The 47,631-nt window shown below is 37.0% G+C and carries 53 protein-coding genes; 43 read left to right on the top strand and 10 right to left on the bottom strand.

Annotated features, from left to right (window positions below; translation table 11 throughout):
• Nucleotides 1-76: 76 nt before the first annotated feature.
• From trxA to CYP51_RS04600, 7 genes are all read left to right on the top strand, one after another.
• Nucleotides 77-391 (top strand): thioredoxin, encoded by a 315-nt coding sequence (gene trxA / locus CYP51_RS04635; RefSeq protein WP_103624557.1) that lies wholly within the window; start codon nt 77-79, stop codon nt 389-391.
• Nucleotides 391-837 carry a hypothetical protein gene (locus CYP51_RS04630; RefSeq protein ID WP_103624556.1) on the top strand — a complete coding sequence of 149 codons (447 nt, stop codon included), beginning with the start codon at nt 391-393 and terminating at the stop codon, nt 835-837. The genes trxA and CYP51_RS04630 overlap by 1 nt, the downstream gene beginning before the upstream one ends.
• Before the next feature lie 9 nt (nt 838-846).
• Complete coding sequence (locus CYP51_RS04625; protein WP_103624555.1) at nt 847-1,785, top strand: NAD(P)/FAD-dependent oxidoreductase; 939 nt, start codon at nt 847-849, stop codon at nt 1,783-1,785.
• Between the two features lie 144 nt (nt 1,786-1,929).
• Nucleotides 1,930-2,700 (top strand): 4-hydroxy-tetrahydrodipicolinate reductase, encoded by a 771-nt coding sequence (gene dapB, locus CYP51_RS04615; protein ID WP_103624553.1) that lies wholly within the window; start codon nt 1,930-1,932, stop codon nt 2,698-2,700.
• Nucleotides 2,693-2,932 carry a DUF2314 domain-containing protein gene (locus CYP51_RS04610; protein ID WP_103624552.1) on the top strand — a complete coding sequence of 80 codons (240 nt, stop codon included), beginning with the start codon at nt 2,693-2,695 and terminating at the stop codon, nt 2,930-2,932. The genes dapB and CYP51_RS04610 overlap by 8 nt, the downstream gene beginning before the upstream one ends.
• A gap of 77 nt (nt 2,933-3,009) precedes the next feature.
• Entirely contained in the window at nt 3,010-4,347 is a 1,338-nt protein-coding gene (purF, locus tag CYP51_RS04605; RefSeq protein ID WP_103624551.1) for an amidophosphoribosyltransferase, read from the top strand.
• A complete protein-coding gene (locus CYP51_RS04600) occupies nt 4,344-5,006 on the top strand; it encodes a hypothetical protein (protein ID WP_103624550.1) in 663 nt (220 codons plus the stop codon). The genes purF and CYP51_RS04600 overlap by 4 nt, the downstream gene beginning before the upstream one ends.
• A 119-nt stretch (nt 5,007-5,125) precedes the next feature.
• On the opposite strand, the gene CYP51_RS04595 is transcribed toward CYP51_RS04600, so the two are convergent.
• The 8 genes from CYP51_RS04595 to CYP51_RS04560 all read right to left on the bottom strand — a co-directional run bounded on the left by CYP51_RS04595 (nt 5,126) and on the right by CYP51_RS04560 (nt 10,438).
• Complete coding sequence (locus CYP51_RS04595; RefSeq protein WP_103624549.1) at nt 5,126-5,677, bottom strand: DUF2393 family protein; 552 nt, start codon at nt 5,675-5,677, stop codon at nt 5,126-5,128.
• Entirely contained in the window at nt 5,677-6,207 is a 531-nt protein-coding gene (locus CYP51_RS04590; RefSeq protein WP_103624548.1) for a DUF2393 family protein, read from the bottom strand. The genes CYP51_RS04595 and CYP51_RS04590 overlap by 1 nt, the downstream gene beginning before the upstream one ends.
• Entirely contained in the window at nt 6,197-6,931 is a 735-nt protein-coding gene (gene hisIE, locus CYP51_RS04585) for a bifunctional phosphoribosyl-AMP cyclohydrolase/phosphoribosyl-ATP diphosphatase HisIE (protein ID WP_103624547.1), read from the bottom strand. Before hisIE ends, CYP51_RS04590 begins: the two co-directional genes overlap by 11 nt.
• Nucleotides 6,932-6,933: 2 nt before the next feature.
• Complete coding sequence (locus tag CYP51_RS04580; RefSeq protein ID WP_021090685.1) at nt 6,934-8,052, bottom strand: prohibitin family protein; 1,119 nt, start codon at nt 8,050-8,052, stop codon at nt 6,934-6,936.
• A 17-nt stretch (nt 8,053-8,069) separates the two neighbouring features.
• Nucleotides 8,070-8,984, bottom strand: coding sequence for a branched-chain amino acid transaminase (locus tag CYP51_RS04575; RefSeq protein ID WP_054196075.1), 915 nt, complete (start codon nt 8,982-8,984; stop codon nt 8,070-8,072).
• A 105-nt stretch (nt 8,985-9,089) separates the two neighbouring features.
• Nucleotides 9,090-9,731 carry a thiol:disulfide interchange protein DsbA/DsbL gene (locus tag CYP51_RS04570; RefSeq protein ID WP_103624546.1) on the bottom strand — a complete coding sequence of 214 codons (642 nt, stop codon included), beginning with the start codon at nt 9,729-9,731 and terminating at the stop codon, nt 9,090-9,092.
• 9 nt (nt 9,732-9,740) lie between these two features.
• A complete protein-coding gene (gene bcp / locus CYP51_RS04565) occupies nt 9,741-10,238 on the bottom strand; it encodes a thioredoxin-dependent thiol peroxidase (protein ID WP_021088154.1) in 498 nt (165 codons plus the stop codon).
• Entirely contained in the window at nt 10,235-10,438 is a 204-nt protein-coding gene (locus CYP51_RS04560; protein WP_085657868.1) for a tautomerase family protein, read from the bottom strand. Before CYP51_RS04560 ends, bcp begins: the two co-directional genes overlap by 4 nt.
• Nucleotides 10,439-10,554: 116 nt before the next feature.
• Between CYP51_RS04560 and CYP51_RS04555 the strand changes: the two genes are divergently transcribed.
• Nucleotides 10,555-10,959 (top strand): hypothetical protein, encoded by a 405-nt coding sequence (locus tag CYP51_RS04555; protein ID WP_103624545.1) that lies wholly within the window; start codon nt 10,555-10,557, stop codon nt 10,957-10,959.
• Here CYP51_RS04555 and CYP51_RS04550 read toward each other — a convergent pair.
• A complete protein-coding gene (locus tag CYP51_RS04550; RefSeq protein WP_103624544.1) occupies nt 10,956-14,264 on the bottom strand; it encodes a DUF748 domain-containing protein in 3,309 nt (1,102 codons plus the stop codon). The two genes, CYP51_RS04555 and CYP51_RS04550, sit on opposite strands and share 4 nt — an antisense overlap.
• Before the next feature lie 172 nt (nt 14,265-14,436).
• On the opposite strand from CYP51_RS04550, the gene CYP51_RS04545 reads away from it, so the two are divergent.
• The 29 genes from CYP51_RS04545 (at nt 14,437) to CYP51_RS04410 (ending at nt 38,953) form a co-directional block, all read left to right on the top strand.
• A complete protein-coding gene (locus tag CYP51_RS04545) occupies nt 14,437-15,969 on the top strand; it encodes an ABC transporter substrate-binding protein (RefSeq protein WP_103624543.1) in 1,533 nt (510 codons plus the stop codon).
• A 12-nt stretch (nt 15,970-15,981) separates the two neighbouring features.
• Nucleotides 15,982-16,920 carry an ABC transporter permease gene (locus CYP51_RS04540; RefSeq protein ID WP_103624542.1) on the top strand — a complete coding sequence of 313 codons (939 nt, stop codon included), beginning with the start codon at nt 15,982-15,984 and terminating at the stop codon, nt 16,918-16,920.
• The gene (locus CYP51_RS04535; protein WP_103624541.1) at nt 16,917-17,717 is read left to right on the top strand and encodes an ABC transporter permease; all 801 of its coding nucleotides are present in this window, start codon (nt 16,917-16,919) and stop codon (nt 17,715-17,717) included. Before CYP51_RS04540 ends, CYP51_RS04535 begins: the two co-directional genes overlap by 4 nt.
• Nucleotides 17,714-18,394, top strand: coding sequence for an ATP-binding cassette domain-containing protein (locus CYP51_RS04530; protein WP_103624540.1), 681 nt, complete (start codon nt 17,714-17,716; stop codon nt 18,392-18,394). Before CYP51_RS04535 ends, CYP51_RS04530 begins: the two co-directional genes overlap by 4 nt.
• Nucleotides 18,391-19,140: an ATP-binding cassette domain-containing protein gene (locus CYP51_RS04525; RefSeq protein ID WP_103624539.1), complete on the top strand. Its 750-nt coding sequence runs from the start codon at nt 18,391-18,393 to the stop codon at nt 19,138-19,140. Before CYP51_RS04530 ends, CYP51_RS04525 begins: the two co-directional genes overlap by 4 nt.
• 26 nt (nt 19,141-19,166) lie before the next feature.
• Nucleotides 19,167-20,243: an epoxyqueuosine reductase QueH gene (locus CYP51_RS04520; RefSeq protein WP_103624538.1), complete on the top strand. Its 1,077-nt coding sequence runs from the start codon at nt 19,167-19,169 to the stop codon at nt 20,241-20,243.
• 111 nt (nt 20,244-20,354) lie between these two features.
• On the top strand, nt 20,355-20,801 hold the full coding sequence (gene fabZ / locus CYP51_RS04515; RefSeq protein ID WP_021091063.1) for a 3-hydroxyacyl-ACP dehydratase FabZ: 447 nt from the start codon (nt 20,355-20,357) through the stop codon (nt 20,799-20,801).
• A 21-nt stretch (nt 20,802-20,822) separates the two neighbouring features.
• Nucleotides 20,823-21,611: an acyl-ACP--UDP-N-acetylglucosamine O-acyltransferase gene (gene lpxA / locus CYP51_RS04510; RefSeq protein ID WP_103624537.1), complete on the top strand. Its 789-nt coding sequence runs from the start codon at nt 20,823-20,825 to the stop codon at nt 21,609-21,611.
• A complete protein-coding gene (clpX, locus tag CYP51_RS04505) occupies nt 21,611-22,843 on the top strand; it encodes an ATP-dependent Clp protease ATP-binding subunit ClpX (protein WP_021090629.1) in 1,233 nt (410 codons plus the stop codon). Before lpxA ends, clpX begins: the two co-directional genes overlap by 1 nt.
• A 9-nt stretch (nt 22,844-22,852) precedes the next feature.
• Complete coding sequence (locus CYP51_RS04500) at nt 22,853-23,890, top strand: rod shape-determining protein (protein ID WP_021090637.1); 1,038 nt, start codon at nt 22,853-22,855, stop codon at nt 23,888-23,890.
• The gene (gene mreC, locus CYP51_RS04495; RefSeq protein ID WP_084109149.1) at nt 23,880-24,635 is read left to right on the top strand and encodes a rod shape-determining protein MreC; all 756 of its coding nucleotides are present in this window, start codon (nt 23,880-23,882) and stop codon (nt 24,633-24,635) included. Before CYP51_RS04500 ends, mreC begins: the two co-directional genes overlap by 11 nt.
• Nucleotides 24,635-27,895, top strand: coding sequence for a carbamoyl-phosphate synthase large subunit (gene carB / locus CYP51_RS04490; RefSeq protein WP_103624536.1), 3,261 nt, complete (start codon nt 24,635-24,637; stop codon nt 27,893-27,895). The genes mreC and carB overlap by 1 nt, the downstream gene beginning before the upstream one ends.
• Nucleotides 27,892-28,605, top strand: coding sequence for a hypothetical protein (locus CYP51_RS04485; RefSeq protein ID WP_103624535.1), 714 nt, complete (start codon nt 27,892-27,894; stop codon nt 28,603-28,605). Before carB ends, CYP51_RS04485 begins: the two co-directional genes overlap by 4 nt.
• On the top strand, nt 28,605-28,805 hold the full coding sequence (locus CYP51_RS04480) for a DpnD/PcfM family protein (RefSeq protein ID WP_103624534.1): 201 nt from the start codon (nt 28,605-28,607) through the stop codon (nt 28,803-28,805). The genes CYP51_RS04485 and CYP51_RS04480 overlap by 1 nt, the downstream gene beginning before the upstream one ends.
• Nucleotides 28,798-29,616, top strand: coding sequence for a type II restriction endonuclease (locus tag CYP51_RS04475; protein ID WP_103624533.1), 819 nt, complete (start codon nt 28,798-28,800; stop codon nt 29,614-29,616). The genes CYP51_RS04480 and CYP51_RS04475 overlap by 8 nt, the downstream gene beginning before the upstream one ends.
• Entirely contained in the window at nt 29,609-30,412 is an 804-nt protein-coding gene (locus CYP51_RS04470) for a DNA-methyltransferase (protein WP_258032789.1), read from the top strand. The genes CYP51_RS04475 and CYP51_RS04470 overlap by 8 nt, the downstream gene beginning before the upstream one ends.
• Complete coding sequence (locus tag CYP51_RS10000) at nt 30,405-30,536, top strand: hypothetical protein (protein ID WP_258032788.1); 132 nt, start codon at nt 30,405-30,407, stop codon at nt 30,534-30,536. The genes CYP51_RS04470 and CYP51_RS10000 overlap by 8 nt, the downstream gene beginning before the upstream one ends.
• A gap of 163 nt (nt 30,537-30,699) precedes the next feature.
• Nucleotides 30,700-31,140 carry an isoleucyl-tRNA synthetase gene (locus CYP51_RS04465; RefSeq protein WP_072593936.1) on the top strand — a complete coding sequence of 147 codons (441 nt, stop codon included), beginning with the start codon at nt 30,700-30,702 and terminating at the stop codon, nt 31,138-31,140.
• Nucleotides 31,141-31,189: 49 nt separating this feature from the next.
• Nucleotides 31,190-31,741 (top strand): DUF507 family protein, encoded by a 552-nt coding sequence (locus CYP51_RS04460; protein WP_103624531.1) that lies wholly within the window; start codon nt 31,190-31,192, stop codon nt 31,739-31,741.
• Nucleotides 31,741-32,859, top strand: a complete 1,119-nt coding sequence (gene carA, locus CYP51_RS04455; RefSeq protein ID WP_021090763.1) for a glutamine-hydrolyzing carbamoyl-phosphate synthase small subunit — start codon at nt 31,741-31,743, stop codon at nt 32,857-32,859. Before CYP51_RS04460 ends, carA begins: the two co-directional genes overlap by 1 nt.
• 1 nt (nt 32,860) lies before the next feature.
• The gene (locus CYP51_RS04450; RefSeq protein WP_258032787.1) at nt 32,861-33,526 is read left to right on the top strand and encodes a sulfite exporter TauE/SafE family protein; all 666 of its coding nucleotides are present in this window, start codon (nt 32,861-32,863) and stop codon (nt 33,524-33,526) included.
• Between the two features lie 77 nt (nt 33,527-33,603).
• Complete coding sequence (locus tag CYP51_RS04445; RefSeq protein ID WP_084041627.1) at nt 33,604-34,287, top strand: response regulator transcription factor; 684 nt, start codon at nt 33,604-33,606, stop codon at nt 34,285-34,287.
• A 92-nt stretch (nt 34,288-34,379) separates the two neighbouring features.
• A complete protein-coding gene (ccoN, locus tag CYP51_RS04440) occupies nt 34,380-35,867 on the top strand; it encodes a cytochrome-c oxidase, cbb3-type subunit I (RefSeq protein ID WP_103624530.1) in 1,488 nt (495 codons plus the stop codon).
• Nucleotides 35,867-36,532, top strand: coding sequence for a cytochrome-c oxidase, cbb3-type subunit II (gene ccoO / locus CYP51_RS04435; protein ID WP_084041629.1), 666 nt, complete (start codon nt 35,867-35,869; stop codon nt 36,530-36,532). Before ccoN ends, ccoO begins: the two co-directional genes overlap by 1 nt.
• A gap of 9 nt (nt 36,533-36,541) precedes the next feature.
• Nucleotides 36,542-36,751: a cytochrome c oxidase, cbb3-type, CcoQ subunit gene (locus CYP51_RS04430; RefSeq protein WP_054196093.1), complete on the top strand. Its 210-nt coding sequence runs from the start codon at nt 36,542-36,544 to the stop codon at nt 36,749-36,751.
• Entirely contained in the window at nt 36,739-37,602 is an 864-nt protein-coding gene (locus CYP51_RS04425; protein WP_087578301.1) for a cbb3-type cytochrome c oxidase N-terminal domain-containing protein, read from the top strand. Before CYP51_RS04430 ends, CYP51_RS04425 begins: the two co-directional genes overlap by 13 nt.
• Nucleotides 37,602-37,814, top strand: coding sequence for a DUF4006 family protein (locus CYP51_RS04420; protein WP_021090794.1), 213 nt, complete (start codon nt 37,602-37,604; stop codon nt 37,812-37,814). Before CYP51_RS04425 ends, CYP51_RS04420 begins: the two co-directional genes overlap by 1 nt.
• Before the next feature lie 106 nt (nt 37,815-37,920).
• On the top strand, nt 37,921-38,490 hold the full coding sequence (locus CYP51_RS04415; protein WP_103624529.1) for a hypothetical protein: 570 nt from the start codon (nt 37,921-37,923) through the stop codon (nt 38,488-38,490).
• A complete protein-coding gene (locus CYP51_RS04410) occupies nt 38,483-38,953 on the top strand; it encodes a FixH family protein (RefSeq protein ID WP_103624528.1) in 471 nt (156 codons plus the stop codon). Before CYP51_RS04415 ends, CYP51_RS04410 begins: the two co-directional genes overlap by 8 nt.
• A 123-nt stretch (nt 38,954-39,076) precedes the next feature.
• Here CYP51_RS04410 and CYP51_RS04405 read toward each other — a convergent pair whose 3' ends face one another.
• On the bottom strand, nt 39,077-39,664 hold the full coding sequence (locus CYP51_RS04405) for a flavin reductase (RefSeq protein WP_103624527.1): 588 nt from the start codon (nt 39,662-39,664) through the stop codon (nt 39,077-39,079).
• 150 nt (nt 39,665-39,814) lie between these two features.
• Between CYP51_RS04405 and CYP51_RS04400 the strand changes: the two genes are divergently transcribed.
• From CYP51_RS04400 to CYP51_RS04375, 6 genes are all read left to right on the top strand, one after another.
• Complete coding sequence (locus CYP51_RS04400) at nt 39,815-42,160, top strand: PD-(D/E)XK nuclease family protein (protein WP_103624526.1); 2,346 nt, start codon at nt 39,815-39,817, stop codon at nt 42,158-42,160.
• The gene (locus CYP51_RS04395; RefSeq protein ID WP_103624525.1) at nt 42,157-44,976 is read left to right on the top strand and encodes a RecB-like helicase; all 2,820 of its coding nucleotides are present in this window, start codon (nt 42,157-42,159) and stop codon (nt 44,974-44,976) included. The genes CYP51_RS04400 and CYP51_RS04395 overlap by 4 nt, the downstream gene beginning before the upstream one ends.
• An 80-nt stretch (nt 44,977-45,056) precedes the next feature.
• Entirely contained in the window at nt 45,057-45,485 is a 429-nt protein-coding gene (rplM, locus tag CYP51_RS04390) for a 50S ribosomal protein L13 (protein ID WP_002939292.1), read from the top strand.
• Between the two features lie 2 nt (nt 45,486-45,487).
• Nucleotides 45,488-45,877 carry a 30S ribosomal protein S9 gene (rpsI, locus tag CYP51_RS04385; RefSeq protein WP_021084780.1) on the top strand — a complete coding sequence of 130 codons (390 nt, stop codon included), beginning with the start codon at nt 45,488-45,490 and terminating at the stop codon, nt 45,875-45,877.
• A gap of 153 nt (nt 45,878-46,030) precedes the next feature.
• Nucleotides 46,031-47,047, top strand: coding sequence for an OmpA family protein (locus tag CYP51_RS04380; RefSeq protein WP_084041636.1), 1,017 nt, complete (start codon nt 46,031-46,033; stop codon nt 47,045-47,047).
• Between the two features lie 75 nt (nt 47,048-47,122).
• Nucleotides 47,123-47,631 (top strand): HAD family hydrolase (locus CYP51_RS04375; RefSeq protein ID WP_103624524.1); only part of this gene is annotated, 509 nt, incomplete at its 3' end.

The following is a 47,631-nucleotide window of genomic DNA, read 5'->3' as shown; positions in this document are numbered from 1 at the left end:
TAATAAAATTTATTATTTAGATAAAATTTAAATTTAATTTTGTATAATTGCCACATCTTAAAAATAAGGAGAAAAAATGGGAAAATACATCGAACTTACAAAAGAAAATTTTGATGTTACAAAAGAAGGCGTTGCTTTAGTAGATTTCTGGGCTCCATGGTGCGGACCTTGCCGTATGTTAGCTCCAGTGATTGAAGAGCTTGCTGAAGAATTTGACGGCAGAGCAAAAATTTGCAAGGTGAACACTGATGAAGTGCAAGATCTTGCAGTTGAGTTTGGCATCAGATCGATCCCAACATTGCTATTTTTCAAAAATGGCGAGTTAGTTGAGCAAATGGTCGGTGCACAGTCAAAACAAGCGCTAGCTGACAAGATAAATTCGCTTCTTTAATGGGCGAAAAAAGAAGAGGAAGTCTACTTCCTCTTACATATATATTTGGTTCATTTTTTGGTGCAGCTATGATAGCAGCTGCGTTTGCGTATAGTAACTATCGTTTTTCACAATATAAATTTGTTGATTTTGCGAAGCTGGTTTTCTACGAAAAAAGCGAAATTTTCACTCCAAAAGAGCCAAAATACACGCTTTTAATCTTCAGTTCAAATCAATCAAAATTAGACGAAATTTTACCACCCAAAAATGAAATAGTTGTGGCAATAGATATCTTTCAAAAAAGATATGAGTCAAACTCGACACTAAAATATATAAGCTCAGATATAAATACAGTCTTGGAGCTGATGCGAAATTTGAGCATCACAAAGCTGCCAAGCAGTGTTGAGATAGTTCATCAAAGGGGCGAAATTTACAAACAAAATTCGTCCATAAATGTTTTAGAATAAAGGAAATTTATGCTTGATTTAGCGATCATCGGAGGCGGTCCAGCAGGACTAAGCGCCGGACTTTACGCCACTAGAGGCGGATTAAAAAATGTTGTAATGTTTGAAAAAGGCGAGCCTGGCGGTCAGATCACCTCGAGCTCAGAGATAGAAAACTACCCAGGCCAAAAAGCCCCTGGTGAGAGTGGCTTTGACTTTATGAGCACTTGGTGGAAGCAGTGCAGCGCATTTGGGCTAGTTCATAAATGGGCAAACGTTGTTGGGGTTAGAAAAAATAGCGACGGCAGCTTTGAAATTTTACTTGAAGGCGGCAAGAGTGAGCAGGCAAAGGCTGTCATCGTAGCAACTGGCTCAACCCCAAGACGTGCTGGCTTTAAAGGTGAGGATGAATTCTTTGGCAAAGGTGTTAGTACATGCGCAACATGCGATGGCTTTTTTTACAAAAATAAAGAAGTAGCTGTTCTTGGCGGTGGTGACACAGCTGTTGAAGAGGCACTTTATCTAGCAAATATCTGCTCAAAAGTTTACCTTGTGCATAGACGTGACGAATTTAGAGCGGTGCCAACTACGGTTGAAAAAGCTAGAAAAAATGAAAAGATTGAATTTATAACAAGTGCAACGATAAAAGAAGCACTTGGCGATAAAATGGGTCTCACAAAGATCGTGCTTGATACCAAAAATGGCGAGCGTGTGCTTGATGTGCCGGGAATTTTTACTTTCGTTGGACTAAACGTAAATAATGAAATTTTAAAAGACGAAAACGGCAAATTTATCTGCGATATGGTCGATGGTGGACAGGTCAAGACCGATCTAAAGATGCAAACTAGCCTAAAAGGACTTTTTGTGGCAGGTGATATCAGAGAAGACGCTCCAAAACAAGTAGTTGTAGCCGCAGCTGATGGTGCAGTAGCAGCACTTAGCGCTATGAGCTACATAGAAAGCTTGCATTAATATTCAAATTTAGCCAAATTTTTGGCTAAATTTTTCTTCTTTTTCTATCAAATTTTTGATTTTATACGCATTTTTAAAGCCTATTTGTAATCTATCTATAATAAAATTTATGTTAAATTTCAACCAAAAATCAAAGGATAAATTTTGGTAAAAATAGGACTTTACGGTGCTAGCGGAAAGATGGCTCAAAGTATCATTTCTTGTTTAAAAGATGAAAAAGATGCCACTTTAAGTATCGCTTTTAGCCAAAAAAATCAGGTTGAAAATTTAAGTAGCGATCTTTTGACAAATGACTTTGCTAAATTTTTTGAAGCATGCGATGTGATAATCGACTTTAGTCAAAAAGAGGCAACCATGGCACTGCTAAACTACGCTAGAACTAATCCAAAACCGCTAGTCATCGGTACGACCGGGCTAGATAACGAAGATAAAAACTTACTCCACCTAGCATCGGGAGCTATGCCTATTCTTTACGCAACAAATATGAGTTTGGGCGTAGCTGTACTAAACCGCCTTGCAAGGATCGCTTCAAAAACATTAAGAGAATTTGACATAGAGATAGTAGAGCAGCACCATAGGCATAAAAAAGACGCTCCAAGCGGCACAGCAATGACCTTAGCTGGTTGCGTGGCTGAGGCTAGGGATCTAAATTTAAAAGATGTTTTAGTCACTGGTAGAGCTGGCATGGTGGGCGAAAGAAGCAAGGACGAGATCGCAGTCATGGCGCTTCGTGGTGGCGATGTAGTCGGTCGCCATACGGTTGGCTTTTATAATGACGGCGAATTTATTGAGCTAAATCACACCGCAACGAGTAGGGCAACCTTTTCAAAAGGTGCGATCAGGGCTGCCATTTGGCTAAAAGATCAAAATAGTGGCCTTTACTCGATAGACGATAGTTTAGGGCTTGATGATTAAATTTGAGCTTGATGATATAGAAAGCTATAAGCTAGAATTTGGTGATAAATTCTACCTGCCAGAGCGTGAAAAGCGTCAAAATTTAAGAACCGGCGATATAGTAAAGCTTATATTTAGATTTGAAGATGGTGAATTTGCTCAGGTTGAGCACATGTGGGTGGTCGTTAGCAAGACAAATAACGGCGAATTTACCGGCATTTTAGACAATGAACTATTTCAAAAGGCTGTTTAAATGCTGGCGATGAGATCAAGTTTAACTACAAAAATGTTCTTGAAATTTACAAAGATGATGAAAACTAAAGGAAAAAAATGTGTGCAATAGTTGGTATTATAAATTCTAAAGATGCAGCAAAGACTGCCTATTATGCGTTATTTTCTATGCAGCATCGCGGCCAAGAGGCGAGTGGCATTAGTGTTTGTGATGATGGAGAAATTTCTACTCACAAGGGTAATGGCCTAGTTACAGAGGTCTTTAATGAAGAAATTTTAAGATCACTAAAAGGTGATATGGCGATCGGTCACAACCGCTATGCAACGGCTGGTAAAAACTCAGGTCGTGACGCCCAGCCAATAGCCGCTAACTACTCTTTGGGACAAATTTCAATCGTCCATAATGGAAATTTGGTAAATAAAGATGAGGTTAGAGATGAGCTTATTAAAGATGGTGCGATATTTCAGACAAATATGGATACTGAAAATATCATCCATCTAATCGCAAGAAACCATAGCGAACACTTGCAGGATCGTATTATCGCGGCACTTGACAAGATAAAAGGTGCTTATTGTCTGCTTATCCAGTCACGCCATAAAACTTTTGCCATAAGAGATCGCTGGGGTGTTAGGCCACTAAGCCTTGGCAAGCTAAAAGATGGTGGATATATCGTAGCTAGCGAGACTTGTGCTTTTGATCTTGTGGAGGCTAGCTTTATAAGAGATATTAGGCCTGGTGAGATGATAGTCTTTGAACATGGAAAAAGTGAGTTTCAAAGTATCCAAATTTATGATCCAGATCCTAGAATTTGTGCATTTGAATATATCTATTTCGCACGTCCAGATAGCGTGATAGAAGGTAAAAGTGTCTATGAAGTTAGAAAAAAAATGGGTGAAGTACTAGCTAAGAAGAGCAAAATTAAAGCAGATTTCGTCGTACCTGTACCAGATAGCGGTGTGCCAGCAGCGCTTGGATACGCAAACGAGAGCAAGATCCCTTTTGAGCTAGCTATCACTAGAAACCACTATGTGGGTAGAACCTTCATCGAGCCAAGCCAAGAGATGAGAAATTTAAAAGTTAAGCTAAAACTTAACCCTATGTCATCGGTTCTAAAGGGTAAAAGTATCGTTGTTATAGATGATAGTATCGTTCGCGGTACTACTTCAAAAAAGGTGGTTGATCTTTTAAGACATGCGGGCGCTAAAGAGATTCATTTTAGAGTTGCATGTCCTGAGCTTAAATATCCTGAGCGATACGGTATCGATACACCAAGCTTTGAAGAGTTAATAAGCTCTAAAAAAAACGTAGAGGAAGTAAGAGAATATATCGGTGCAGATAGCTTAGAATTTTTAAGTATAGACGAACTTAAAGAAAGTATCGGCAATGAGCGAAAATATTCGCTTGTGAGCTTTGATGGTGACTATTTCATAAAGTGAAAAATTTAGCTATTTTTTTGCTTGTTGTACTATTTTTTAGTGGTTGCTCACAAAAGAATCCAAGCAAAAAAGACGAAATTTCTATTTACGTAAGCTACTATGAGATAAATGGCACAAAACAGCAGCTACAAATAAAAACTGCCCAAAATTTTGCAGAACAAAATGTTAGTGTGCCATTTTTTGGTGTAGTCAATTTTTTAGCAGAAGATAAAATTTTAAATGCTTATTCGCTTGCAAAGGGCACTATAAACGTACTTGAGGTAAATAATAGCTCTATAAATTTAAATAAATCAAGCGATACTCTGGCTTTAAAAAAAGCTAATGAGATAAAATTTTATGAGATAAGGCCTGATGTGCTTGAGAGTGTTAAATTTAGCTCAAAAAATAGTGTTTGCGGTGATTTTTTGTTACAAAAGCCAGTGCATGTAAATGTAGCAACAAACTACTATTTAAGAGATGATAGTTTTTTTGCAAGCATTATAGAAGCAAATTTCTTTTATAAAAAAGGTGCAAAGATCCTAAAAAAAGAGTTTGCTTACAATATAGCTGATGCCAAAATCCTAGAAGAAGCAAAAGAATTTACACAAAAGACAAAGCAGCTTTTTTTAAATGACTTACAAAAATTGGGCAGGCTACTTGATATACTTTGTACTTTTTAAATCTTTATCTTAAAAATTAGTGTTCATTGCAGATACTAAAAAGAAAAAATTAATATAAAATCAAACTAAGACTTAGAATTTATCCTATGAAATTTGTAAAAATTTGCTTTAAATTTGACTTAGTAGCAATTTAGTTTTGTGATATTCATGCCATTTTTAAAGTAAGGCGGATATGGCATATATACGGTAAATGGTGTGCTTTTTTGCTTTGGTAAATTTTTGGCTACATCAAATTTATATTCAACTGTATTTGGCCTTTCGTCCTTATCTGTACCAAGAACCCATGAGAAAAATGAAAGCCCACTTGGCTTAAAAAATGCTTCACCGCCAAGGTCATTTTTATTTAGTGGTTGATTGATTAGTTTGACTGTCAGTGTGCAGTTGCTAATTGTAAATTTACCAATATTTCTCACTTGCCCCTTAAAAACAATACTCTCGTTTCGCAAAATTCGCTCACTTTTTACATTTTCGAGTATACCTTTTTTTGTGTATTTATCAAGCACTAGCATCAAAAAAACAGCAAGTGTGGTTGAGACTAGAATGTTTGTAAAAAATAGTGATAAAAATAACTTTCGCTCAGCTCTAAGCGAGAGAACAAGAAATAAAATAGAAAGCAGAGCAATCGTAAAAAGAACGATAATATGAACGATCGTAAAATATGCTGAACTCATCAAAAACACTCCACTTTTTTAGAAATATTGTAGTCTATAAATGCAAAATCATTGACAAATTCTTTAATCTCAATGCTTTGCTTTGGTAAAAATTCCTCGTTTAAGATGATTCTTTTTCTAGCAAATGGATTAAGTGAGTTAAAAAAATCTTTCGTATTTTGCCTTGAGCTTAGATAGAAGTCAAGCTCGATTTTACAGATATTAAGTGCATTATTTGAATTATTTGTAATATTAAAATCAACCATTAGCGCATCGACATATTGAAGCTGCTTGGTTATTATTTTGCTTATGCTAACTGGCCTTAAATTTTCATTTATATATTTGTTCGCGTAGTAATTACCTACAAAAAGTCCGAAAAAATCAGCCAAAATAAATAAAAATCCTATCTGCCACCACGACTTTATCGCGATAAAAATTCCTAAAAGCACAATTAGTATAAATGCTAAAAATATCCAGCCATAGGTTAGAAAATCAATGAGCTTTGCATTTTGCAGTACAAAAAGTAAGTTGTGCTTAATGCTATTTAACATCTCGCGATCTTTTCTCTTCAATGCCGCTTATGCCAAAACGCCTTGCAAGTTCGTTTTTTACAGCATCTGGATGGATATTGTGGGCTGAAAGTGCTACAAGTGCATGAAAGCAAAGATCGGCTGCTTCGTAGATCAGATCATCTTTTGCTTTTTGCTCATTTTGCTTTAAGTTTTCTGCGAAACTAAGATCCTTTGCGGCCATTATAAATTCGCCAGCCTCTTCGCCAACTTTCTTTAAAATTTGATTTTCACCTTTTTTAAAAAGACTTGCTACATATGAAGTCTCAGGGTTGGCATTTAGCTTTCTATCTTCTATTACATGGTAAAGCTCATTAAGCACACCATAATTTATTTTTTTGACTTCAACTTTTGTATCTAAAATTTTGCCGTCATGTAAATTTATCTCATTAAAAAAGCACGACCTTGCTCCGGTGTGACAAGCAGCGCCTCCGTTTTGAATCACTTTTAAAAGCAAAGTATCGTTATCGCAGTCTAAAAAAGCAGCCTTTATCTCCTGAGTATTGCCACTTTCTTCGCCTTTTTTCCAAATTCTATTTTTAGTGCGTGAAAAATAGTGAGCGTAACGGCTAGATAGACTTAAATTTAATGCTTCTTCGTTCATGTAAGCAAGCATTAAAACTTCATTTGTGGCATGATCGCAAACCACTACTGGAAGCAATCCTCCAACCTTTTGCCAGTCTATACTTTTTGTTACGCTATTCATTTTTATCTCTCGCTTACTGAGCTAGCTCTTGCTTTATCTTTTGCATCTAGCCAGATGTTTGGCACAGCTCCACCAGGTGTTAAGAAAATTTTAGCATCTTTGTTTTCTTTTAGAGCCTCGTTAAATTTGTTTTGCGTCTCGATCTGCTTTAAATTTAGTAGATTTTGATCGACACTTTTTGCAACCTCTTTATTTGCATACGCAGTTGCATCAGCCTCGATTTTAATGGCATCAGCCTTACCTTTTGCTTCAATGATCGCAGCTTTAGCGGTACCTTCTGCAAGTGCGGCTTGTTTTAAGGCTTCTTGATTTGCTCTTTCTACTTCGTATTTTGTTCTCTCGGCCTCTTGTTTAGCGATTTGGACGCGCTCGATCTGCTCTTTTACCTTTGAAGGCAAGATGATCTCACGAAGCTGCACTGTTAAAAGCTCAACTGGCTTATTTGGCTGAGAGTCGATGTCTTTTCTTATGCCATCATCGATTTGTCTTGCTAGATCGTTTCTCTTTGTTGGAAGCTCTTCTGCTGTGTATTTACCAGCGATACTACGAACCACGTCACGAACGACAGGATCAACTATCTTGCTCTCCCAGCTAAGACCCCAAGAAGCAATAGTTTGAGGGGCATTTTCTGGATTTAAACGGTATTGCACAGTAATATCAATGCTAACTGGTAAATTTCTAGCATCAAGCACTGAAATAGAATTTTTACGTAAAATTCCAGCGCCAACGCCTTGATATGATTTTTGCATTGATTCGCCCATATCCTCGCCAGAAGTATAGTTTATGATCCTAACTCTGGTGTCCACGATGATGATATCTTGGATAAAAGGCAAAAAGAAGTGAAAGCCTGGTTGCAAAGGATTTGGCTCGTATTTACCTGCTGTAGACTTTATGCCAACTTCACCTGAGTGAATCACTTTAAATGGCTGAGTGATAGCAAAAATAGCAATAATTGCAATTACAATGTAGGCAAGTGCTCCAAATTTACCAAAACCACTTGGTAAATTTGGCATTTTAAAGTCCTTTTTGAAAGGTGGCTCTTTGTCGCTATTTTGACTTGAGCCTCTGTTGTCATTACCTGGCTTTTTTTTATTGAAATAATCGTTTAAATCAGCGGGCATTTCGTTCCTTTAAATTTTTAAATATATGTTAAAAATGATTCATATTTTTTATTTAGACCGTAAACTACGTCAAAATAAGCTTTTTGTAGTCTCTTTGTCACTTCGCCTCTAGCGCCGTTACCAATGATGCGGTTATCTATGCTATTTATCGGTGTTACTTCAGCTGCTGTGCCTGTGAAAAACGCCTCGTCAGCTGTGTAGGCCTGATCTCTTGTGATGCGCTCTCTTCTTACTTCGATGTCAAGATCGTGAGCAAGTCTTATGACTGTATCTTGAGTGATGCTAAGTAGGCTGTTATCGTTTGGTGGAGTGATTAAAACGCCATTTTCAACGATAAAGAAGCACTCGCCTGGACCTTCAGCCACAAAGCCCTCACTATCAAGAAGTAGTGCCTCGTCGTATCCAGCCTCTTTTGCCTCGTAGTTTGCCATTTGTGAGCTTAGGTAGTTTGAACTAGCTTTTGCTCTATTCATTTGAGCAGCAGGTGCAAGTTTGGCAAAGCTTGAAATTTTAACTCTGATACCTTTTTCTAGGCCTTCATCGCCAAGATAAGCACCCCATTCCCATGAAGCGATAGCGGTTTGCACTGGCGCTTTTGTGTGAGCTACGCCCATTACGCCGTATCCTAAAAATATAAGTGGGCGGATATAAACATTGCCATTATATTTATTTGCACGAAGAAGCTCTATTTGCGCTTTTTCAAGCTCTTCCTCAGTGTAAGGTACATTTAAAACAGTCATTTTTGCTGATCTTAAAAGCCTTTTTGTATGATCTTGGAGTCTAAAAATAGCTAGACCTTTTTTTGTTTTATAAGCTCTTGTACCCTCAAATACGGCATTAGCGTAGTGCAAAGAGTGAGTTAGAACGTGTACTTTTGCATCGTCCCATTTAACTAATTTTCCATCCATCCAGATAAATTCTGAAGCATTCATTGTTAAACCTTTCTTTTTTCTTAGAAATTTTGGTCTGAGTTTATCTAAAATTGCTTTAAATTTACATTTCTAAGACCAAAATTTGCAGATATTGCCTGCTAAAAACTACTTATCTAAAAGCTCTTGTATGATCTTTGCCATCTCATCGATTGATGAAGCTGCGCTTAAATTTATTAAGTATTTGCCGCTTACTACAAAAGCTGGCACACCGCTGATACTTGCAACATCATAAGAGGCAAACCACGCATCTAAAAGCTCTTTTGCTCGGTTGCTATTTAGTGCTTTTTTGTAGTTGTCCTTGCTCAAGTGAGCTGCTTTAAGGGCTAAATTTATAAATCTCTCTTTGTCTTTGCCATCATTAAAATCATCTTTTTCATCGTGTCTTGCTTTATAGATCGCAAATTTTGCTTGCTTAAATTTTGACTCATCGCTTAGTAGATCAGTACCATTTGTTTCATCTATAAAGATAAGAGCAGCAAAAATTTTACTTGCAGTCTCGCCAAGCTTGCCTTTTGTGCTTAGGTGATATGGGATAAATTTCACATCTTCAAGCTTTGACATGAGCTTTTTTGTAATCGTTCGGTCAAATTTATAGCAGTGTGGGCAGTCATAGCTAAAGACCTTGACGACCGAGTTTTTAGGCACGTTAAGCGGTTTTACTAGAGTTTGATACTCCACACCTTCAGTCAGTGCTGATAAATTTAGCGCAAAAAACGCACTTAAAATTAGCATTTTTATAAGCTTCATCTTTGCTCCTTATTTTACAAGATCAGCTAGCACTTTTGCGGCGTGGTCTTTGGCTTTTACACTTTTGTAAATTTTAACTATCTTGCCGTCTTTGCCGATCACAAAGGTGCTTCTGACGATACCAAGATACTCTTTGCCGTAGTTTTTCTTGACCTGCCAAACGCCATAAAGCTTTGAAATTTCTTTATCCTCGTCGCTTAAGAGGATGTGCTTTAAATTTTGCTTTGCAATAAAGCCCACATGCGACTTCACGCTATCTGGGCTAACGCCGATGATAACGGTATCATTTTTGATAAACTGATCGTAGTTTGCGCTAAATTCGCAAGCCTCGGTCGTGCAGCCTGGAGTGTTGTCCTTTGGGTAGAAGTAAAGCACTACATTTTTGCCTATAAAGTCCTTTAGTGCGACCTTTACGCCGTCTTGATTTAGCGCTTCAAACTCTGGCGCCTTGTCACCAACTTCAAGTGTTATTTTTCGTTCAATATCTGCTTTACTAAATTCGCTCATTTTATCACCTTTCTCTTATCTTCTACGCTCTCACCACCTACGCCGATGTTGCTAGCATCGTGAGTTTCTATGAAAATCATCACCGCCTCTTTTTTCTTGCCAAGCACTCTTACAAGCGTCTCGGTCACCTCTTTAAAAACTTGATCTTTTTGCTCTTTTGTCGGCTCTGGACCTGCTATTTTGATATTGACATAAGGCATTTTTACTCCTTTTTTAAGATATAAAATATTAGCCAAAATGAGTGAAATTTCAGATTAAAGCCTTTATTTAAGAATTTGGCATTAAAATACAAAAACTTGTTACATAGGAGCGAAAAATGGACTACAACAAACATAACAAAGGCTTTGTTTGCTTTATGTACGGCTTTGGACGAAGCAGGATAGTTTATGCTGTTTTGATGGTTTTAGTCATATTTTTGCTTGGTTTTTTGACATTTGGCTCAAGTGCTCAAGCTGACATTTTGAATTTACAAATAGCCCTTGGTGTCATGCTTTGCGGGCTTTTACTCATCCTTGTAAATCCAAAAATTTTCATCATCAAGCTAATTGGCTATTTAATTTCACTTGCTGGCGTTATGATCGCTCTTCACAATGCAAATTTACTAGGTGAAGGCTTTAGCTTATATTTTTACGCAAGCCTAGTCTTTGGCGCATTTATGATGCTCATGCTTCTTAGCTGGTTTGTTTACAACGCAAGAAGCAGCGAAATAAATGAAATTTAGTTTGTCACTCCCATAAGCACGCTTGTGTAGGTGTTTTGCTTAGGCTCTGAGCTTGTTGCATCATTTACATTTATGCGACCAGCCTCAAGCCCAGCTTTTATGAGCGCTTCTTTTACTGCATTCGCACGCTCATTTGCTAGCTCAACCAGCTTTTCCTTATCCACTTCGATAGCTTTTATTGCCTCTTCTCTTAAGGCCTTATCACTTTTATCTTTAGCGTTTGGAACGAGAGAATTTAGCACGGTAATATAATCTTTGCCGCTTGAGGCGATTATTTGATTTATCTTTTGATCAAGCTTTTTTTCTTTAAAGTAGAGCACATCTATTTCAGAGTAAGTAGGCGTGATGCCAAGTTTCATCATAGGCTTTGCAGTAGTTAGTTTTATAAAATCAGCTATTTTTGGTGCTTCTGAGCTTATTAACTCGCTACTTCCAGCAAGAAAATCAATAGAGCTAAGATCCTTGCCGCCAAGCCCTAGAGCATTACCCAAAAATCTAAACGGAGCTAACGTAATGTCTGCAAAGAGTTTCTTAATAGCAGCCCAAATGACACCGCCATATTTAAAGTCTGGATCGTCTAAATTTCCTTCAACTGGCAGATCGATATTTATTTGATTATTTTGATCGCTTAATATCGATATAGCAAGCGAAAGTGGTAAATTTACAGCATCTTTTGAATCAACCTTTTCTCCAAGTGTGAGTGTGTCAAAATTTATAAGATTTGAGCCGTTTAGTTTTGAATCAACAACGCTATAATTTAGATTTAAATTTAACTTACCTTTTTTTATTTTATAGCCCAAAAATTGCCCACTATATGGTGTTATGTCGATTAGATCGATGTCTTTAAAATCAAGCTTAATATCGGTATTTTGCTTTAATTCAAAAGGAAATAATTTTGCTGTAATCTGAGAAAAGCCATTTTTTCCAACTGTGCCTTTAAACTCGCCCGAACTTGGACGTTTTTTATCGATGTCAGTTAGCTTGCCATTTAGATTTGAAATTTTTGTAGCAAATGGCATAAATAGTGACGCATCTGAAAAATCAACCTCGCCGTTGTTAAGTGAGAAATTTTTGATACTAAAATTTAGCTCGTCATCTTTTTTACTAGCTATCTTTTTGCTCTCAGCTTTTTGCTCACTTTGGGCTTTGTTTTTATCTTCTTTTACGATTTTGCTTAGATTAAATTCGCGCTCTTTGCTTAGATGAGCCTTGATAAATGGCGAATTTAAAGCAACTCCAGTAATTTCAAGATTATTTTTAAAAAGTGAAATTTTATCTACATCTAAACTTTTAAATGCGATTAGCTTTTCTTTATTTTTATCATCTAATCTAATATCTTTTACGCTAAGCTTTGTATCTGCTTTTATATCTTTTGCATAGTGAAGTTCGGCATTTGCGCTCATCTCTCCACTTGAAAGGTCTGCCTCTAAGAATGGCTTTGCGTAGGCAAAATATTTTGGCAAATTTTTATCTTCAAGTTTTATTTTAGCAGTTATATCAAGGGGTCCAAGTTTGATCTTTGAAGTTAGGTCTAAATTTAGCTTTTGCGAGCTTTTCATATCCACTTTTGCGTCAAATGGCTTACTAAAATCGCTACTTAAATTTGCTATTTTTACAAATAAATTATCAAATTTATGAGCAATCTTCTCGCCCTCAAAAAGGTGCGTCAAAGCGATATTGGCGTTATTTATATTGATATTTCTTATATCAAATTTAAACTCATTTTCTTTACTTTTTGAAACTGATGTATTCTCTTTTTTAGTTTTAGTGCGATGATTGGCTGTTTTTACCGGCTCTTTATCACCAAGCCCAAGCTGGTTTATCGCGCCTAATCCACTATCATTTAACTCTGAGTTAAATTTTGGTCTATTTACATCGATATTCTCAGCACTCAAAGCCATATTTAAAATATCAAATTTGATCGTTTTTGTAAGCACATCAGCGATATCTAAAATTTCTTTATTTTTTGCCTTTAAATTTATGCCATTTATACTAAGCTCATCAAGAGTTGCAAGGCTTTTATTAGTATCTTGAGTGAAGCTAATATTTGAGATTTTAGTCTCTGCCACATTTGCATTCGCATTTTTACTAAGTGGGGCATTGATACCTTCAAACGCTATTTTTTCAAGCGCTAGAGTGGTTTTGTTATTTGCTAAATTTGCATTTAAATTTGAGGCATTTATATCTTTTAGATTTACTAAATTTTTACTGATTTCGTCTATTTTTAGGGCATTTGCATTTATGCTATTTAGTGTAGCTGTCGCATTTAGCTCATTTTTTTCATTTAAATTTGCTAAAAGCGAAATATTGCTTAAATTTAGTGATTTTAAGCTTGCTGTTATTGCATTTTTAAATGATACATCGCTTAAATTTATGGCATTTAAATCTAATTTAGCATCTATCTTGTCTGTTATTTTACTTGATAGATCAAATTTTGGAAGCTCTAGTTCACCAAGGCTTAGTTCGTTTTTGCCCTCATCTATGTTTAGTGATTTTATATTTAAAAAGCTGTCCTTTAAATTTATACTTGTAGCGTTCTCGTCGGCAATTAAAGCGTAATTTATTCCTAAATTTATGACCGCATTTTTAAGATTTAGTGTGTCGTTATCGATAAAGCTAATCGCGACTGGATCTATGCTAAAGTCTTTTATGCTGATATTGCCCTCGATTTTTAGGGGGTTTAGCTTGATATCGCCATTTAGATCGATCTTGTGAGCTAGAGTCGAGTTTGAGTCAAAAATATGGCTGCCTGCGCTATTTTTCTTCGTATTTAGCGAGCTTAGCTCGTAGTTTATATCATCAAAATTTACGTTAAATGGCTTTGTTAAATTTTGATCGCTATATGAAAATGAGCCTTTGATGATTTTTGCGTTATTTAGGGCAAAATTTATAGAGCTAGTGCTGTTGTCTTCGGTAGTTGCGTTATCATCGCTTATAAAATTACTAAAGTTAAATTTTGAATTTTTATCTCGTAAAATTTTGACATTTGGCTCTTGAATCCTAAAAATATCAACTTCAACTAATTTTTTAAAGATAGAAAATGGCTTTAGCTTGACATCGATTTGCTTTGTGCTAAAAAGTGGCGAAGTAGTGTTTAGTTCAGCATTTGTAGCATTTAGCTCAAAGGTAAATGGATTAAATTTAGCACTTTCCACAAAAAGCGTTGCGTTGTAGTCTTTTAGATATTTTGGAGCGATATTTTTAATGCCATAAGGTACTCCAAAAAATCCAAGAATAGTATAAATAACTAAAAGTGAAACTACGCAGATGGCTGAAATAAGTGCTGTTTTTTTATTTTTCTTCATTGTAAAATTTGCCTTGTTGTTGTCTAAAATAGGGAGAGATTTTACTTCAAAAAAGGTTAAAAGATAGTTAGAAATTTAAAACTTCTATACTATAAATTTACATTTAGCTTAATAACACTTTTATAAGATTCGTATTACTATGCAGAAATATTTTTAAACAAAGGGGGTTGTGATGAAGAAAATTTTGCTTGTCTTTTTTTTGTTATTTGGCACTCTTTCTTATGCAAATGAAAATGCCGTTGTGGTCGCTATCGAGGAGCAAACACCTCGTATAAATCCACTCTATGACGAGGATCACGATCCTACGCTTTCGTTGGTTTTCTCTGGCCTTACAAGCCACGATGAAAATAGCCACGTCGTGCCAGAGCTTGCCAAGTCTTGGCAGGTGAGTGATGACGGGCTGGAGTATATTTTTGAGCTAAGAGATGATGCTTTTTGGCATGACGGGGTGAAATTTAGCGCAAAGGATGTTAAATTTACCATCGAAGCGGCTCAAGATAAGAAGCTAAACGCGCCTGCTATCTCAAACTACGAGGTGGTAAAAAGCGTTGAAATTTTAGGCGATTATAAGGTAAAGATCACGCTAAAAGAGCCTTTTCCGCCGTTTCTTGACGCGCTTAGTTTTGGCGTGCTGCCTGAGCACATTTTAAAGGGCAAAGATATCGCAACTGATAAATTTAACGACGCTCCCATTGGCACTGGCGCATACAAGCTCGTAAAATGGAAAAAAGATGAGAGCTTGGAATTTGCGGCAAATGAGAAATTCTATAAAGGCGAGCCAAAGATAAAAAAGGTATTTTTTAAGATCGTTGGCGATGAAAATTTAAGACTAGTTGGGCTAAAAAGCGGTGAGATCGACGTTGCGCTCATCTCTCCAACAGGCGTAAATTTCATAAAAGATGATAAAAAACTTGGCCTACTTAAATTTAAAAGTGCGGACTATAGAGCTTTGATGTTTAACCTTGAAGATCCTCTTTTTCAAGATAAAAATGTAAGGATAGCTCTAAACTACGCAGTAAATAAAGATGAGATAGTTAAAAACTTATTTCACGGATATGCAAGCGTAGCGAATAACCCGATAGAAAAAAGCTTTGCAAATGACGAGGAGTTTAAATTTAGCTACGACCCTGCAAAGGCCAAAGAACTGCTTGAAAAGAGCGGCTTTAAGAAAAACAAGGCTGGCTTTTTTGAAAAGGACGGCAAGGAGCTTGGCTTTGACATCTACGCCTTTAATAACGACATCTTAAGGGTCAATCTAGCTAAAATTTTAAGCAGCGAGCTAAATAAATTTGGCGTAAAAGCCAAAGCCTACGCAAAGCCAAGAACAGCCTTTAGCATAAGCAAGGTAGATAGCTTCGTGATCGGCTGGGGAAGCCCGTTTGATCCAGACTTTCATACATATAGAATTTTTGGCGGATTTGCCGATGTGAGCGTAAATGAAAACGGCTGGAACTTTAGCCACTACAAGGACACAAACGTCGATAACGCTCTAAAAAACGCAAGATATACAAAAGATGTGGAGCTTAGAAAAAAATACTATAAAGAATTTCTAAAAGCGCTTCATGAAAACCCACCTTACATTTTTATAGCCTATCTTGACTATCCGCTCGCCTTTAATAACAAAATTTCAGGCATCAAGACGCAAATTTTGGGACATCACGGGGCTGGATTTTTATGGAACATAAGAGAGTGGCAAGTAAAATAGTGGATAAAAACTTTGTTTAGAGCCATTTTAAAAACAGCGATCTCAAGCCTTGGGTTGCTGTTTTTTATCTCGTTTTTTCTATTTTTGCTCATATACTTTTTGCCAGGAAACGTCACTGACGCGATGTTTTCAAGAAGTGAGGCGATAAATTTAGCCATAAAAGAGCAAATTTTAGAGAATTTAGGGCTAAAAGATAACTTTTTCGTGCAGTATTTTAGGTGGCTGGCTCACTTTGTGACAGGCGACTTTGGCACTAGTTTTGTAAGCGGAGCAAGCGTGTCGCTACTCATTAAAGAGAGGCTCTTAAACTCGCTTATTTTATTTTTTGCTTCGTTTTTTCTGATAGCTCTTTTATCCTTTTTCTTGGGGCTTTTAAGTGCCATTTATAAGAATAAATTTGCCGATATCTTTATAAATTTTAGCTCCTTTTTGATGGCTTCATTGCCGCATTTTTACGTAGCACTCGTGCTAATAGCGATCTTTAGTGTCTATCTAAACGTGCTACCAAGCTCTGGCGCAAACGAGCTAGGCTCTAGCGGCGTTGGGGTGAAATTTATCATCTTGCCAACGCTCGCCATTATCTTGCCTCACCTTGGCGCAAACGTGAAATTTGTAAGAGACAGGCTAAATCAAAGCCTAAACGCGGGCTTCATCCAGACGGCTCACGCTAGAGGTTTGGGGCGCGGCAAAATTTATCTCTTTGCCATAAAGCACGCAAGCACCGATATAGTCTATTATTTTGCAACCCTCGTAGCTGGCGTTTTTGCTGGCTCATACGTCATAGAGAGCATTTTTTCATTTCCAGGCATAGGCAAGCTTAGCCTTGATGCGGTGATCGCCAAAGACTATCCAGTCGCACTTGCGACCATTTTGCTAACGGCTGTTTTTGTCGTTTTTGCAAATTTGCTAGCTAAAATTTTCGCTATCTTGGCAGATAAGAGAAATTTATGAGAAAAGTCATATTTTTCCTAGCCTGTTTTGTATTTTTAGCTCTTGTCACATTTGCCTTTGTGACGCCGTTTTTTTCTAAATTTGAGCCAAATTTCACTGACTTTATGGCGGTAAATTTAGCTCCAAACGGCGAACACATCTTTGGCACTGACATCCTAGGCAGGGACAATCTCATAAGAGTGGCCTACGCGCTTAAAAACTCGCTTCTTATCTTGCTTTTAGCTGGCTTTTTAACGACGCTTTTCTCGCTCATATATGCCTATTTTGGTACGAGTAAGAGCAGAGTTTGCGAGAGCCTTTTTGACAAGGGGCTTGATGCCTTTTTAAGCATCCCAAATATCGTTTTTATCATGCTTTTTAGCTCGTTTAGTAGCGGAGATCTGCTTATCACCTCTTTTATCATCGCCATTTGCTCGTTTATGCAGGGCGCAAAAGTTTTTATGCAAAATTTTAGACTTAATAAAAAGTGCGACTACGCCGAGCAAGCCGTGATAAATGGAGCTGGTAAATTTAGCCTGATTTGCTTTGAAATTTTGCCAAATTTAAAGCACCTTATAATTAGCATCTTTGGCATAAACGCGATAAACGCAGTCGTCATGGAGGCTACGCTTGGCTTTTTTGGCGTGGGTAGCGACGCAAATAAAATAAGCCTTGGCATCATGTTAAATGAGAGCAAAGAGGCGCTTTTTCTTGGCTCTTGGTGGATGGTACTTTTCCCTGGTGTGACGCTCTTTTTGCTCATCCTTGCAACCTCGATTATCACGTCAAATTCAAAAAATGGCAATATAAAAATATGATAGAGATTAAAAATTTAAACGTTTTTTATAAGGATAAAAAGCTTTTGCGTGAGCTTGATTTTGGTATGAGTGAGGGTAAATTTATAGGTATCACAGGTGCAAGTGGCAGCGGCAAATCGCTCTTTGCAAAGAGCCTAATAAGGCTTTTTGATAATGAATTTAGAGTGAGGGCGGATAAATTTAGCATTTATAAAAAAGATATCTTAAAACTTAGTCAAAATGAGCTAAAAGAGCACCGAAAAAAGGTCGCTGCGCTCGTTTTTCAAAACTCAGTTGCAAGCCTTCATCCGCTCTTAAACGTGGGCGATCACTTTAACGCCTATCTTGGTGGCGATAATAAAACAAATAAAGAGCTTGCATTTGCTTATTTTAGGGAGTTTGGGCTGGGTAATGCAAATCTCATCTGGCACAAATACTCATACGAGCTAAGTGGTGGTGAGGCGAGTCGCGTGCAGATAGCTCTTGCACTTTGCCTGAGGCCAAAAATTTTAATCTGCGACGAGATAACAAGCGGACTTGATAGCATTAGCGGTAGCCACGTGGCGGGCATCTTAGAGAGCCTAAAAGGTAAGATGAGCGTCATCTTTATCTCACACGATGAGGCGCTAACTAACTATCTTAGTGATGAAATTTGGCAAATGAGAGATGGGCAGCTAAATTTAAAGGAAAATGCGTGAAAATCAGGCTTGAAAACGTATCAAAAAGTTTAAGCTTTAAGGAGCATTTTAACGCTAGAGCTGAAGTTTTGCACCTTTTAGAGGGGATAAATTACGAGCTTAATCATGGCGAAAATTTAGCCATTTTGGGTCAAAGTGGTAGCGGCAAAAGCACGCTTGCAAAGCTTATATCCTTTAGCGAGCAAAAAAGTGGGGGCAAAATTTATATAAACGATGAGGAGATTACGGACAAAAATGAGCTCAAAAAAGATATCAGATATATCTTGCAAAACCAAAAACAAGCCCTAAATCCAGCGCTAAAAGTAAAAACCGCGATCGCTCACGTGAGGTCATATCTTAAGCTTAGCTTTAGCGAAAATGAGCTCAAAGAACTTCTGGCAAATTTAAATTTAAAAGATGAAATTTTAGAAAAATATCCATCTCAGCTAAGTGGCGGCGAGGCGACAAGGATCGGGATACTGCTGGCACTTCTTTCAAAGCCAAAAATTTTAATCTGCGACGAGATAACAAGTGGACTTGACAACGAGACAAAGCAAAAGATCATAAATTTGCTTTTAAGTTTGGATGAAAAGATCAGTATCATCTTTATTACGCACGATATTTTAAGTGCGATGAAGATAGCGCAAAAGGTGCTAATAATCGAATCTGGCAAGCAAGTGGCTTTTGGTAAATTTGATGATCTTACAAGCCAAAATGTCCTTAAAAAATACCTTGGCGCAGTTAAATTTTATGACGCCAAACTTTGATATAATGTAAGCAAAAAAGGTCAAATTTGCTAGTTCACATCTGCTGCTCGGTCGATAGCCATTACTTTTTACAGCGCCTACGAAAAGATCATCCAAATGAACGAATAATAGGCTATTTTTACGATCCAAACATACATCCATATAGCGAATTTTTACTGCGTTTTGAGGATGTCAAGCGAAGCTGCGAGAAGCTTGGTATCGAGCTAATATGCGGCGAATACGACTATGAAGCGTGGCTTGGTGGCACAAAGGGGCTTGAAGATGAGCCAGAAAAGGGCAAAAGGTGCGAGTACTGCTTTGACTTTCGTATGAAAGACTCTGCTAAAAAGGCGCTTGAGCTAGGACTTAGTAAGATCACGACGACACTTCTGATGAGCCCAAAAAAGGACTTTTCTCAGCTTAAAAAGGCGCTTGATGAGGCGGTAGCTGGCTCAAATTTAGAGGCTGTTACGGTTGATTATAGAAAAAATGGCGGCACGAGCGAGCAGTTTATCCTCGCTAAAAAAGATAAGCTCTATCACCAAAATTATTGCGGCTGCGTCTTTGCGCTAAAAAAACAGCGTGACTCGCAAAATTTGCCCCAAAGTGAGCTAATGAGCGAGCTACACGCAAGGGCACTTTATGGCAGCATAGAAGCTAGGCTTGAGCTTTATAAAAAGGTGTGCGAGTGCGAGGCGAGAGGTGAGAAATTTCACCTTTTTAGAAGGCGATTTTTAAACTACAGACTTTTGCGCGCTAGTGTTAAATTTGAAGCGGCTGTGATACCAAGCTACTTTGTGTTCTACTCTGGCTTTAAAAGAGAAAATTTGAAGCTAAATGTAGAAAATTCCTGCGAAATGGATGATGAGCTAAAAGAGGGCACAATCTTTATGAGTATAGATTGCTTTAATAAATTTACAAACAGCAAATTTAAAAGCGTTGATGAGCTTTGCAAAAGGCCGCTCGAGCTTGGCGCTGAGATGAAATTTCGCCGTGATATAAGCGGGGAGTTTTCGCAAAATCCTATCATCGTCTTAGACGAGGTCAAAAAGGGCAGCTACGAAATTTACGCAAAGGCTGTTTTTTATAACGACAGCGAAGAAATTTTGGTTTTAGAGCACTAAATTTAAATTAATCAAAGCTAAATTTCAGAGATTTTTAAGAGAGGCTAATAATTTTTTTCTTAGTATAAATTTGTTACAATCGCCAAAAATTTACATTACTAAGGCTAAAACGTGATAGACGTCGTAGAAATTCAAAAAATTCTCCCACATAGATTTCCATTTTTACTTATAGATAGAGTTGTCGAGCTAGAGCCAGCTAAGAATATCGTAGCTTACAAAAATGTAACCATTGGCGAGCCGATATTTCAGGGGCATTTCCCAGGTCACCCGATATATCCAGGCGTTATGATAATCGAAGGCATGGCTCAAGCTGGTGGCGTGCTAGCTTTTAAGAGCATGAGCGACGAGCACCAAGCTGGTATCGAGAATAAAGTGGTCTATTTTATGAGTATAGACGGAGCAAAATTTCGCCATCCTGTTCGCCCTGGAGATAGACTAGAGTATAGACTAAACGTGCTAAAGCACAAAGGAAATATCTGGGTGCTTGAAGGCAAGGCATACGTAGATGACGCACTTTGCGCTGAGGCTGAACTAAAAGCGATGATAGTCGATAAATAGGCTTTAAGAAAAAGAGATACAATGAAAAATATCCACCAAACAGCCGTTATAGAAGATGGAGCGATCATTGGAGATGACGCAAATATCGAGGCTTATGCGTTTGTAAGTAAAGATGCGGTCCTTGGCAACAACGTCACGATAAAGCAAGGCGCAAGGGTGCTTGGCAAGACTAAAATCGGCGATAACTCTCGTGTATTTAGCTATGCGATCGTAGGTGATATCCCGCAAGATATCAGCTATAAAGATGAGGTCGACACTGGCGTCATCATCGGCGAGCACGCAACTATACGTGAGTTTTGCACTATAAACTCAGGTACACACAAGGGTGATGGTATCACAAGGATCGGCGATAATGCCTTTATCATGGCATATTCTCACATCGCACATGATTGCATCATCGGTAGCAACGTCATTTTGGCAAATAACGCAACTCTAGCAGGCCATGTCGAGCTTGGCGACTATGCTGTTGTGGGCGGTCTTACGCCTATTCATCAGTTTGTTAGAGTTGGGGAAAGCTGCATGATAGCAGGTGCAAGCGCACTTAGCCAAGATGTAGTGCCATTTTGCCTAGCTGAGGGCAACAGAGCTTATATAAGAAGTTTAAATTTGGTTGGCATTAGACGCAGGTTTGACAAAGAGCAGGTTGAAGAGCTAGTTCGCGCTTATAAATTTTTGTTTAATCAAGGCATTAGCCTAAAAGATCAAGCAAACGAGCTAATAGCAAAAACCAGCGATGAAAACGTTAAAAAAATGTGTAAATTTATATTAGAAACGACAAGAGGAATTCCGCTTGCAAAAGGAAGAGATTAATGGCTAGAAAGTGTAATTTTTGTGGCGAGGCTGAGTCTGCTGAGAGAAGATTACTCGCTGATATCGAAGGAAATGCCTATATATGTGAGTATTGTATCGCTGCTGCATACGATATGATACATGGAGATACTAGTGTAGAAGAGAGTAAAAATGACGAAACGATAGAGTATCAAAAGCTCACTCCAAAGGAGCTAAAAGCTGTACTTGATAACTACGTGATCGGTCAAGATAGGGCTAAAAAGGTCTTTAGCGTCGGCGTATATAACCACTATAAGAGAATTTTTAAACAAAGTGATATCAAAGATGACACTGAAATTTCAAAATCAAACATCTTACTTGTTGGCCCAACTGGAAGTGGTAAGACGTTGATGGCTCAGACTTTAGCGAGATTTCTTGATGTGCCTATCGCGATTTGCGATGCAACAAGCCTAACTGAGGCTGGATATGTCGGTGAGGATGTTGAAAATATCCTAACAAGGCTCTTGCAAGCCGCAAATGGTGACGTGAAAAAGGCGGAGCAGGGCATTGTCTTTGTCGATGAGATCGATAAGATCGCTAGAATGAGTGAAAATAGAAGCATCACAAGGGACGTTTCAGGCGAAGGCGTACAGCAAGCGCTTTTAAAGATCATTGAAGGAAGTGTTGTAAATATCCCACCAAAAGGTGGCAGAAAGCATCCAAACCAAGACTTCATCCAGATAGATACGACAAATATCTTATTTGTTTGTGGCGGTGCATTTGACGGACTTCTTGATATTATTGAGAGAAGGGTTGGTAAAAACGTACTTGGATTTAACCAAGAAAAACGTGGTAAAAACGAAAAAGAAAATTTACTAAGCCTACTTGAGCCAGACGATCTTGTAAGATATGGCCTCATCCCAGAGCTTATTGGTAGACTTCACGTAGTAGCTACTTTGAATGAGATAACAAAAGAAGATATGGTTAAAATTTTAACCGAGCCAAAAAATGCGATACTAAAACAATATCAAAAGCTTTGTGCGATTGATGGTGCTACGCTTAAATTTGATGATGAAGCACTTGAAGAGATAGCGAGCCTTGCTATCGAGCGAAAGACCGGAGCTAGAGGGCTTAGAAGTATAATGGAAGAGCTTATGACGGACATAATGTATGAGCTGCCAGAGTTAAAAGAGTATGATATTGTTATCTCAAAAGAGACTGTAAAAGATAAGGCAAAGCCAATTTTAATAAAGCATGATAAGAAAATAGCGTAAAGGAAATAGATGTTTTTAGATCAGGTTATAGGTTTTTTCTCAAGTGATATGGGCATAGATCTCGGTACGGCGAATACACTTGTTTTGGTAAAGGATAAAGGCATAATAATAAATGAGCCTTCTGTTGTTGCGGTAAGGCGTGAGAAATATGGCAAACAAAAAATTTTAGCGGTCGGACATGCTGCAAAAGAGATGGTAGGAAAAACTCCAGGCGATATCGAGGCGATAAGGCCGATGAGAGATGGCGTTATTGCGGATTTTGATATGACTGAGCGCATGATACGCTATTTTATAGAAAAGACTCACAAAAGAAAAAGCTTTCTACGCCCAAGGATCATCATCTCAGTTCCTTATGGATTAACTCAGGTCGAAAGAAAAGCTGTTAGAGAAAGTGCCTTAAGTGCTGGAGCAAGAGAGGTATTTTTGATCGAAGAGCCTATGGCAGCAGCAATCGGCGCAAATTTACCAGTCCGTGAGCCACAAGGTAACCTAGTAGTCGATATCGGTGGTGGTACGACTGAGATAGGTGTTGTCTCGCTTGGTGGTCTAGTTATTTCAAAATCAATCCGCACAGCTGGAGATAAGATTGATATTAGTATTGTTAATTACATAAAAGAGAAATATAACCTACTAATAGGTGAGCGAACTGGCGAGGAGATAAAGATTGCTGTAGGTTCTGCTGTGCAGCTTGAAAAAGAGCTAAGCGTAGTGGTAAAAGGACGCGACCAAGTAAGTGGTCTTTTAAGTAGAGTCGAGCTAACAAGCGAAGATGTAAGAGAGGCGATGAGAGAGCCACTAAAAGAGATCGCAGATGCGCTTAAAACCGTGCTTGAGATGATGCCACCTGATCTTGCGGGCGATATCGTGGAGACTGGTATCGTACTAACTGGCGGCGGTGCTCTTATTAGGGGGCTTGATAAATTTTTATCTGATATCGTTAAACTTCCAGTTTTTGTAGCAGATGAGCCACTCCTTGCGGTTGCTAGAGGAACTGGCAAGGCACTTGAAGAGATTGGGCTTTTACAACAGCTGACAAATGAAGAGTAAGATTGTTCTTTTTGTTTTTATAGCATTGCTTGCTACGGCCTCAGTTTTCAAGGGAGAAATTTTAAGTAATCTTTCTATTGGGTTTAGTAACTATGCTACAAATTCATACGACAATTTTGCTAAAAGTGTGAAAGACTATATAAACGAATATTTTAGGCAGGCTAGCGAGATAGAAAAACTAAGAGCGCAAAATGAAGAGCTAGAGCGCTCAGCCACGCTTCTTTCTACTTTTGCGAACGAGCTAAATCAAATTTTAAAAGATAAAAACTCAACTGCCTACGCCCCAGCTGTAAAGCTAGTAAAAGGGCTTAGCTACGTGCATATTGGGGATTATAATAAAATTTGGATAAGCGAGTTTGAAGGATATGACCCAAATAAAATTTACGGGCTCATCTATCAAGGAAATAGCGCTGGCATCGTCATCGCAAAAGATGGCAAGCCACTAGCTTACTTGCAAAATGATCCAAAAAGTATATTTGCAGTTTATATAGGAAATGACAAAATTCCAGGCGTCGCGCATGGAAATCAAGGCCAAATAATGGTGAAATTTATCCCACAATGGCTCAGCCCAAAAGAGGGCGATGAGGTCTTTACGAGCGGGCTTGATGGGATATTTTTTAGTGGAGTGCCAGTAGGGCGCGTGAGTAAAATTTTAAAAGAGAGCTCCTATCAAAGCGTGATAGTTGAGCCCTATGCAAAGCTAAACATACCAAACTATCTATACGTTGTAACAAAGGAAAAATGATGCCAAAAAGAACAGATATAAATACCATTTTGCTAATCGGCTCAGGCCCTATCGTCATCGGTCAAGCCTGCGAATTTGACTACTCAGGCACGCAAGCGGCCAAGACGCTAAAAGAGCTTGGATACCGCGTAGTGCTTATCAACTCAAATCCAGCCACCATCATGACTGACCCAAATTTCGCCGACGCAACGTATATAGAACCGATCACAAAAGATAGCATTTTAAAGATCATCGAAAAAGAAAATATTGATGCTATCTTGCCAACGATGGGCGGTCAAGTGGCGCTAAATGCCGCTATGGAGGTCTTTGAGAGCGGTCTTTTAAAGGATGTCAAATTTCTTGGTGCAAACCCAGAAGCGATAAAAAAGGGCGAAGATAGACAAATTTTTAAAGCAACTATGCAAAAGATTGGCATGGATCTACCTGAGAGTAGATATGCCTACAACATGGACGACGCGCTAAATGCGGCAAATGAGATAGGTTTTCCGCTCATAATAAGAGCTAGTTATACGCTTGGTGGCGCAGGAAGCGGCGTGGCTTATAATATGGACGAATTTAAAGAGTTAGCCAACACTGGCCTTGACGCAAGCCCGATACATGAAATTTTAATAGAAGAGAGCTTGCTTGGTTGGAAAGAGTACGAGATGGAGGTCATCAGAGATAGAAACGATAACTGCATCATAGTCTGCTCGATCGAAAATTTTGACCCAATGGGCGTTCACACAGGCGATAGCATCACGGTTGCACCAGCTTTAACGCTAACAGACAAAGAGTATCAGGCTATGCGTGATGCAAGCTTTGCCATACTTCGTGAGATTGGCGTTGATACTGGTGGCAGCAACGTGCAGTTTGCCATAGATCCAAAAACTGGCCGTATGATCGTTATCGAGATGAATCCACGTGTGAGCCGAAGCTCTGCACTTGCAAGTAAGGCTACTGGATATCCGATCGCAAAGGTAGCTACGCTTCTAGCCGTTGGTTTTAGCCTAGATGAGATCAAAAATGACATCACTGGCACGCCTGCTAGCTTTGAGCCGGTGATTGACTACATAGTGACAAAAATTCCACGTTTTACATTTGAGAAATTTCCAGGATCAAACCCATATCTAGGCACTGCGATGAAGTCAGTTGGCGAGGTTATGGCGATAGGTAGGACCTTTAAAGAGAGTATCCAAAAGGCGCTTTGCAGTCTAGAGCGCGATTTTTGCGGATTTAATAGCCTTAGCCTAGAGAAAAACGCTTTGGTTTATGGCATCAGAAATGCGAACGAGAGAAGAATTTTATATCTAGCTCAAGCCTTTAGAGATGGCTATAGCGTGGCCGAGGTGCATGAGTTTAGTAAGATCGATCCTTGGTTTTTAGAGCAAATTTATGAGATAGTTAAATTTGAAGATAAGATCGACATGGATATCTTAAACAACGAGGAGTTGCTGCGTGAGGCTAAAAGCATGGGTTTTTCAGACAAGATGATAGCTGTGCTTATAAATGAAAAAGACGATCTTGAGCTTAGCCAAAATGATATCTATTTTGCTAGGCAGAAGCTTGGCATCGAGCTTGAGTACAACGAGGTTGATACTTGTGCGGGCGAATTTAAGGCACTAACGCCGTATCTCTACTCATCTACAAATATCACAAAATTTCCTAAAAAAGAGCTGGCAAAAGATGCTAAAAAGGTGATGATAATAGGTGGCGGTCCAAACAGGATCGGTCAGGGCATAGAGTTTGACTACTGCTGCGTGCATGCAAGCTACGCCCTAAGAGACCTTGGCATAAAAACGATAATGTATAACTGCAACCCAGAAACCGTCTCAACCGACTACGATACGAGTGATATTTTATATTTTGAGCCGATTGATTTTGAACACGTGAGATCGGTCATCGAGCGCGAAAAGCCAGACGGCGTGATCGTGCATTTTGGCGGCCAAACTCCGCTTAAATTTGCAAAACGACTAAGCGTGATCGGTGCAAAGATCATCGGAACAACTGCAAGAGTGATCGATGTAGCCGAGGATAGAAAGAAATTTAGCGAATTTATAAATAAAATAGGCGTCCTTCAACCTAAAAATGACACCGCCACTAGCCTAGAAGAAGCCTTGCAAAAGGCCGCAAATATCGGCTATCCAGTGCTAGTTCGCCCAAGCTACGTGCTAGGCGGCAGGGCGATGAGAAGGGTGCATAACGAGAGCGAGCTAAAAGAGTATATGAATGAGGCGGTAAAGGTTAGCAACCACTCACCAGTGCTACTTGATAAATTTTTACAAGACGCAAAAGAGCTCGACGTAGATGCGATATGTGACGGTAAAGAGGTCTATATAGGTGCTATAATGGAGCACATCGAGGAGGCTGGAATTCACTCTGGTGATTCAGCTTGCATATTGCCACCGATGAGTTTAAGCGCAGAAATGATAAAAAAAGTGGAGAAACAAACCAGAGATATCGCGCTAAATTTAGGCGTTGTTGGCCTTATGAATATCCAGTTTGCTATCTATGAAAATGAGCTTTATATGATCGAGGTAAATCCTCGTGCGAGTAGGACTGTACCGTTTGTGAGTAAGGCTACTGGCGTGCCTATGGCAAAGGTAGCGACAAGAGTTATGTGGCAGGGAAATTTACGTGAGGCGCTTAAATTTTATGATGATTACAGGGTTGTTTATGAGGACGGCGACATCCTAAAGCCTCGCGTAAATTCGCATATTTGTGTAAAAGAGTGTGTATTGCCATTTAACAAGCTAAGTGGCGCCGATCTCATCCTTGGTCCTGAGATGAAGAGCACGGGCGAGGTCATGGGTATCAGCCACGACTTTGCAAGCTCATTTGCAAAGAGCCAGATCGCTGCTAGCAACACTTTGCCAAGCAAAGGCAGGGTATTTTTAACGCTAGCCGACGCTGATAAATCTTACGCGCCTGATCTTGCAAAAGAGCTAATAGCACTTGGTTTTAGCATTATAGCAACTGGTGGTACGCATAAAATTTTAAGTGAAGCTGGTGTGGAGGTAGAGTTTGTCTATAAGATAAGCGAGGGCAGACCAAACGTCGAAGATAGGCTTAAAAACGGCGATATCGCACTTGTTATAAATACAAGCGATACAAAATCAAGCGTAGATGATGGCAAAAAGATCCGTCAAAACGTGCTTAGATTTAAAATTCCTTACTTTACAACTATCCGCGCAGCACTTGCAGCTGCCAAGTCGCTAAGCACAGTTCAAACTGGCAAAGCACTTGAGGTAAAAAGCTTGCAAGAGTATCTAAGCGAGAAATGAACCAAAAAGAGTGCGTAGTAGAAGCGTTAGCTAGCCTTGGTGGCATGGCAACGCTTTTTGATCTTTATCATAAAACTGATGTTAGCACTTGGGGTAGTAAAACTCCATTTGCTAGTATAAGACGGATAGTACAGACTAATAAAGAATTTTATAAGATTAGAGCCGGACTTTGGGGACTTTGTGAGTTTAGGGATAAAAATTTAGCTAAAACAGGTGATAGTAAGAGTGAGCAAAATGAGAAATTTACACATTCTTATTTTCAAGGCGTTATTGTTGAGATAGGAAATTTAAGACATTTTCAAACATTCATCCCAGCTCAAGATAAGAACAAAATTTATAAATCAGATAAGAAACTTTTCGAGCTTGCGAGCTTGAGTGAGATATATAAATTTAGTTATGAAGATATCGTTAAAAGAGCAAAAACAATAGATGCAATATGGTTTAACAAAAGAAATTTACCAAACTCATTTTACGAAGTTGAACATAGTACAGACTTTAAAAATTCACTAAACAAATTTTTTGAGCTTCAAGACTTTAATGCTAGAATGTTTATAGTCGCAGACAAAAAGAGGCAAAGAGAGTATGAAAGCGTTTTGAAGGCTAGCATCTACGAACAGATAGCTCAAAAGGTAAAATTTGCTAGCTACGAAGATATATCAAGGCAGCTTGAAAGAGAGAGTGAGCAAGCATTTATTAAAATGGGAATTTAATGAAAGAATTTGAAGTTGAGATAACTGAAATTTTAAGTAAAAAGATAAAGTTTAAAGCAAAAGATCAGCATGAGGCATGTAAGATCGCCAAAAAGGCTTATGAAAAGAGTGAGATCGTGCTTGGAGCTGATGATTTTACTGAGGTGAAATTTAAATATTGTCCACAAGTAAGCCAAAAGATCAAGGTAAAAAATGAATAATATAACTCCTTTTGATAAATTTATGGCAAGTTTAAAAGAGACAAATGCCACACTTGGCTACTTTTGTGATTTTGAAAAATGTTCTAAGAACCTTGCGAAGGTCGCTATCAAACTTAATGCTTTAAATTCTTTGCTTGGTTCAAAAGATTTGAAAACAGATATTTTCACGCTTTTTAAAGAATATCGAAGCTGTTTTGAGGTACTAAATTTACTAATTGCCGTTCGAGAAAGTGGTAGAAAAGTTGTGAGTTCAAGCGGCAGTTTACTTGAGTTAAAGAGTTATTTTGATGAGCCAGAGAAAATTTACAACTTTCTTTTAGAGACTGGACTTGATGAAATTTTCAAGGATAGAAAAATTAAAAATTTATGTGATTATGTGTTTGGCGTAGAGGTTGGACTTGACACAAACGCCAGAAAAAACCGCAGTGGAAAAAATTTTGCGAATTTAATCTCAGAAAGGTTTCGCTCTGAAAATATCTGCTTTCAAGCTGAAGTATCAAGCTCAAATTTTTTATTAAATTTAGGTAGTGATGTGAAGGTATTTGATTTTGCGACTTGCATACAAAATATCACTTATCTAATCGAAGCAAATTTTTATAGTGCCGGTGGCTCGAAATTAAACGAAGTAGCAAGAGCTTACATCGAAATAGCCAAAAGGATCTCCTATTTGCCAGAGTATAAATTTATCTGGATCACTGATGGCTGGGGTTGGCACGATGCTAGAAATAAGCTGCAAGAGGCCTATAAGTGTGTAAGGATTTATAACCTTGCAAATTTGCACCTTTTTATAAATGAGCTTAAAAATGTATAACGATTTCAGGCTCATAAATGGCGACTGCTTTAGCGAACTAGCTAAATTTAAAGGCGAGTTCGACCTCGTTTTTGCCGACCCGCCGTATTTTCTTTCTAATGGCGGGCTTAGTATCCAAAATGGACAGATAGTTAGTGTAAATAAAGGCAAGTGGGATGAGGGCACAAATATCGATGAAATTGATGAGTTTAACCTAGAATGGCTCAAACTCGCTAAAAACGCACTTAGTAATAACGGTAGCGTGATGATAAGTGGGACGTATCACAACATCTTTTCTATAGGTAGAGCGCTTCAAAAGCTTGATTATAAAATTTTAAACATCATTACGTGGCAAAAGACCAATCCTCCGCCAAATTTTAGCTGCAGGTATCTAACACATAGCACTGAACAGATCATTTGGGCTAGAAAAGATGAGAAACATAAGCACATCTTTAACTACGAGCTTATGAAGCGGATAAATAGAGATAAGCAAATGAAAGATGTGTGGAGTTTTGCTGCGATCGCTCCTTGGGAGAAAGCATGCGGTAAGCATCCTACACAAAAACCACTTTCGCTTTTGATAAGGCTTATTTTGATGGCAAGTAATGAAAATAGTGTCATTTGTGATCCTTTTGCAGGCTCAGCAACAACTGGCATAGCTGCAAATTTGTTAGGTAGAGATTTTGTTGGTATCGAAAAAGAGCAGGAATTTATTTATATAGCACTTAAGCGAAAGGCTGAGCTAGAAGCAAATTTTATAAAATTTAGAGATAAATTTAGTGATTTAAAAATGCTTGAGAGCTTAAAATTTGGCTAGATTTAAGATCCCATACTTCACAACGATCCGCGCAGCACTTGCAGCCGCTAAGTCACTAAGCTCGGTACAAACTGGCAAAGCACTTGAGGTAAAAAGCTTGCAAGAGTATTTATCTAAAAAATAATAAATTTAAGGCAGTTTAGCTTATAGCTAAACTGTTTTTAAAGTATTGCTGGAAGCAGTAGATGTCTATGTATGGCATTTTGATTTGAATTTTAGTCTAGTTTTCATTAATCTAGTAATATTAAAGCTTATGTTTAATATAATCTCACTCAAAAGGAGAGATTATGAAAATTTTAAATGCTTTTTTTACGGGTATTATATTTGTCCTTGCTCCTATTTTTACGCTATTTGTTGGAATTTACAACAACTACTTTTCTTACTATGGCATAAGCGAGTATTTTAATGTTATTTTTGTTGATAACGTGCCTTTCTTATGGCTTTTGCCCGTATTTTTTATATTTGGGTATTGCTTTTTTTACGCGTCTTTTAGAAAAATTTTTAGAGCTTTTTATTTAGTTTTGCTGATAGTTTGTGCTTTTAGTTGGTATCCTGACTTTGGACGCACTTTAGGAGAGAATTATTTTATGAGCAAATCGCTATCTTTAGATATCTCATCAAATTTAGAAAATGAGCAAAAGACTGATGGAAAGATACTTTATGAAGGACGAAGAGAAATTTATTTTTTAAGAAGCGATAATAATAAAGTCGTTAAAATTTCAAAGTAAAGTTTTACCTTTATTTAGTTAAAATAGCATAAAAATTTAAAGGTTTAAAATGCGTTTAAAACTCCCACACGTTCCGTATATTTCACATAAAATAGCAATAGATCTTCTAAATTGTGGTTTCGTAAGACTAAATAAAGGCATTGAGCCAATCGTAGCAAAAACAAGTGAAATTTTAACAGTCGATATTCAAAAAGAAAGAGCTTTAGATGAACGAGTAAATGAGCTTTTGGAGAAAAATGAAGACGAGATGGAAACTATGCAAATTGACCGCAAAAATATGTTTTGGCTCGTTAAAAAGAAGCTTGCAGGTGAATTTGATGTAATCTTAACCCACGAAGATAGATTTAGTAATATCGCTCACAAAGTGCTTGAAACTATTTGGAAGAGCGGTCTTGTTGATTATAATGTATCTGAAAATCGCGTAAAAAATGTGATTTATAACTCAATAGACGAGTACTTAAAAAGCTATGAGAAGATAGAAGATGATGTTTATGAAATGATACAAAATTATAAACATAAGCTAATCCCAGGAACTGATGAATATGATCTTGTCTTTGAGCGTTTGTATCAAGATGAGCTTAAAAAAAGAGGCATGCTTTAATGAAAGCTTACATTTATATTGAAAATGGTGTTTTTTTAGAAGCAAAAGCTTTTGGTGCTCACGGTGAATGTGCTGGCGAGCTCGTTTTTAATACCTCGATGACTGGCTACGAAGAGATCATGAGCGATCCAAGCTATGCTGGTCAGTTTATCGTCTTTACGATGCCAGAAATAGGCATAGTAGGTATAAATGAAGACGATATGGAGAGTCTTAGGATTCATGCAAGTGGCGTTATAATGAGAAGCTACAATGAAATTCCATCAAACTACCGCTCGCAAAAATCTTTGGGAAAATTTTTCGAAGAGCAAGGTAAATTTGGCGTTTATGACGTTGATACTAGATACCTCACAAAGATGCTACGCGATGAAGGTGCCTTGATGGCTTATATCTCAACACAGATAAGTGACAAAGACGAGCTAAAACGCAGGCTTGAAAGTAGTGGGCGTATCGAAAATATAAACTACGTAAAAACAGTTAGTGCGATGGATGAATATGAGCACAAAAAAGGCGCTTGGGATAGAAACTTAAAGTCATATAAGCCGTTAAAAAGTATTGGTAAAAAGATAGCTGTTTTTGACTTTGGTGTAAAGAGAAATATCCTAAACGAGCTATGTGAAACTGGTCTTGAAGTCATCGTCGTACCACACGACACTAAGGCTGAAATTTTGATAGAAAAATTTAAAAATGGCGAGATAAATGGGGTATTCTTATCAAATGGTCCTGGTGAGCCAAAAAATTTAAAGGCCGAAATAGGCGAGATCAAAAAGATGATTGAGGCTAGGATACCTATATTTGGTATCTGCCTTGGACATCAGTTACTCTCAAACGCCTTTGGGTACGAGACATATAAGCTTAAATTTGGTCAGCATGGAGCAAATCACCCAGTACTAAATTTAGAGACAAAAGCGATCGAGATAACAACACAAAATCACAACTACAACGTACCTGAGAGTATCGCAGAAGTAGCTGTTGTGACTCATAGAAATTTATTTGACAACACAATCGAAGGTGTGAGATATAAAGACTATCCGATCTTTTCGGTCCAGCACCACCCAGAAGCAAGTGGCGGCCCTAGCGAGAGTAAATATATATTTAAGCAGTTTTTAGAAATTTTATAAGATGCAAAACATAAACCTTTACATGATTGTCTCAGTTGCATTTTTAAGTAGCTTTAGTCATTGTGTAGGTATGTGCAGCGGATTTTTGAGCTTGCAGACTCTATTTTTTAAAGGTAAGAATAAAATAGAAATTTTAATGCTAAGCACACTTTATAGTCTAGCTAGAATTTTTGCTTATGTAGTTTTAGGAGCTTTGTTTGGCGCCTTTGGAGCGGCCATTAGCTTTAACATGCAAGCAAGAGGTGTGATATTTTTCATAGTTGGCTTAGTGATTGCGTTTATCGGTATTGCCTTGCTTTTTAGGGGTAAGCTTTTAAAATTTGTAGAGAATCAAAAGGCGCTTAATTTTGTAGTAAGAATTGCAAAAACGAGGATTCAAAAGAAAAATTTAACAAATTTTTTATTACTTGGTTTTTTAAATGGCTTTTTGCCTTGTGGTGTGGTTTATTATTTTTTAGCACTTGGGATTTTAAGTGCAAATTTTATTGATTCGGCTTTTATAATGCTTGTATTTGGTCTTTGTACATTGCCAGCCATGCTTTTAGCTAGCTTTGTATTTGGAATTTTAAATGAAAAATTTAAAGACATAATGTTTAAGATCTCAGCTAGCATAATGATAATAAATGGAATTTATCTATCATTCTTAGGATATAGAGCAAATGCTTAAGATAAAAAAAGAGAAATAATTGTTAATTGTGTCAAAATTTATGATGTTTGATAAATATAACCAAAAAGGAAGAATAAATGAGCAAGATTCTTAATAATCTAACCGTTCTTATCGTTGAAAATGAGGGAGATGGTAAAAAAATAGTACAAGAAGTTATGCGAGATAAATTCGAAAAAGTTATCACTGCTCAAAATGGCGATGAAGGACTTAAGAAATTTAAAAAATATAATCCAAATATGGTTATAACAGACGTTTTTATGCCTATAATGAATGGCCTTGATATGGCTAAATGCATTAAAGAAATTTCAAAAGATACACCTATTATAGTTTTTAGCACAAATAGTGAAAAAGAAACACTTTTAAAAGCGATAGATGTTGGTATTGATAAATACGTTTTAAAGCCGATTGATCTTGATGATTTTTTAGTTACGTTAGAAAATGTCGCTAAAAATAAGATAGAAACAGCAAATATTATTCAGGTTACAAATGGATATAGTTTTAATAAAATAAAACGTGTGCTTATCAGAGATGGTGTTGAAATTTCTCTTACAAAAAAAGAACTTGCATTTATATCTTTACTCATAAAAAGACTTGGTACGCTTGTGCTTCATGATGAAATAAAAAATGTTGTTTGGGTTGGCGAAAGTGTGACAGAGGCTGCTATTAGGACCTTTGTTAAACGTGTTAGAGATAAAGTTGGTAGTAATTTTATAAAAAATGTTCCTGGACTTGGTTACAAAATAGATAGAAGACTCTCCTAGTAAAAGAGAATTTATATTAATTAAGTCTTTTTATAGTTTTTCTACTCTAAAATAACCGAAAATTAATATAAATTTAACTAGGAGGAAAATTTATGCGACCATCCCAGTTGCTACATTATGATTATAGTGTGGCAAAACTCTTTATGTTCTCCACGATATTTTTTGGTATTGTTGGCATGGCTATTGGTGTTTTGGTAGCTTTTCAGCTTGCCTGTCCTGATCTAAACTATATAGCTGGTGAGTATTCGGCATTTGGTAGATTGCGTCCTCTTCATACTAACGGTATCATTTTTGGTTTTATGCTCTCTGGTATATTTGCCACTTGGTATTACATAGGACAGCGTGTTCTAAAAGTATCAATGAGCGAATCTCCGTTTTTGATGTTCATTGGTAAGCTTCATTTTTGGCTTTATATACTTGTTATGATTCTAGCTGTCGTGACACTTTTTATGGGCGAGAGTACATCTAAGGAGTATGCCGAGCTTGAGTGGCCACTAGATATTGCAGTAGTAGTAGTCTGGGTGCTTTGGGGCGTTAGTATATTTGGACTTATTGGTATACGCCGCGAGAAGACACTTTACATCTCAGTTTGGTATTACATTGCTACATTTCTTGGCGTTGCTATGCTTTATCTATTTAATAACATGGAAATTCCAACAAGACTAGTGAGTGGATATGGCTCATGGCTGCACTCAGTTTCGATGTATGCTGGCTCAAATGATGCTTTGGTTCAGTGGTGGTACGGTCACAACGCAGTTGCGTTTGTATTTACAGTAGCGATCATCGCCCAAATTTATTATTTCTTACCAAAAGAGAGCGGACAGCCAATATTTTCTTATAAGCTTTCGTTATTTTCATTCTGGGGCCTTATGTTTATCTATCTTTGGGCTGGCGGTCACCACCTAATATATACTGCTGTGCCTGATTGGATGCAGACTATGGGCTCGGTTTTTTCTATTGTTTTGATTTTACCTTCTTGGGGCTCAGCTATTAATATGCTTCTTACAATGAAAGGCGAATGGACACAACTTCGCGAGAGCCCGCTTATTAAATTTATGATTTTAGCTTCAACTTTTTATATGTTTTCAACTCTTGAAGGCCCTATCTTAGCCATCAAATCTGTAAATGCACTAGCTCACTATACTGACTGGGTGCCAGGACACGTACATGATGGCGCACTTGGCTGGGTTGGTTTTATGACTATGGCAGCACTTTATCATATGACACCACGTATCTTTAAGCGTGAAATTTATTCAAAATCCTTAATGGAAGCTCAATTTTGGATACAAACAACAGGTATCGTTTTATATTTTGCTTCGATGTGGATTGCTGGTATTACGCAGGGTATGATGTGGAGAGCGACTGATAGCTATGGAAATTTACTCTACTCATTTATTGATACTGTTGTAGTGCTTATACCTTATTATTACATTAGAGCTATTGGCGGACTTTTGTATTTGATTGGCTTTTTGATGTTTGCTTACAATATCTACAAATCAACTTCTGCTAAAGCTATTTTGGCAGAGCCAAAAAGTGCAACGCCTATGGGCGGTGCTAAAGCCAATGCGGAGGTGATGTGATGTTTGCTTGGTTAGAAAAAAATCCATTCTTTTTTGCAGTTTGCGTCTTTATCGTCATAGCTTATGCCGGCGTGGTAGAAATTTTACCTGACTTTGCAAATAGAGCTAGACCACTTGAGGGCACAAAGCCTTATACAGTTTTAGAGCTTGCTGGAAAAAATATATATATACAAAATGGTTGCAATACTTGTCACTCACAGATGATACGTCCGTTTAAAGCAGAGACTGATAGATACGGCATGTACTCGTTAAGTGGTGAATTTGCTTATGATCGCCCTCATCTTTGGGGTTCAAAAAGAACGGGCCCAGATCTTATGCGTGTGGGTAATTATAGAACGACAGATTGGCATGAAAATCATATGTTAAACCCGGCCTCTGTTGTGCCAGGTTCGATCATGCCAGCATATCCATTTTTATTTAAGAAAAATGCTGATATAGAGACTGCTTACGCTGAAGCACTAACTGTTAAAAAGGTCTTTAACACGCCTTATGATGAGAAAGATATGCCAGCTCTTGGCACTTTTGAGCAAGCAAATGCTAACGTGAAAGAGCAGGCTGCAAGTATCGTTGAAAGTATGAAAGACGAGCAAGTAAAAAGTGCCTTTGCAAAAGGTGAAATTCGCCAGATCGTGGCACTTATCGCCTATCTAAATAGCCTAAAATAGGAGTTAGTAATGGATATTAGAGAACTTCAAGCTTATGGCTATTTTATTTTGACAGCATTCTTAGCTATCACTTTGTACGCTTATTTTTTTCATCTTTACAAAAGTGAAAAGCAAGGTAGAAGAAATTATGAGAAGTATTCGAAATTAGCCCTAGATGATGAGATCGGTAGTAAAATTTTAGAGCAAAAGGCTACAAAGGAGAGCGTATGCAATGGCTAAATTTAGAAGATAATATAAATTTACTTGCGTTAATAGGTGCCATCTTAATTATCGTACTAACTGTCGTTGTAGCTGGCAAGTATGTTGGTCAAATGAAAGTTAAAAAAGATGAAAGCGTAGAGCTTAGCGAGCACAACTGGGATGGGATAGGCGAGTATAAAAACCCAGTTCCATTTGGTTGGGCGGTAGTTTTTTTACTAACGCTTGTTTGGGCGATTTGGTATTATTTACTTGGTTATCCACTAAATTCTTACTCACAAATCGGTGAATATAATAAAGAGGTAAAAGAGGCAAACGCTAAATTTGAAAAAGAGTATGCAAACCCAAGCAAAGAAACACTTCATGCTATGGGAGAGAGCGTATTTTTGGTGCAATGCTCAGCATGTCATGGCATCACAGGTGATGGTATTGGTGGCAAAGCTGCAAATTTACAAATTTGGGGTAGTGAACAAGGAATAGTTGATACGATACTAAATGGCTCAAAAGGGCTTGATTATCCTATGGGCGAGATGCCAGCAGGATTAGCCGATGCTGATGGAGCAAAGGCTATCGCAGCTTATGTCGCAAAAGAGATAAGTGCTATAAAAAGTACAAAAAATGAAAATTTAGTAGCTATGGGAAAAGAGCTTTACGTAGCTTGTGCAGCTTGTCACGGAGATGATGGCAAAGGCATGGATGGTATGTCGGCTGATCTTAGTAAATATGGTTCAAGTGAGTTTATAGTGGATGTACTAAATCGTGGTAAAAACGGCAACATCGGTGTTATGCCTAAATTTAATGACGGCAGATTAAACGAGATACAACAAAAAGCAGTTGGCGAATATGTCATATCGCTATCAAAGGGCGAATAATGGAAAATAAAAATAGAAACATCTTTGCTTTAAATGGCATTAGCGGTTATTTGGTGGCAGTTTTGCTTTTGTTATCTATCCTTGGCGTACTTACTTATATTGGTATTGGCTTGCAAAAAGATGTAGCAACCAAGCCTTACTCATTAAAAGACGCAAGTAGCATTGAGATGAAGAGCGTTGACAACGCTAAACATGTCATTATAAAGGAGTAGTGATGCTAGGCATAATAGAAAAAGCCATAATCTTTCTAATAGTTGTTGCAGGAGCTATTTGTGCGTGGTCAGTGCTTACATCAAACCACCTTTTTGTAGGCTAGGTGTGAGAAAATTTATACTCATTTTTATATTTTTGCTCTCACAAAGTTTGGCTTTGGGAGCAAATTTTGTGATAAATAATGATGAAATCCTAAGCCAAAAAGTAAGTGTAAAGCTAAATGAGATCGGCAGTGAGCTTTACGCAAAAAGCGGTATAAATTTAGTAGTTGGTGTATATAAAGATGGTGAGCTAGAAACTCTTTTTAAAGAGCAAAATCTTAGCTCGCCTTATGTTTTTTTATTGCTTATAAAGGATAAAAAGAAAGTAGAAATTTTTGCCGATACTAATACTTCAAAGCTTTTTAATAAAGAACAAATTTTAAGTGTAAATCCAGAATCAGGAACGATAATTCCTATTTTGGTTTCTAAAAATGGTAAAGATGTCTATAATGCTGCTATATTAAATGGCTACGCTGATATTGCCGAGCAAATCGCATCTAGCTTAAATTTACAGCTTGAAAGTAGTGTTGGAAATTCAAACAAAACTACGTTAAATTTTTTAAGATTTTTCATCTATGGCTTGGTTGCATTTTTTATAATTGTTATCTTTTATAAAAAGGTAAAAAATGGATAAAAAAACCTTATGGCCTTATGCTATCGTGCTTAGCTTCATTGCTATTATTATCGCTTGTGCAGTAACTATTATCATAGCACTGAAACATCCAGTCGAGATGGATAGCTCCTATATGCAAAGCTACCAAAATGTCGATGAAAACATAACCTTTATCAAAGAGAGTGAAAAACGCTTTGATGAGAAATTTGATCTAAAATTTGAACCAAATTTTAATGCCCTAAATGCTAAGTTTAAATTTCATCTAACTCCTAAAAAAGGAGAAATTTCAGCTTTAAAATATGAAATTTTACTTACTCGCCCACAGACAAATAAAGAAAATAAAATTTTAAGAGCTTCATGGCAAGAAAATGATCTAGTAAGCGAAGAAACAAGTCTAAGAGAAGGCAGGTGGCAGCTACTTTTAAGGCTAAGTGACACTAATGATACAAGGTATTATAAATTTGATCTTAATGTCACAAAATGATCTTAAAATCGCAGCTTTGGTATCTAAGAAAGATCTCAAAGCTGGGCTTAAATTTTAACAAACTAATCTTTTTGGCTAAATTTAAAACCAAAATACTAAGTTTTTATCAAATAAAACTATAAATCAAATCTCTTTAAATCCAAAATTTAATCCCAAACGCTCGCAAGTGCCGACATATTCTTTAAATTTATAGATTAATGGATGCCATTTTTGCGTATCTATCTTTTCATCTTTTAGTAAATTTTCATCTACAAAAATGCCTGTAATCTTACAAGTAACGATGCTAAACCACTCTTTTAACTCTATCTTTTCTACAACCGTTTCTATCTGTATCTTGCACTCTTTTATCCTGACAGTTTTTGCATTTATGCCAGGCTCTTTGCTGAGATTTGCCACCTTAAATTTGTCGTGCTCGTAGGTGTAGCCAAGATTCTTTTTTACTTCTGGCACTTCACTATCGCCAGTTAGTTTTTCCATTTTTTGCACAGCTTCTATCAAACTCTCATCACATAAATTTAGCGTGATATCTGAACCATTTTTGATATTTTTAAAGCCTTGATTTTCAATGCCTATGCCAAGCACCACTGTATTTCCTAACGTCCAAGAGGATGAAAGCACTGTGATATCATCGTTTACATTTTTATCTTTTGTGGTGGCTAGCAAAACCGGAAAGCCGTAGTAAAAACCTTGTCTGTTTAACTCTTTATGCATTTTTGCTCCTTTTTTGTGATTGTAGCTTTTGGCTCTTTAAGGCTTAAAATTTTAATGTATTTAGATGAAAATTTAAAGCTTTGGCTAAGCGTAAAAAGCGCTCTTTTATCAGCAATTAGCTATCATTGCTTAAAAATTTAAGAGAGAAAAATGCATAACCTAAACCAACTTTTTATCTTTACGAACTCGCGTAAGATTCGTGAATTTAATGCAAGTTTTAATGATGAATTAATCCCAAAAAGCCTAAGTATCGCTGAGTTTTATAAAAAGATAGTTTATGTAGATGATAGGTTTGAGATTGATAGCACCTATGCTTTAGTGCTTATGAATAGAGCCTGTGCTAGCGTCAAAAAGGCAAACTCTGTTCTTAAAATTCCAACTGAGTTTTTTGAATTTTTGAAAAATAATGACTATCTTTTTTCTTTTTTTAAAGAGCTAGCTATTAGTAAAAAGAGTATCGCTGAGATCAAATTTAACGATATTTACGCTAATTTTGAGGAGCATTTAAACATACTTGAAGCGGTTTTAAAAGAGTATGAGAGCTTGCTTGATAGAGAAAATCTCTATGATGATATAACCTTGCCAAAAATTTACTCCATTAATGAAGCCTACATTAAGAGCTTTAGTGAAATTTCACTGCATATAGATGGAATTTTAAGCGAGTTTGAGTGGGAAATTTTAGAGAAAATCTCAAAGCTAACTACGCTAAAAATTATCTTTCAAACTAGTGTTTTCAACACAAAGCTAATCAATAAAATAAAGCAAATTTCAGCTATTAGTGAGATTGAAAATTACAAAAAATATGAGCTAAATTTAAAGACAAATGAGCTAATTTGCTTAGAAAATATCAAAAAATTTGAGCCAGTTTTAGAAAAGCGATTTGCCACTAGAAGCTTGCAATGTGCCTACGCTATGGCAAAGGCGAGCGAGTTTGTGCGTGAGGGTATAAAGCCTGAAAACATCGCTGTCATATTACCAGATGAGAGTTTTAGTGAAATTTTAAGGCTACATGATAGCAATAAAATTTTTAACTACGCTATGGGCGAGAGCTTTAAAAATACAAAATTTTATGAGGCGCTTTACTACATCACAAGAGCGATCAACGAAGAGGCAAGCCCAGTTTTTGATCAAAGCAAGTGTGAGAGCTACGAGGAGCTTGGCTTTATTTTAAGCACGCTTGGTGTAAATGAAGAGCTTTTTAATAAATTTAAATCAAGCTACTTTGATCTTTGCGACTTTACTAAATTTAAAGAGCTAATAGATAAGCTTTTAACGCTTGAAAATGAGCCAAGATGCGAAGAAAAGCTCGCGCTTGAGCTTTTTAGGATGGAGAATTTATGCAGATATTTTAGCTTTAGCTTAAAGCAGCTAAGTGAAATTTTCTTGCTAAATATCTCTCGCCTTAGCATCGATGATGTGGGTGGCGGAAAGATCAGTGTCATGGGTATGTTAGAGAGCCGTGGAATGAAATTTGATGGTGTGATCATAGTTGATTTTAATGATAATTTCATCCCAGCAAGAAGCACAAATGAGATGTTTTTAAACTCAAAAGTGAGGCAAAAAGTAGGACTTATAAGCTACCTTGAGCGTGAAAATTTGCAGAGATTTTACTATGAAAGTCTTATAAATAATGCCAAAAAGGTCGCCATAAGCTGTGTTTTAAACGAAGAGAGCATTCCTTCAAGATTTTTAAAAAATTTCAAAATAATAAAAGATGAGAAATTTAGTGACGAGGCGTATTTAAAACTATTTTTAAAAGGAAATACAAGCCTAAATTTAAGCGATGACGAGATTATTTTGGAGCATGATTTTTTCACTAAACCGCTATCATTTTCGACACTAAATTTATTTTTAACCTGCCCAAGAAAGTATTATTACGCAAAGATAGCTGGTATAAAAGGAGCAAAAGCAATAGCAACTGAGCCAGGATCTAAGCAAGGAAATAGCGTGCATAAGGCGCTTTATGAATACTACACAAGTGATTTTTATAGACAAAAAAATATATTTGATTTGGCTATTTTTAAAGAAATGCTCGCAAAGCAAGATTTTTCTTCGCTTGAGCTTGAGATTTGGTCGCAGAAATTTAAAGAATACGCAGAGTTTGAAAATGAACGTTTAAGTGCTGGCTTTAGAGTGCTTGAGTGTGAAAAAGATATAGAGATTGATTTTTGTGATGTAAAGATAAAAGGCATTATCGATAGGATCGATGTTAGCCCTGATGGTGAGCCTTTTATACTTGATTATAAAACTGGTGAGGCAAATGCGAATTCGCTTCAGCTTGCATTTTATGAAGCGCTTTATGGTAGCGAGGTAAAAAGTGCTTATTTTGCTCTAAAGAATGAACCAGTACTTATTAACTCTAAAAAAAGTGTGGATGATCTAAAGGCTGAGATAGAAAATCTAAAGAGTACAAATAACACTAAGATAAATTTTGAAAGAAAAAGCGGAGCTTGTAAATTTTGCGAGTATGCCATACTTTGTAGGAGAGAGTTATGAAAGATTTTTTAGCCCTAAAAGCAAGTGCTGGAAGCGGGAAAACATTCGCTTTAAGCGTTCGTTATATCGCTTTGGTACTTAGAGGCGAAAATATAAACGAGATCATCGCTCTAACCTTTACCAAAAAAGCGGCCAATGAGATGAAAGAGCGCATAATCACAACTTTTTTGGACTTGCAAAACAAAAAAGACGAGCTTGATAAGCTTTGCAAAGAGCTTAGTTTGAGCCAAGGTGAGGTCATAAAAAGACGCGATGAGAAGCTTGATAGATTTTTGCAAAGTGAGCTAAAAATTTATACATTTGATGCATTTTTCTCTGGAATCCTAAAGAAATTTAGTCAAAATTTAGGACTTAGTCCTGATTACAGCGTGCAAGATAGTCTGCAAGATCTGGCGTGGAAAAAATTTGTAAAAGAGGCAAGTAAAGATCAAAAGCTTCTTAGTGAGCTTGCACTCATGATGATCATTTCAAGTCAAAAAGAGGCGAGCTTTTCGCAGACTTTGGCTAAATTTTATGAGAGTTTTGGCGGCGAGCTAAAAGATAGTGGCGCGAGCTATCCAGATGATAGCAAGGTAAGGGCAGCACAAAAGGAGATAAATGAGCATATAGCCTTGCAAAATGGTGCTAGCGATGCGGCTAAAAAGACATTTAATGAGCAAAATTTATTTGAGCTTTTTAAAAATAAGGTCTTTGAAAGAGAGAGCCTAAATTACCGCACTTTTAGCAAAATTTACACAAGTGAGCTTGACGAGCTTTTTGTAAAGCTAAAAGAGGCGGCAAAAGAGTATATTTTAGAGGTTGAAAGATACAGACTTAGCGGTTTTAGCAAGCTCTTAAATGTTTATAAATACTCAAATTTAGAGCTAAACAAAGAGATAAACGCTTTAAGCTTTGCTGATATAAATAAGCTGGTCTTTAAGCTTTTGGTTGAAAATTTTGATAAAGATGTGCTTTATTTTAGGCTTGATGGCAGGATAAATCACCTTTTGATAGATGAGTTTCAAGATACAAATGTGATCCAATATGAGATCATCTTGCCACTTATAACTGAGATCGTTTCAGGATACGGACAAAACGGGCTCGGGAGCTTTTTTTACGTGGGCGACACAAAGCAGAGTATCTATAAATTTAGGGGTGGTAAAAAAGAGCTTTTTGATAAGCTTGGAGAGAAATTTGAGCAAATTTTGGTAGAAAATTTGCCTCGCAACTACCGTAGTTTAAAGGCTTTGGTGAAATTTAATAACGCTGTTTTTGAAGAAATTTATCATAGATATGGGCTTAGCTTTGAGCCACAAGAGCCAGCTAAAAAAGATAAGGAGCTAAGCTACAAAGTAAATGGCGAGTGTCCTTATTTTGAAGCCGAGGAAGACGACTACGGCTACTTGCGTGTGCTAAGCGATGAAGATATCGCGGGTGCAGCACTTTCACAAGTAAAAGAGCTACTTGCTGCTGGCGTAAATGCAAGTGAGATAACTGTGCTTTGCTGGAAAAATAGTGACATCAGCCTCATCTCAGAGGTGCTTAGCAGTGAGGGGATAAAAAGCGTAAATGAAGGCACCTTGGAGCTAAAGCGAACGCCGTTTGTTGCAGCGATCATCGAGTATGCGAAATTTTGTCTTTTTGGCGAAGAAATTTATGAAAAAAATGTAAAAGCACTCGTAAATACAAATCCTAAAAGGCTAAAAATAAAAGCTGAAGATAGTGCGACAAAAAGCCTATTTTATCTAGCTAAAAATTTATACATAAATATGGCTGATGTTGATATATTAAGGCTTTTTGAGCTAAGTAACGGCTACAAAAATTTAAGCGATTTTATCTTTAATCTTGAAAATTTTAGTTCTAAAATCAGTCCTAAAAATGCTGACGGCGTAAAGATAATGACTGTTCATAAGTCAAAAGGGCTAGAGTTTGCTCACGTGATAGTTTGTGATATGATGAGTAAGGGCAGGGGCGATGACTCAAACTTTATAACAGAATATAACGAAAAAGGCGAGTGGATAGTAAAAAGTAGAATTTCTGGCAGAGAAAATTTTGACCCTGAGTATGCTGGTGTGTTAGAGCAAATGAGAGGGCTTGAGAAGCAAGAAAATATCAATAAAATTTACGTTGCTTTCACTAGGGCTACAAAGTCGCTTATCATCATTAAACAAGCTGCTCCAAGTGGAAATAGTCCTAGCTTTTTTTCTTTTTATACTAGAAGCGATAAAAGCAAAGTAAACGATTATCTTGATCTAAAAGAGTTTAGCTTTGGTAAAATTTTACCTAGCAAGAGTGATCAAAAAGAGGCAAAAAAAGATGAAAAAATGCCTGAAATTTTAAAGATAGAAAGGCAAGAGATAGAGGCAAGAGAGCAAAAAACGAGCGGCAAAAATTTAGAGGCAATCTATTTTGGTTTAGCGTTTCACTATTTACTCGAGATGAGTGAGAAATTTGATGAAAAATCGCTTTTAAAAGCTAAGAGTTTAATGCTAAATAAATTTTATAAATTTCTCTCACCTGATAGACTTGAAGATGCCTTTAAACGGGCAAAAATGCTAATAAATGAGCCAAAATTTCTAAAGTGCATAAAAGATAAAGAAATTTACAAAGAGCAGCCATTTAAAGTAAAAAATGAACTAAAACAGATGGACTTATTTTGTATTGGAGAGAGCAAAATTTGTGTGATAGACTATAAAACAACAGATAAAAATATTGAGGAAAATAAAAAACAAGTTGGAGAATACAAAGAGGCATTAAGTAAATTTTATCCAAAACATAGTATAATCGCCGTCATCTTCTACGCTCTTGATGGAAAAATTTCATATATTGAAGTTTAAATGCTACTTAATTTAAGCTTTATAAAAGCATTGTTTAAATACAATCACAACTCAAAAATTAACTTGGCAAAGGTAAGAAAATGACAAAAATAACAAAGCCAAACGAAGTTAAACGAGACTGGATCGTTGTTGATGCAGCTGGTAAACGTTTTGGTAGATTGCTAACTGAGGTAGCAACTATACTTCGTGGCAAAAACAAACCATGCTTCACGCCAAATGTAGATTGTGGCGACTATGTTATCATCATAAATGCTTCAAAAGTAGAATTTACTGGTAATAACAAAGCTGAAGATAAACTTTATCACAGACACTCAGGATACTTTGGTAGCGTAAAGAGTGAAAAATTTGGCGATTTGATAGCAAATAAGCCAGAAAAACTATTTAAATTAGCTGTTCGTGGAATGCTTCCAAAAACTAAACTTGGAAGAGAGATGATAAAAAAACTAAAAGTTTATGCTGGCAGTGAGCATCCTCATACGGCACAAATAGCTAAAAAAGAAGGAAAATAATTATGGCAAAAGTTTATGCAACTGGTAAAAGAAAAACTGCCGTAGCAAAGGTTTGGATAAAAGCTGGAAGCGGTAAAATCGTAGTAAATGGTATGGATCTTAATACTTGGCTTGGTGGACATGAAGCTATAAAGCTTAAAGTAATTCAGCCACTTCTAGTTACTAAACAAGAGAGTTTAATAGATGTAGTAGCTACAACTTTAGGTGGTGGTTATTCAGCACAAGCAGAGGCTTTGAGACACGGTATTTCACGTGCTTTAGCTGACATGGATGCTGATTTTAGAGCAGCGCTTAAACCAAAAGGCTTGCTAACTAGAGATTCTCGTGTTGTTGAACGTAAGAAATTTGGTAGAAGAAAGGCTAGAAGAAGCCCACAATTCTCTAAACGTTAATGAATTTTTGCAATTGCTTTTGCATTTGCAAAATTTAAGTTGTGTAAATTTCAAATTTACATTGTTAATTAAATTATGATTTAGAGTCGGTTAAATTTTATTCAGTTAAAATGTAACCACTTTAAAATAAATCCTAAGAAAGGAATTCTAAATATGAAAAAGATTGCTTTAGCTATGGTTGCCGCAACAGCGGTTTTTGCGTCTAACGCAGCATACAATTATGAAGTTACTCCAACTATTGGTGGCGTTCACCCAGAGGGAAATTTACGTGTAAAAGATCACAACTTCGTTGGTGTTAGAGCTGCTAGAAATCTTGAAGATTTTTTCTTTGATCAAGTAGAGCTTGGTGTTGATTACACTCAAAAAGCAAAAGAAAAAACAGGTAGCTTAACAAGAGAAGGAAGAGTTCTTAGATATCATGCAAATCTTGTAAAAGATATAGTTGATTTTGGCCCAGTTAGTCTATATGGCTTAGTTGGCGCTGGATATGAAGATGTTCCAGCTATTTTTGTTAAAAATGAAGATGGCGGTTTTGGCCAATATGGTTTTGGCTTAAGATATCAAGTAACTGATAGATTTGCTCTTAAAGCAGAAGCAAGAGATGCTATCAAATTTGAACATGCTGATCATAACCTATTTTATTCACTAGGCTTTGGTATCGGTCTTGATTCAAAAGCAGCTCCAGTTGTGGCAGCAGCTCCAGTTGCAGCAGCAACTCCAGCAGCAACTCCAGTTCTTGATGATGATAATGATGGCGTGCCAAACGATATAGATCAATGCCCTAACACTCCAGCTGGCGTAGTTGTTGATGAAAGAGGATGCGAGAAAGTTATCGTTCTTAGAGATCTAGATGTTAACTTTGCATTTGATAGCTACAAAGTTGGACCAAAATACGCAGCTGAGATCAAAAAAGTAGCTGACTTTATGGGCGAACACCCAGATTATAAAGTTGTACTTGCTGGTCACACTGATAGCGTAGGCGCAGAAGCTTATAACCAAAAACTATCTGAAAAAAGAGCAAAAGCAGTAGCTGATGTTCTTGCTGGCTATGGTGTAAGCGAGGATAAAATTTCAACAGTTGGCTACGGTGAGCTTAAACCAATTGCTACAAACAAAACTAAAGAAGGCCGCGCGCAAAATAGACGCGTTGAAGCTACTTTCAATAAATAATCTTAATTGTTTAAGGTTACTTCTTTTAGGGGCTTAGCTTCGGCTAGGCCCTTTTTTATTTCTACGGAGAAAATGATGAAAAAAACCATACTTTTTGATTTAGACGGTACACTTATTGACTCAACTTCTGCTATTTTAAAAGGATTTGATAGAGCTTTTTTATCTCATGGCAAAAAAGAGCCAGACCATAATGCATTAAAGTCTTTGGTTGGTCATCCGCTTGAAATAATGTTTGAAAGACTTGGTGCAAGCAAAAATTTAATTGATAGCTATATAAAAGAATATAAAGCTTGCTACGAAAAAATTTATCTTGATGAGACGGTACTCTTAGATTATGCAAGTGAAGCATTGAAGGAGGCAAGTAGCTTTGCTGATATTGGTATAGTTACTACGAAAACTTCAAAATTTTCTATTATCTTGCTTGAGCATTTAGGGGTTATGAAATATATAAAAACTGTTATTGGAAGAGACGATGTTGCTAATCCAAAACCAAATCCAGAGCCAATAAATTTGGCTTTAGATAGACTTAATAAAGATAAAAATAATGCATTTATGGTAGGTGATACCATTATGGATATAATGGC

The sequence above is a fragment of the Campylobacter concisus genome, assembly GCF_002912895.1.
In the GTDB taxonomy this organism is placed as follows: domain Bacteria; phylum Campylobacterota; class Campylobacteria; order Campylobacterales; family Campylobacteraceae; genus Campylobacter_A; species Campylobacter_A concisus_G.
This window is presented reverse-complemented; position numbering and strand designations above follow the sequence as displayed.

Coding starts and splice junctions, on each gene's coding strand:
- trxA (WP_103624557.1), top strand. CDS start 77: ATGGGAAAATACATCGAACTTACAAAAGAAAATTTTGATGTTACAAAA.
- CYP51_RS04630 (WP_103624556.1), top strand. CDS start 391: ATGGGCGAAAAAAGAAGAGGAAGTCTACTTCCTCTTACATATATATTT.
- CYP51_RS04625 (WP_103624555.1), top strand. CDS start 847: ATGCTTGATTTAGCGATCATCGGAGGCGGTCCAGCAGGACTAAGCGCC.
- CYP51_RS04610 (WP_103624552.1), top strand. CDS start 2,693: ATGATTAAATTTGAGCTTGATGATATAGAAAGCTATAAGCTAGAATTT.
- purF (WP_103624551.1), top strand. CDS start 3,010: ATGTGTGCAATAGTTGGTATTATAAATTCTAAAGATGCAGCAAAGACT.
- CYP51_RS04595 (WP_103624549.1), bottom strand. CDS start 5,677: ATGAGTTCAGCATATTTTACGATCGTTCATATTATCGTTCTTTTTACG.
- CYP51_RS04590 (WP_103624548.1), bottom strand. CDS start 6,207: ATGTTAAATAGCATTAAGCACAACTTACTTTTTGTACTGCAAAATGCA.
- hisIE (WP_103624547.1), bottom strand. CDS start 6,931: ATGAATAGCGTAACAAAAAGTATAGACTGGCAAAAGGTTGGAGGATTG.
- CYP51_RS04580 (WP_021090685.1), bottom strand. CDS start 8,052: ATGCCCGCTGATTTAAACGATTATTTCAATAAAAAAAAGCCAGGTAAT.
- CYP51_RS04575 (WP_054196075.1), bottom strand. CDS start 8,984: ATGAATGCTTCAGAATTTATCTGGATGGATGGAAAATTAGTTAAATGG.
- CYP51_RS04570 (WP_103624546.1), bottom strand. CDS start 9,731: ATGAAGCTTATAAAAATGCTAATTTTAAGTGCGTTTTTTGCGCTAAAT.
- bcp (WP_021088154.1), bottom strand. CDS start 10,238: ATGAGCGAATTTAGTAAAGCAGATATTGAACGAAAAATAACACTTGAA.
- CYP51_RS04560 (WP_085657868.1), bottom strand. CDS start 10,438: ATGCCTTATGTCAATATCAAAATAGCAGGTCCAGAGCCGACAAAAGAG.
- CYP51_RS04555 (WP_103624545.1), top strand. CDS start 10,555: ATGGACTACAACAAACATAACAAAGGCTTTGTTTGCTTTATGTACGGC.
- CYP51_RS04550 (WP_103624544.1), bottom strand. CDS start 14,264: ATGAAGAAAAATAAAAAAACAGCACTTATTTCAGCCATCTGCGTAGTT.
- CYP51_RS04545 (WP_103624543.1), top strand. CDS start 14,437: ATGAAGAAAATTTTGCTTGTCTTTTTTTTGTTATTTGGCACTCTTTCT.
- CYP51_RS04535 (WP_103624541.1), top strand. CDS start 16,917: ATGAGAAAAGTCATATTTTTCCTAGCCTGTTTTGTATTTTTAGCTCTT.
- CYP51_RS04530 (WP_103624540.1), top strand. CDS start 17,714: ATGATAGAGATTAAAAATTTAAACGTTTTTTATAAGGATAAAAAGCTT.
- lpxA (WP_103624537.1), top strand. CDS start 20,823: ATGAAAAATATCCACCAAACAGCCGTTATAGAAGATGGAGCGATCATT.
- clpX (WP_021090629.1), top strand. CDS start 21,611: ATGGCTAGAAAGTGTAATTTTTGTGGCGAGGCTGAGTCTGCTGAGAGA.
- CYP51_RS04500 (WP_021090637.1), top strand. CDS start 22,853: ATGTTTTTAGATCAGGTTATAGGTTTTTTCTCAAGTGATATGGGCATA.
- mreC (WP_084109149.1), top strand. CDS start 23,880: ATGAAGAGTAAGATTGTTCTTTTTGTTTTTATAGCATTGCTTGCTACG.
- carB (WP_103624536.1), top strand. CDS start 24,635: ATGCCAAAAAGAACAGATATAAATACCATTTTGCTAATCGGCTCAGGC.
- CYP51_RS04485 (WP_103624535.1), top strand. CDS start 27,892: ATGAACCAAAAAGAGTGCGTAGTAGAAGCGTTAGCTAGCCTTGGTGGC.
- CYP51_RS04480 (WP_103624534.1), top strand. CDS start 28,605: ATGAAAGAATTTGAAGTTGAGATAACTGAAATTTTAAGTAAAAAGATA.
- CYP51_RS04475 (WP_103624533.1), top strand. CDS start 28,798: ATGAATAATATAACTCCTTTTGATAAATTTATGGCAAGTTTAAAAGAG.
- CYP51_RS04470 (WP_258032789.1), top strand. CDS start 29,609: ATGTATAACGATTTCAGGCTCATAAATGGCGACTGCTTTAGCGAACTA.
- CYP51_RS04465 (WP_072593936.1), top strand. CDS start 30,700: ATGAAAATTTTAAATGCTTTTTTTACGGGTATTATATTTGTCCTTGCT.
- CYP51_RS04460 (WP_103624531.1), top strand. CDS start 31,190: ATGCGTTTAAAACTCCCACACGTTCCGTATATTTCACATAAAATAGCA.
- carA (WP_021090763.1), top strand. CDS start 31,741: ATGAAAGCTTACATTTATATTGAAAATGGTGTTTTTTTAGAAGCAAAA.
- CYP51_RS04450 (WP_258032787.1), top strand. CDS start 32,861: ATGCAAAACATAAACCTTTACATGATTGTCTCAGTTGCATTTTTAAGT.
- CYP51_RS04445 (WP_084041627.1), top strand. CDS start 33,604: ATGAGCAAGATTCTTAATAATCTAACCGTTCTTATCGTTGAAAATGAG.
- ccoN (WP_103624530.1), top strand. CDS start 34,380: ATGCGACCATCCCAGTTGCTACATTATGATTATAGTGTGGCAAAACTC.
- ccoO (WP_084041629.1), top strand. CDS start 35,867: ATGTTTGCTTGGTTAGAAAAAAATCCATTCTTTTTTGCAGTTTGCGTC.
- CYP51_RS04430 (WP_054196093.1), top strand. CDS start 36,542: ATGGATATTAGAGAACTTCAAGCTTATGGCTATTTTATTTTGACAGCA.
- CYP51_RS04425 (WP_087578301.1), top strand. CDS start 36,739: ATGCAATGGCTAAATTTAGAAGATAATATAAATTTACTTGCGTTAATA.
- CYP51_RS04420 (WP_021090794.1), top strand. CDS start 37,602: ATGGAAAATAAAAATAGAAACATCTTTGCTTTAAATGGCATTAGCGGT.
- CYP51_RS04410 (WP_103624528.1), top strand. CDS start 38,483: ATGGATAAAAAAACCTTATGGCCTTATGCTATCGTGCTTAGCTTCATT.
- CYP51_RS04405 (WP_103624527.1), bottom strand. CDS start 39,664: ATGCATAAAGAGTTAAACAGACAAGGTTTTTACTACGGCTTTCCGGTT.
- CYP51_RS04400 (WP_103624526.1), top strand. CDS start 39,815: ATGCATAACCTAAACCAACTTTTTATCTTTACGAACTCGCGTAAGATT.
- CYP51_RS04395 (WP_103624525.1), top strand. CDS start 42,157: ATGAAAGATTTTTTAGCCCTAAAAGCAAGTGCTGGAAGCGGGAAAACA.
- rplM (WP_002939292.1), top strand. CDS start 45,057: ATGACAAAAATAACAAAGCCAAACGAAGTTAAACGAGACTGGATCGTT.
- rpsI (WP_021084780.1), top strand. CDS start 45,488: ATGGCAAAAGTTTATGCAACTGGTAAAAGAAAAACTGCCGTAGCAAAG.
- CYP51_RS04380 (WP_084041636.1), top strand. CDS start 46,031: ATGAAAAAGATTGCTTTAGCTATGGTTGCCGCAACAGCGGTTTTTGCG.